This is a genomic window from Desulfovibrio sp. OH1186_COT-070 (genome assembly GCF_003860215.1).
In the GTDB taxonomy this organism is placed as follows: Bacteria; Desulfobacterota; Desulfovibrionia; order Desulfovibrionales; family Desulfovibrionaceae; genus Desulfovibrio.
In genome coordinates this window covers 1-57,671 of sequence record NZ_RQYH01000010.1, presented here as the reverse complement: position 1 = coordinate 57,671, position 57,671 = coordinate 1, and the positions used below count along the sequence as shown (strand labels likewise).

Sequence of the window (57,671 nt, the reverse complement as noted above, 5' to 3'; positions counted from 1 at the left end):
CAACATTCCGCGCAAGTTCCCGTTTTTCTTTCGGCAACTGCCCGGTTTTGCAAAAAATACGGCAAAAGTGCCGCGCCGCAGCGGTTGTCCTGCAAGCTATTGTTTTGTGAGAAGAAAAGGGATAGCCTGTTGGTGTGAAGGGAGACTGGTTATGAAAAGGCCGATAGCTGTTCAGGACGGCAGTTGGGTGAGCAGGGCCGCGGATGCGGCAAGCGTGGGCCTGTGGTCGCTGGAAATGGACGAGCGCACCGGCCGCATGGGTCTGTACGTTACCCCGGTGGCGCAGCGCATGGTGGGCATTGAAGGTGAACTTTCCGCCAGAGAGTTCCTGAAAGCCTGGGTAAGCCATGTGGACGCACAGCACCTGCTGCCGTTGCGGAAACTTTTTCAGGGGTTCCGGTCAGACACCGATGTGCACGAAGCCTGCTATCCCTACAATCATCCCCGGTGGGGAAAGAAAATCTTTCGCCTGGGCGGGCGGCGGCTGTCTGGCGACGGCGATGCCGTGCTGTGCATCACGGGATACCTCCAGAGCATGGTCGGCGCGTGCGAGCCGCGCCATCTGCACGACGAAGGGCGCACCCTTCTTGCTCTGGCCTGCCGCCTGGGCCGCTTGGGCGTGTTCAGCCTGGAGGCTGACGGCGACGGTTGCCGCCTCACGGGCAATGCGGCCTTTTATGAACAGATGGGCATGAGCGGCAAGGGCGGCGGCGTGGAAAGGCTGCGCGTTGTGGAGAGCCGGTTTTTGCGGGACGATGTGCCCCGGTGGCGCGGATTGTGCGATCCCGCACAGTGGATTCCCGGGCGGCGCGACCCCCTGGAACTGCGCATCAGCCACCCCCGCAAGGGGCTGTGCTGGCTCATGTTTGTGGTCGAAATTCTGGAAGGGCCAACCGGCCGCCGGGTTATGGGCTATGTGAATGACGTGACCGAAAGCCATCTGCGTGAGCAGACGCTGCGCGAGGCCAAGGAAAACGCCGAGTCGGCCAACATGGCCAAGAGCATTTTTTTGGCCAACATGAGCCACGAGATACGCACGCCCATGAACGGCATCATGGGCATGGCCCGCCTGACGCTGAACACCGAACTCACGGCGCAGCAGCGCGATTATGTGCAGAAAATCTACATCAGTTGCGAATCGCTGCTGGGCATCATCAACGACCTTCTGGACTTCTCCAAGATAGAAGCCAACCGCATGGATCTGGAGAATCTGCCGTTCCAGCCGGAAAAGGAACTTGAGGCCGTGCTCGTGCTTTTGCAGCCCAAGGCCTGGGAAAAGAAAATCCGCATCGAAAGCTCGGTGGACGCGGACATTCCCCCTGTGCTGACGGGCGATGCCCTGCGCCTGCGACAGATACTGGTCAATCTGGGCGGCAATGCCATAAAGTTTTCCGCGCACGGCACTGTGCGCATTGCCCTGCGCCTTTTGCGCGGCGATGGCCATACCGTGCGCCTGCTCTGCGAGGTCAGCGATGAGGGCATCGGCATGACCGAAGAGCAGATCACCCGGATTTTCGAGCCTTTTTCTCAGGCAGAGTCCTCCATTACCCGCCGTTTCGGCGGCACGGGCCTGGGGCTTGCCCTCTGCCGGCGTCTGGCGGAACTGATGGACGGCCAGATCAGCGTGCGGAGCGAGCCGGGCAAGGGCAGCGTTTTTCAGGTGGAGTTGCCTTTCGGCGTGGGCGAAGATGCGCCGGGCGACGAGAGCGAAGAGGAGCAGGAAGACTGCGACTGCCTGCGGGGCATGCGCGTCCTTTTGGCCGAAGACGGCGACATCAACCGCGAGATCATGGAAGTTCTGCTGGACGGCATGGGCATACACTGCATCCCGGTGGTCAACGGGCAGGAGGCCCTGGACACCTGGCTGCAACGCCGGGAGGAGATTGATCTGGTGCTCATGGACGTGCAGATGCCCGTCATGGACGGTCACACCGCGGCCCGCAAGATCCGCGCCAGCGGACTGAGCGGGGCGGAAACCGTGCCCATTGTGGCCATGACGGCCTATGCCATGCGCGGGGATTCCGAACGCAGCCTTGAAGCGGGCATGAACGGGCATCTGACCAAGCCCGTGGACATGCCGGAACTTGTGCGGACTCTCAAGAAATTCTGCCCCATTGTTTCCCGGACGGAAGAAAAGGGCACTGCCCCGGACACGGGGGAGTAGCCTCCGGTCTTTTTTTCGGACGGCCCCATACAAACAAGGATCATTCATGACCGCTGTTGTCACGCGCTTTGCGCCCAGTCCCACGGGGCATCTGCATATTGGCGGGGCACGCACCGCCATTTTCTGCTGGCTTCTGGCCCGCCACTCTGGCGGCCGTTTTTACCTGCGCATCGAGGATACGGATCTTTTGCGCTCGCGGCAGGAGTATACGGACTCCATTCTGGCCTCCATGCGCTGGCTCGGTCTGGACTGGGACGGCGAGCCGGTCTACCAGACGCAGCGCACCGATCTGTACAACAGGTATGTGGACAGGCTGTTGCAGTCGGGCCATGCCTACTGGTGCTCCTGCACGCCGGAAGAGGTGGAGGCCATGCGCGAGGAGGCCCGGCAAAAAGGACTCAAGCCGCGCTATGACGGACGCTGCCGCGAGCGCGGCCTCGGCCCTGCCGAAGGCCGTTGCGTGCGCCTCCGGCTTCCGGCTTCGGGCAAGGTGCTTTTTGACGATATGGTCAAGGGCAAAATCGCCGTGGACGTGGCGGAACTGGACGATATGGTCGTCAGGCGCGCCGACGGCATGCCCACCTACAATATGGCCGTGGTGGTGGACGACCACGAAATGGGCGTCACCCATGTGCTGCGGGGCGATGACCATATTTCCAACACGCCGCGGCAGATTTTGCTGTACGAGGCCCTGGGGCTGCCTGTGCCGCGTTTTGGGCATGTGCCCATGATTCTCGGGCCGGATCGTCAGAAATTGTCCAAACGGCACGGGGCGCGGGCGGTCATCGAGTACCGGCAGGACGGTTTGCTGCCGCAGGCTCTGGTCAATTATCTGGTGCGGCTGGGCTGGTCGCACGGCAATCAGGAGCTGTTCAGCCAGGAGGAGCTGGTGCGCTATTTTGACGGCACAAGCCTCAATCCGGCGGCAGCGGCCTTTGACCCCGCCAAGCTCCAGTGGTGCAACGCCCATTTCATGCGCGAAACGCCTCTGCCCCTTCTGGCGGAGATGGTTGCCCCCTTTGTGGAAGAAGCGGGTCTCGGTACGCCTGCGCCGCAGAGGCTGGAGGCACTGTGCCGCATGTTTCGTGAACGGGCCGACAACCTGCGGGACATGGCCGAAAGCTTTCGCCCGCTGCTTGTGCCCGCCGCAGAGCTCGACTACCGCCAAAAGGATGCGGACAAGCATTTCACCGGGGCGGGCAAGGCCCATCTGCGCGCCCTGGCCGGTATTTTCGGGGCGTGCGCGCCCTTTGCGGCGGAAAACATCGAGGCCGCCCTCAATGCCTATGTGGCGGACAACGGCCTGAAGTTCAAGGAGGTCGCTCCGCCCGTGCGCACGGCCCTCATGGGCTATATGGGCGGATCGCACCTGAACGAGATCATGGCTTTTCTGGGCCGGGAGGAAACTCTGGCGCGGCTGGAAAGGCCGCAGGGGGGAGTATAGAGGAAACCACACTGCCGCTGCATGAACCTTTTGCCGTTTTTTCAGCATCGGCTGCAAAGGATGCCTCACATGACAAAACTTACTGTTTTGGACACCACGGTTTCTTATTATTCCCGCAAGGATGAGGATTACATCAGCCTGACAGACATGGCCCGTTATCGGGACGCGGAACGGGTTGACTATATCATCCAGAACTGGATGCGAAACCGGAATACCATAGAATTTCTTGGGCTTTGGGAGCAGTTGAACAACCCCGGCTTCAAATCCATCGAATTCGATGGATTTAGAAATCAAGCCGGGTTGAACAGCTTTGCCCTCACGCCCAAATTGTGGATTGAAAAAACTGACGCTGTGGGGATTACTTCCAAAAAAGGGCGCTATGGCGGGACGTATGCTCACAAGGATATTGCCTTCGAGTTTGCGTCCTGGATAAGCGTGGAGTTCAAGCTTTACCTTATCAAGGAGTTTCAACGTCTCAAGGACGAAGAACAACGCCAGCTTGGCTGGGATATCAAGCGCAACCTTGTAAAAATCAACTACCGCATCCATACGGATGCCATCAGGGAACATCTTGTTCCGGAAACCGTTACGCCTGCCCACGCCACTATGGTATATGCCTCGGAAGCGGATCTTTTGAATGTCGCCCTGTTTGGCATGACTGCCGCCGAATGGCGGCGGGACAACACGGACAAAGACGGCAATATTCGCGACTACGCCACAGCGGCGCAACTCGTCTGCCTCTCCAACCTGGAAAACCTTAATGCCCTGTTCATCAAAGAAGGCATTCCCCAAGGAGAGCGTCTCGCCCGCCTGAACGCCATAGCTATTCACCAGATGACTTTGTTGACAGCGGATGGCGGAATCAAACGGCTGGGATCTTCAAAGGGGTGATTTCCGAAACCGCCCCAGGATGTCCCGGCATATCTCCAGTTTTTGCTGAAAGGCCCGATACAATACCCCGTTTTTTCCGACAAAAGTTCGCAACAATACGGTTTGCAGGGTTTGTGAATGTATTGTGCGGCAGTTTTATAAAAATCTCTAGACTTTCTGCTCTTCATCGTCAACAATATGACAGTGCGCGGCGCTGCCTGATTCAGGGAAAAATTCCCCCGTGCGTTCGGCAAGGCACGGACGGTTTTTCGGCCTGTTTTTTGGCATCTGCGGCCTTTCGGCGGCTTTTTGCGGGAGAGCGTGCTTTCCTGCTTGTGGACAGTGAAGACTCGGTGGATGCCGAAAATACGCAAAAGCCCTGGCTGCATCTGGCTGCCCGGACGGAAGATCGCTGGTCACAGCCAGAGGGCGCCACTCATGAGCAGTGTCATCTCATGGTGGTCTGTATGGAAAGCTGGTTTCTCGCAGACAGGCAGGCTTTGGAAAAATTTTTTGGTCAGAGGTTCAAGGCCAGCGCATTGCCCGCACCTGACCGCGCTATCGAGGGTATCAGCAAACAGCAAGTCCATGATGCGCTTGCGAAGGCAACAAGTCATTGCAAAACAAAAGCTCCTTACGGAAAAGGCGAACATTCTTTCAAGCTTTTGGCAATGCTCAATCCCGGCAACGTAACCAGCGCATCTGCATGGGCCCAACGCCTTGTTGAAGGTTTGCAAAAAGCAGTGATGTAATGTGGAAACGTGCCCGCGCATGCGCCAGTACGCTGGCGGAGTATGGAGTGGGTTGCGAAATCGTGGTTTTTCTGGGCCGGGAGGAAACTCTGGCGCGGCTGGAAGGCCGCAGGGGGGGAGTATGAGGGTGTTTATTATTGCGGAAATCGGTATCAATCATAATGGCGATGTCGGCATTGCAAAGCAGCTTGTTCAGATGGCGAAGTCGTGCGGATGTGACGCTGTCAAATTCCAAAAGCGAACCATTGAGCGCGTCTACAGCAGGGAATTTCTGGATTCTCCGCGTGAAAGCCCTTGGGGGAAGACACAGGGTGAGCAAAAAAGGGGGCTGGAGTTCGGCAGGGACGAGTACGACATGATTGATGCGTATTGCAGGGAAAAAGAAATTCCCTGGTTCGCTTCGGCTTGGGATATGGAAAGTCTGGCCTTTCTTGACAGGTATGATTGTCCGTACAACAAAGTGCCCTCTGCCATGATTGTCTGCGAAGATTTTCTTCATGCCGTGGCCGCGCGGGGCAAGCACACCTTCATTTCCACAGCCATGTCCACCATGGACGACATTGCCCGTGCTGTGCGCATTTTCCGGCAAGCCGGGTGCTCTTTCGAGCTTATGCACTGTGTGGGCACATACCCTATGGCTGTGGAGAATGCCAACCTGCGCTGCATTGAAAGCCTGCGCGAAGCATTTCAATGCAACGTGGGGTACAGCGGGCACGAGACCGGCCTGGCAGTTTCCGTGGGTGCTGTAATGTTGGGCATTACTTCACTGGAGCGTCACATCACTCTGGATCGCTCCATGTACGGCTCCGACCAGGCTGCCAGTGTCGAAGGCGCGGGCCTCCTGCAATTGTGCCGCTATGTGCGCATCCTTGAGCGCGCCCAAGGGGACGGTATCAAGCGCATCCTTCCCGAAGAAGAACATGTGGCCAGAAAGCTGCGGGCACATCTGTGAGTCCCGCATGCACGCCCGAGAACACTCATTCATGCCTGCCTTTTCAGATCATGCGCTGGATTGCCAGCGCAACAGCACTGCTCCACTCAATATCCTGCTGATCCTTTTGCGAGACTCATACCAGTTGTTTGACTGGTCAGTGCCTCCCATTGGTCCGGCCTACGTATCGGCCTACCTGAAAAGCCGCGGTTGCCATGTTTTCACCCTGAACCTCAATGCCGAACATGGTGACGAAAGGCAGATAGTCAGTGACTGCATCCGGCATAACAACATTCATCTGGTGGGCATCGGGGATCTTGTTACCCGCTTTGCCCAGATGAAGGAGATGCTGGAGTACATCAAGTCTGTTCACCCTGAAATCATTGTCTTCATGGGTGGAGGGCTTGTGACCTACAGTCCCGACGAAGCCATGCGGGGCATCCCGTGCGCCGATATTGGTGTGATCGGGGAAGGGGAAATCACTGCCTATGAAATGGTCAGAGCGCTGGAGGAGGGGCGTTCTCTCGCGGATGTGGACGGGCTTGTGTACAGAACAAAAGACGCGGGCGTGGAGAAGCTCGTGTTCAGCAAGGCGCGCAAACCCATACGGGATCTCGACTCCCTGCCTTTTCCGGACTGGGATGGCTTCAAATTTTTTCAACAGGCAGAGCAGCATTCTTCCCCGGATAACCAGAGGATTGTTTCGGCGCCCCTGGTGACAAGCCGCAGTTGCCCTTTTTCCTGCACATATTGCTCGAAATCCGGGGGGCAGACATACAGGCAGCGTTCTCTGGACAATATTTTCGCGGAGCTTGAGCTTCTGGTACGCGAAAAAAATGTCAATCGCCTTTTTCTGGATGATGAGCTGTTTGCTTTCAATGCGAACAGATTGTATGAATTCTGCGAGAGGATAGAAAGGTTTCATATCCAGTGGCTGGTATACCTGCGTGTCGGAAAGCACATGACGTCCGATGTTTTGAGAAAAATGAAAAACAGCGGGTGTATACGCATTTTTTATGGATTTGAAAGCGGGGACGACAGCGTTCTTGCCAGCATGAAGAAAAAAATCACGGTCAGGGATATCCGTGACACTGTCCAGCGGACATACGATGCCGGAATCCTTTGCACCGGACAGTTTATCTTCGGGGATGTCGCGGAAAACAGGACAACCATAGAAAATACGTTTTCCTTCGCCAAATCCATACAGGACAAGGTAATTTTCATGGAATACGCCATGATCCGCTGTTATCCCGGTTCTGCACTTTTTGCTGCTGCGGTGCGGTCAGGGCGCATCCCGGATACTCTGGACTTCATCCGCAAGGGGTGCCCGCTTGTGAACATGTCCCAGCTTTCCGACGAGGAATATGACATTTTCGTTGCCGGGCGGCTTGTTGAAGAAAAAAAGGCCCTGCTGCTGGACTGGGCGCAGAGGGAGACTTCTCTGGTCATGCGGGCGGCGGACAATTCTGCATACTATACCGTTTCTTTTGTCTGCGGGCATTGCCTGCACGAAAACGCCGTCAACGTGTATCCCGTCAATCTGGCCAAGCACTGCAAGACCTTGTGCGTACAGTGCGGCGAATCACATACCTTTGTTGCCCTGAAAGCGTATGCGGAGCATATCGATCTCACCTTGCGTTCTCTGCTGCATGGTTCAGGGGCGGTCTTCTGGGGAGCCGGGGCCTTTTTGATGCTTTTTGCCGCTGTTTCCCCGGCTCTGGAGGAAATGCCCTGGATACAGGTGGACAAAGACCCCGGACTGTGGGGAAAAACCAAAAACGGCAGAACCGTTTTCAGTCCGGAGGAAATCGGGAAGAAACAGTGCGACACGGTCATCGTGTCGGCCGTGGATCAGTTCGACGCCATCGCGGGCTTTGTGCGGGCGCATTTCCCGCACGTCAGAACCATATGCAATCTGCGGGAGATCGGCTTCGCGCAGGGAGGTGTGATGCACACGGAGAAAAATCATGCCTTTTTCGCGCGCCCTGGGGAGGAAGACGCATGAACAGTCTGGCAGGCCTTTTTTCTCCCGGCGAACTGGACAGGCTCAGGAAAACGCGTTTCCCTTTTTCCGGGGGGCGGTTTTCTTCATGGGACGATGTCAGGGATCGCCAAATCATTGTTTTCGGGGCGGGGCATTACGGGCGGGGCACGATGGACATGCTCCTGAAAGAAGGAGTGACTCCCCGGTTCTGCGTTGACGCCAATCCCGCAGTTGTGGGTTCCAGCTACAGAAATATTCCGGCGCGCCCTGTTGCCGCACTGGAAGAAGCAAAAAACGCCCTGGTGATACTCACCTCGGCCTATGCCGGAGAAATGCATGCGCTGTGCCGGCGCTTTGCGGTGGAAACAGCCCTGCCCACGGAACTGCCCGCGGCTTCCTCGCCGGTTGCGCCCATAGGGCTGCGCATGGAAGAGTATGAGCGCAATGCCGCTCTGGAAGAAATGATCGCGGTTCTGGACGACAGGTCAAAAAGTGTTCTCAAAAATTTTCTGGCCTTCCAGTTTACCCTTGACCTTGAGTACATACGGAGCGTGTATACGCCGCACCCGTACTTTGACAAAGATTTTTTGCGCCGCGTTCGTTACGAGGTCTTTTGTGACCTGGGGGCCAGCTTCGGCGACACCTGGGAAGCCTATTGCGCTCATACGGACTGCGGGAAACAGAATGCATATACATATTACGCTGTTGAACCAGATTTGGGCAGCTTTCTGGAACTGCAAAAAAAGACGAGCGGAAATCCCAATGTTATCCCGCTGTTTTTTGCCGTGTCTGCTGAAGACGGCATGGCGCACATCTCCGAGGAGGGGCAGGGTTCAAATCTCTGCTTTGTGGATGAAAAAAAAAGCAATACAGTCCCCCTGCGCAGCCTTGACAGCCTTTTTCATCGAATGGGGCCAAAGCCTACTGTCATCAAGGCGGATGTGGAAGGAGTCGAGGCCGATGTTTTGCGCGGAGGCCAGAATCTTTTGCGCACAGCGCGTCCCGATCTGATTTTTTCCCTGTACCACAGGAAAAATGATTTTTACGAAATCCCCCTGAGTATCCTCAGGGCGGGCAGGTATGAAATCGCCATACGCCAGCATACACGGTCCTACGGCGAACTTGTGGTCTATGCCCTGGCCGGGAGAGAAGAATGAAAGCATGCCCTGTGATTTTGTGGGGAGCGGGCAATACCGCCCTGTATTACAGCGGAATTCTCGCCTTCGAGGGGATTTTTCCTGAATTTTTTGTGGATTCGGCGCAGGAGAAAATCGGCACATGCCTCAACGGCATTCCTGTCCGCGATGTGCGGAGCATCACGGCGCTGGAAGAACCTCTTGTGCTGGTCGCAACGCCGGTTGCGGAAACATTTTCTGTCATACAAAGGCAGGCACTCACGCTGAATCCTCATGCGCACTGTTTTTCCGTAGATACCTATCTCATGGAAAAAAACAAAGAACGTATACAAGAAGTCAGTGATCTGTTTTCCGATGCTGCATCACGAAAAAAATACGCGGCAGTCGTGGAAAGCAGAAAAAACATGAGCGATGTTCCTGCGTGGGTCGTTGAGTCACCATTTTTGCGTTATGAAAGTCCTCTTTCCTTCCAGTTGCCGCGCCTTGACGATATTGTTGTGGATGCCGGAGCGTACTGCGGTGACTCGCTGGAAAAATTTCTCCTGCTGCATGATGCGCATATGCGGGAATACTATGCCTTTGAACCTGACGAACGCTTTTTTGCGGCACTTGTCGCCCGAAGCAAGAGGCTTGCTGTGGAGTGGGCATTGGACGGCTCAAAGCTTGTGCCTGTCAAATATGCGCTGGGCAGGGAGTCCGGTGACGCTTGCCTCAGAAACTGGGATCTGCCCGGAGGGGGAAGTGCGCTTTTGCACGGTGATGCACCACCCTGGGAGAGAGTTTCCCGTGTCCAGCTTACGAGCATTGACAGCTTTTTTGCCGGAAAGGATATCACTTTTCTCAAAGCGGATATTGAGGGTGCGGAGTATGACATGCTTCTGGGCGCAAAAGAAACCATATGCCGGTGCAGGCCCAGGCTCGCCATCTCTCTGTATCACTCCCCATCGGACATGTATCGGATACCGTTATTGCTGAAAAGCTTTTCCTTGGGTTATCGCTTTGCGTTCCATCACTACTCCCCGACATGGGGGGACAGCCTGCTCTATGCGTGGTAGCCGTTTACGGGAGGGGGTACATGCGCGAGATTCGCGAAATGTCCATTATTGAAATAGATATCACCAATGCCTGCCACAGGCAGTGCTCCAACTGTACCCGCTTTTGCGGGCATCACAAGAAGCCGTATTTTATGGACTTTGCGACATTCAGGCGAGCCGTGGACTCTTTGGATGGCTATCAGGGGCTTATTTCCACCATTGGCGGCGAGCCCTTGCTGCATCCCGAATATGGCCGCTTTGGCGATTACCTGCTCCAGAAAAGAGGGCGGCTGAAAACGGCTGATGCGGGGCGTTGCCGGGCGCTGGTCAGGGATTGTCTGGGCTTTGCGAAAATGCAGCGGTGGTTTGAGGGGTCGGTCAATGCCGGGCGCGGTTTTCTGCTTTTCACGTCCATGCCGCGAAATTTTTACCGGCATTATGAAATGATTCAGGATGTGGTAACGGATTTGTGGCTCAACGACCATACCAGCCCGAGTTTTCACCAGCCCATTCTGATCAGTCGCAAGGATTTGGGCATCGGCGACAAGGAATTCGCTCTCATGCGCTCCGAGTGCTGGCTGCAAAATTTCTGGAGCGGCAGCATCACTCCCAAGGGAGCTTTTTTTTGTGAAATCGCGGGAACGCTGGACATGCTTTTTGATGGCCCCGGCGGAAAACCCATTGAGCCTGGCTGGTGGAAGAAAGATATCAGTGAGTTTTCCGACCAGTTTCATTGGTGCGATATGTGCGGCATGCCGTTGAAAACATACAGCCGCAACGCCAATGACGGCATTGATGACGCCTCCCCAAGTCTTTGTGAACGTCTTGCAGAAGCGGACTCCCCCAAGCTGAAGGCGGGCAAGGTTCATCTGTTTGATCCTTTGGCTTCTGCGGAGTCCGGTGGCGGTGGATCCGCACTGGGGCCGGACATGGCTTCGGTGACGGCCAATTATCAGCCCGACAATGCCCTGCGTGTGGGTGATGCTGTGCAAAACATCAGGCCCGGAGGCGTTTATCCTGTGTTGCCGGTGCGCTCCGGGCAGGAGCTTTCTCTGGCGTTGCAGAGTGCGTGTTCCCTGCGCGATGCGGTATCCGGATTCTGTGTGGTGGCCGCTGCGGGGATAAAATCCGCTGTGGAACATGCCTTCAGGGATGCAAAAAATACCCGCCTTGTTTTTTCGGACTATATTGACACCACAACAAGCCTGGGGGAAATCCTTCGCCGCGCCCTTGCCGTCTGCCCGCTGCGAGACTGGCTCCTGCTTGCCGAACCAGGGCTGGTGCTGCCGCGCGGGTTTGCGGAAACCATCGGGAGCTGTTTTCTCAATCCCGGCTTTCTGTTTGTCTGCGCGTTCGGCACAGGCAAGGGGGTGATGGTGTCCACAACCGCTTCTGCCCTCCGCAGGCTGGGCAATGACGGTCTTGCCGCCTGCTCTTCGCTTGAGCAGCTAACAGATGCCTGGGGGACAAAGGTGCACAGGCTCGAAACAGGCTTTGAGCTTCTGCCGGACTTCGATATTCCCTGCCTGCGTCAAAAGGCATATGACGTCTATGCCGGAGACCGTGACTTTGTGGCGCGCCTGCGGCGTCACCTTGGTGACAGGGTTGCGCCGGGGGGGACGCTGCTGGTGACCCACAGTGCCTTTGTTTTTCATACCTTGAGCATTGTCCGGCTCGTGCAGGAAATGGGGTATGGGGTGCATGTGCTTTCCAACGAAAAATTTGCGGAGTATTTTTCTGGCTGGCTGCCGGAAGACAGCTGCACGTATTTCAGGGAGAGCCATTTTTCCCATGAAAGGCAGCGCGGCTTGCGGGAGGAACTGAAGAGCCGGAAAACCTTCTGCGGCTCTCTTGTGCCGTATTCCTTCGGCCCGGATACGGTCAAACCCATTGATGACTATACCGATGCCCTGCGCACGGCAGAGGATATTGGCGGCAGGATTGTGGGCATCATCAATATCCGTCGCCGTTTCATCAAGCCCGAATACGACATATGGCAAGACAGATGACACCGCGCGTTTCCGTGATCGTGGACAATTTCAACTATGCGCGGTATCTCCCCCAAGCGTTGGATTCCGTGCTGGGGCAGTCGCTGGGCGATTTCGAATGCCTTGTGGTGGACGACGGCTCGCAGGATGCTTCCCGCGAGATCATGGACCAGTATGCTCGTGCCGATCGGCGCGTACTCCCTGTCCTGAAAGAGAACGGCGGTCAGGCCAGTGCCTTTTCCGCCGGTTTTGCCCGCGCCCGTGGTGACATCATTGCCTTTCTGGACAGCGATGATTTCTGGTACGGGGACAAGCTGGAAAAAATCGTTGCAGCCCATCAATCCTGCCGGATCGTACAGCATTATCTTGCGCCCAACGGGGAGGGCATCTACCGCCAAATCCGAGACGATCCGGACAGGCGTCACGCTCTGCTTGCGTACGGGCACATGTACAACCACAGCCCATGTTCGGCCCTGTCTTTTGCCAGAGAGTGCCTGGAGCCGTTTTTTCCTCTCCTTGAGCCGGAAAAAATGCGTGGTTATGCTGATGGATGCCTGCTCATGCTGGCCATGACGCGCGCTCCGGTCTGCATTTTGTCTGACGTTCTGGGTTTTTACCGGATTCATGGCGAAAACATGCACGCCAACAGAACAGACAGGGGGGCTGAGGCCCGTGCTGTTTTTCGTGCCCAGCGTGCGTATGTCAATTTGCAACTGCGCGCACGGGGCCTGCCGGAAATCCCGTTCAGCGACACGGCCTATATCGCCTCGCAATTACGGGAGCGGGCCGAAGCCCTGAAGGGAGGCAAGGGGCTTGTCGTCTACGGCACGGAAGCTGCGGGCGAAAATGTCACACGGGCTTTGCAGGATATGGGCATTGCCGTTTTCGCTTATGCCGACTCGGATGCGGCGAAATGGGGGAAGGAGTTTTGCGGCAGGGAGATTCTCAGCCCACGGCAACTGGCCGAAAACCCGCATGCCAGCACGGTGATCATTGCCAGCAGCGCCACGCATGCCATTACACAAACCCTGCGCAACGCGGGCATTGATGACAAGCGGATTTTCCCTCTGACCCTGTAGCTGTGGCGAAGGGCGGCGGCCGACTTGCCGAACGCCCGGTGTTATGCCCGAAACAACAAGCGCACCCTTGCCGGGCAGGCGCAAAGCCGGAATCATCCGCCGCGTTGCCCCGGGGATGGAAAGAGGGAGGTGCAGATATGCTGACAGTCGCTCGCCATGTCATGGATTTTCTCGCGGGCAAGGGCCTTTCCCAGGCGTTTCTTTTTACCGGGGGCATGGCCATGCACCTCAACGATGCCTTGGCTTCCGAAGATCGTATCAGGACTGTCTGCTGCCACCATGAGCAGGCCTGTGCCCTTGCTGCGGAAGGGTATGCCCATGTGACAGGACGGCCTGCTCTTGTTCTGGTGACGGCAGGCCCCGGCGCGCTCAACGCTCTGACAGGTGTTTTTGGTGCCTATACGGACGGCGTGCCCATGATTGTGGTTTCTGGTCAGTCCAAAACAGAAACAACCTGCGCATCTCACGGCCTTGTGGGAGAAGTGCGTCAAATTGGCGAGCAGGAAGCACAAACCATTCCCATGGCGCGTTATGTTGTCAAGCGCGCTGTGACGATCCATGCCCCTGAGTGCGTCCGGCATGAGATGGAAAGAGCCTGGCATGAAGCCACTTCCGGCAGGCCGGGGCCTGTCTGGATAGAGATTCCCGTGGATGTACAGGGCATGTGCGTGGATCCGGAAAAGCTGCCCGCCATGCCTGTTGTGACAGAGCCTGCACAGGATCTTTCTGCTGTGGCCGATGCAACGGCACAGGCTTTGGCTGCGGCAAAACGCCCTCTGCTTGTGGCCGGGCCGGGATTGCGCATGGCCCATGCTGTGGAGGATTTTCGCTCTCTTGCGGAAAGTTTGCATTGCCCCGTTTTGTGCGCCGGAACGCTCGACATTATCCGGAAAGAGCATCCGCTCCATGCGGGAGGCATGGGTAATGTTGGGACGCGTGCGGGCAATATCAACATGCAGAATGCGGATCTGTTGCTCTTTCTGGGTGTGACCATGCATCTGACCATGACCACCTACAACTGGAAAGCTTTGGGAAAAAATGCCCGAAAAATTGTGGTGGAGTGCGATTCGTCCGAATGCAGGAGGCCGCAGTATCTTGGTGATGAGACCATTCTGGCGGAAACCGGTCCCTTTGTACGCGCCTTGGCGCGTGCCTGCACAGAGCGCGGTGTTGTGGCAGACAGCTGGTGGCTGAACCATTGCCGTCAGCGTGTGAAATTGTTGCCCACAGTCCCTGCACACCTGCGCGCCCGTACCCCGGAAGGACGTATCAACCCGTACTGGTTTGCCGAGGAGCTTTTTGCGCGTTTGCATGATGGGGATATTGTGGTGCCGGGCAATGCCAGTGCCGGTGTAACAGCCCAGCAGGCGGGCGGATTGCGCCCTGCACAGAGGCTGATTGCCAATTTTGGCAGCGGTCCCATGGGCATGGCCTTGCCTGCTGCGGTGGGCGCTGCCTGTGCTGCTGACGGCAGGCGCATCGTCTGTCTGGATGGCGACGGGAGCTTCATGCTCAACATGCAGGAACTTGCCACGGTAAGGTATCATGACATGCCGATTATCCTGTTTATTTATAATAATGACGGCTACATGTCCATCCGGCAGACACAGCGCAGCTTTTTCCGCCGCCAGATCGGAACCGGGCCAGACAATGGGCTGGGCTTCCCGCAGTATGAAGGTCTGGCGGCTGCCTTTGGCCTGCCGTATGCGCGGATAGAAGGCGAAGACTGGCAGGATCAGCTGACACAGGTACTGCAGGAGCGCGGCCCTTTGCTTGTGGAGGCTCTGCTGGATCCCGAGCAGGGGTTTGAGCCCAAAATTGCCTCATGCAGACGGGAAGACGGGCGTATTGTCTCCCTGCCGCCGGAAGATATGTCTCCTTTTCTGGATGCCGAAGAATTGCAGGGGCATTTGCTCTTTCCTCTGGATCGGCAATCGTGATCCGGTCGCAACTTTATGTGCGGATCTGCGGATTTTTCCCTGCTTGTTGCGGAAAAAGCAGGGCAAGGCCTGAATCGCAGGGGGAAAAGTCAATGTGGACAATATCCCTGCCCAGACTTTCGGCCATGTGCTGCACGGCATGCATGACTTCGGGATAAGCACTGCCGTATTTGTTGACGGCAAGGATTGTTTCGGGCTTGATAACTTCCGACAATTCTTTGAAGTCATTAATTATATTTGGAGATGTGTTGAAGAAAAGAAGATCCAGGGCTTTTCCCTGAAGGGATTCGTGCCATCCTTCGCGGCGCAGCAGAAAATGGATGCTCTGTGCCGCAGGAATGCCCGCCCAGAGCAGATCGCGGGTCATGGTCATCTGGAGGTATTGCGGACTCATGAGCATGATCAGCTGGTCTCCGGGAACCGGATCCTCTGCAAAAACACTCCCCACCACGCCAGTTGTGTGCAGGCGTTCAGCCCAGAGAATACTGTGGTAACCTGAACCGGTGCCGATTTCCAGAAGGTTGCGGAGATTTTTTTGCTCCACAATATCTGCCAGAATCTGGGCCCTGAAAGCCTCCATATGCCCAAGAGCAGCAGTGCGCAGGTCCCAGCCGTCGGGCAGGATGACGGTTTTTCTTGTTTCGCTATCCAGGTATTGCAGGGGGAAAAGCTGATGCCAGTAGTGCCATGTCTCCCTGTCCAGAGTTGTGACCATTTGCCACCACTCTTTTTTGTATACCCGGGGGGCTGTGGGTTTTGCCACGTTTTTACTGCGCGAGAGAGCGCGCACCAGACGGAAGTTGGGGCTCAGGTCGATCCAGCCATGTGTTCGTCCTCCGTCGAGAATGGGCGGAATCTGTTCCGCCAGCTCTTTGGTGCGGATACGCAGCGTATGCCGGGAGCGGAAAAGCCTGTATGCGGCTTCTGTGGTTTCTGCATACAGATCCGGGTCTGAAAGCCAGCGTCGCGCTTTTTCCACACAGTTGCCGCTGTCAGCCAGGATAAAGTGTTTGTCCGCCTCAAGACCCAAATGTTCATAACCGCAAGGGGCATCGCACAGGGCAATTGTGCGACTGGCCATGGCTTCAAAAAGTTTCAGGGGGGTAAAGTGGAACTGTGAGGTGCAGAAAGCAGAAATACGGCTTCGGGCAAGGTCTTTCAGGTAGGTGCTCGGTGGGGAGACAGTCTTCAGGTGGCTGTATCCGGGATGACGGGGTTCGCACAGGGACAATCCTGACTTCCGGAATGCCTGGGCCATCTGGGCGCGCACGGGATAGAATGCCGGAAGGTTGTATCCTGCAAGCAGAACATCGTGTTTTTTTTGCAGATCCGGGATGTAGATATTTTCGGAAGCGGAGCCTGCGACAGGCATGAAGATGATATTTTCCCATACATCGCGGGAAAAATAGTGGCGCATGGCTTCCGGAATAATGAAGGGGGAAAGAAAGGCACTGATATAGAGACAAAACTTGTTGGCAAGAAGAACCCTGTTTCGCTCGCGCGGCGTGAGATGCCAGAAGTCATCGCCAACCAGGATTTTGGGCAGCTTTGTTTTTTCCAGATGGAGAGGAAAATGCCAGAGATGGGATGGAAGGCTGGCCTTGAGGGGGAGTTCCAGGCCCAGCGGCTCTCCAGCCAGTTCTCTTTCGGGCAGAACGCAGAAGATGGCGTCGAAGTTGTTTTCCCCGCCGTACTCTTCAAGGATTTCCCGCACATCAGCGGTTTGGTAGCCGGGATGCCCTGGTCCGTAGATTACGCTGCCCGGAAAGTATTCGAGAATCCGTTCTTCTGCTTCGCGTACCAGCAGACCCTGAATCAGGGCCGTGGTCTGTGTGATACTCAGATACAACAACCGCATGCCGGACTCCTTGCAGAGGCAGCGCCTGTTCTGGACAGGGCTTGGTTATCCGTGATGTTTTTGAAGGGCAAACCAGCGCAAAGTTGCTGCGAGGCCTTTTTCCAGTGAAACATGTTCCTGCAGATGCAGGCGGGAGCGTATTCTTTGCGTTGCGGGAACATAGCGTTCCGGCGCGTTGCCCTGTACGGCGCGCCCCTGAATACGCACTGTTTTGCAAGACGGGGTCAGCCGGGCGCACATTCGGGCGAGATCCAGCAGGCTCACAGCCCGTTCGCTGCCCACGTTGCAGGGCACACCGTGCTCTCCTTCGGCAAGCATGGCCAGCAGCCAGACGGCCATATCGCTGCCGTACAGGTAAGAGCGTACGGTTTGCCCGTCTCCCTGGATCTGAATTTCCCTCTTTGCCAGGATGTCGGCAAGAAAGCTGGCCAGCGCATTGCCGGAGTTGAGATCAAGGTGTGCACCGCAAAAGGCGAAGCAGCGTGCCACCGGTACGCGAATGTTGTAGCGTTGCCCCAAGGATACGGCGAACAGTTCCAGAAAGCGTTTGCCTTCGCCGTAGAGGACAGACTCCTGCAATCTGCTTTCCAGCGAAGGAAGTTCTTCGCAAAATACTTCGGAATCCGGACAAAGAGGGCACACGCCGTAAACCGCTCCGGAAGAAACAACAAGAACAGCGCGGCAGCCACAAGCTCCGGCCATACGAAAAAGTTTTTCCGTGCCCAGCGTGGCCACTGTGCAATGGTGTGCTGCCCAACCAGGCATGCCGGAGTTTCTGTAGTTCATCGCCAGAACAGCGTATGCAAAATCAGGCAGGCGCGTGCTCCCCAAATCCAGAATATCCCCTTCCAGAACAGAAAGATCTGTGCGTTTTTCCAGATGCGGAAGTGCGTCCAGAAAAGCCTTTTTGTTTCTGGTCAGAATATGCAGATGCATTCCCAAGTTGGCCTGCTCATTGCACCAGAGCAGGCTTTCCGTCAGCCAGCGACCCACAAATCCCGTACAGCCCGTCAAAAGAACAGAACTTTTGGCAAAGTGCTGCGCTCTGCTTCCCAACTGGTGGGCAATATTGTGCAGATCCTGTGCAAACAGGCTGAAACCGGGGTACATGAAATGTGCTCTCAAGAAATTTTTGCCCGGGCCAGGACGGCATCCGCGAGTTCGCGCACCGCGCCCCGACCTCCGCACGATCTGGTAATATGGCTGGCGATGGCCAGAATTTCGGGATGGGCATCCGCAGGTGCCCAGCCATATCCCACTATGCGCATGGCTTCACGATCATTTATGTCATTGCCCATGTACACAACATGTTCCGGAGAGATATGGTGGCGGCGCAGCCAGTTTCGCAGAAAGGCGGCCTTGTCGCCGCAACCCTGTTGTACGGGGATGCCCAGCTTTGCGGACCGTGCTCCAACCACAGGGTTGGTTTCGGTGCTGCAAATGAGCAGGGGGATGCCGGCCTTGCGCAGCCTGTCTATGCCCAGTCCATCGCCACGATTGCAGAAAACAGCCTCGGTGCCGTCCTCCAGCGTCAGAACTCTGTTGTCGGTAAAAACACCGTCAAAGTCGAAAACGATCAAGGCTACAGGATCAGGCAAGGCGGGATCGCGGTCTGTGGTTTCGAGAGTGTGCAGAGGTTCTTTTTGTATCCGTTGCCCGCCCGTGTCCTGGCGAAAGAATTTGCGGATGGCCCGGACACTGTATGCAAGATGTTCTTCCGTCAGGGAGGGATAAAGTCCTATCCAGAAGGTCTGCCGCATGACAATATCTGTTGCGCGCAGGGGCGCGGCAAGGCGATGGGGAACTCCGGCAAAGCAGGGCTGGCGTGTAATGTTGCCCGCGAACAGGAGGCGTGTCCCGATTTTCCGGAAATCCAGCCAGCGCAGGATATCTTCACGGTTGCAGGACGGATCGAGGGTGATCAAAAATCCGAACCACGAGGGAGAAGATCGGGGGGTGGGCTGTGGCAGGATCAGCGGCCCGCCGTCCAGATCCGCCAGTTCCTGGGACAGAAAGGCAAAGTTGCGGCGTCGTGCCTTTGTAAAGGCTTCCAGTCGCTGGAGTTGCGCCAGCCCCACGGCAGCCTGCATATCGGAAAATTTCAGGTTGTAGCCCAGATGCGAGTATACATACTTATGGTCATAGCCCTGCGGTAATTGAGAAAATTTTTGTGAAAACCGGCGCCTGCAGGAGTCGTCCGCGCCAGGCGCGCACCAGCAGTCACGCCCCCAGTCGCGCAGGGAAAGAAGAATTTTGTGCAGCAGGGGATCATCGCAGGCAACAGCGCCGCCCTCGCCCGTGGTGATGTGGTGGGCGGGGTAAAAGGAAAGTGTGCTGATATGGCCAAAAGAACCACAGGGGCGGGGGCTTCCCTGCACGGAGTACAGTGACCCCAGGGCATCGCAACTGTCCTCTACCAGCCAGAGCTCGTGCTCTTTGGCAATGGAGGTCACTGCATCCAGATCAAAAGGGTTGCCCAGAGTGTGGGCCAGAAAAATGGCGCGTGTGCGCGGCCCCACTGCGGCAGCGATCTGCCCGGGCAGGGCATTGTAGTCAGGGATGCCGATATCCACAAAAACCGGCACAAGCCCCATCTGCACAATAGGCGCAACCGTGGTGGGAAAGCCTGCGGCCACGGTAATGACCTCATCGCCGGGTTTGAGACGCCGCTCGTGCAGCAGAGGCGAGCAGAGGGCAGAGATAGCCAGCAGGTTGGCGGAAGATCCTGAATTGACAGCCAAGGCAAACTTGCGCTCAAGAATATATGCCAGCCTTTTTTCAAAATCCCGGCAAAAACGTCCTGCTGTCAGCCAGAAATCCAGTGAGGCGTCCAGAAGGTTTTCCATTTCTTCCGGTCCCCAATGCTTCCCGGATACCGGAACAGAGGAAACGCCCTCATGAAAGGGAGGCGGACTGTGTATCGCTGTATAGTGCGCGTGGGCCAGACCGTGGCCGATCATCCGGAGGAGTCTGTCCAGAGAGGAGATTTTCAGGCGGCCACAAAGTTCGTATTTGTGTGCATCTGCACGGGCAAGGCGTATGTTTTGCCACAAATCCACGCACAGAGGTGTGCTCCGATGCCACTCCTCGAAGTCGGAGGCATTGAGGACTTCTTTGCCCGTAACCTCCGCTTCGGCACACAGTTCCAAGGGGGTGCCCCGTAACCAACCATCCCTTTGTTCCAGAACAAGCAGGGTATGCTGTGTGTTGTGCCCCAGAATGATGTCGCCCGCGGTAAAACCGGTTGTGGTGTCGAAGGTCATGGAATTTCGGTATATTCCTGAATTTGGCGAAGAGTTGTTTCTCGCATGTGGAGAGGATCGGGATTGTCCATCCATTGCCTGTACCAGGTTGTGGTACGCTCCAGCGCCTCCGCCACCCTGTAGCGGGGATGCCAGCCCAGTTCCCTGCTGGCTTTGGCGCAGTCGAGACAGAGCGCATGCGCCTCGTGCGGTTGGGGGGATGCATCAATCGTGTACTCCCCATTTCCCCAAAGTTTGCAGATGTGTCGCACCACACGCTCCACAGACCAGATGTCGCCCGGATCCACAGGCGCAAAATTCCAGCCGCAGCCAAAGCGCGGGCCGTGTTCCAGAAGGCGCGCCCCCAGAAGAAGATAGCCACTCAGGCAGTCCAGTACATGTTGCCAAGGGCGGACTGCTGCAGGAAAGCGGATATGGACGGGTCTTGCTGCATGCAGAGCACGAAAGCAGTCTGGAATCAGCCTGTCTTTTCCCCAGTCGCCCCCCCCGATGGCATTTCCCGCTCTGGCGGAGGCCACGGCGACATGGTGTGTTTTTCCGTATTCTCCTTGAGGAAAAAAAGATTTTATATAAGAGGTAGTTATCAGTTCTGCGCAGCCTTTGCTTGCGCTGTACGGGTCATGCCCTCCCATGGGATCGTTTTCCCTGTAGCCCCAGACCCATTCGTTGTTGCGGTAGCATTTGTCGCTGGTCACAATGACTGCTGCCTTCACCGAGGCTGTATGCCGACAGGCTTCAAGCACATGGGCTGTACCCATGATATTGGTGTGCAACGTGTGGAGGGGATCCTGATAGGAAGGGCGCACCAGAGCCTGAGCTGCCAGATGAAAGACTATGTCCGGCTGGAAATCTTTCATACTTTGCGCCAGGAGCGCATAATTCGCAATATCGATATGGGCATGCGGTATCAGGCTGTCCAGATCAAGCGCGGCATTCATGCTGGGGCCGTGAGGCGCAGGCAGCCCAAAGCCCAAAACCTCGGCTCCCAGCAGGCGCAACCAAAGTGCCAGCCATGATCCCTTGAAGCCGCTGTAGCCTGTGAGCACAACCCGGAGTCCGGCGAATATGCGGGAAGCGTCTTTCAGGTTGTCCATGTCTTGCCTGTACACAAAGGTGCTTGTTTTGTGCTGTCACAGGGCCAATGCGTGCGTATTTGTTGCATTGGGTGTATGGCTTGCTTTTTGGCAAACAATCTTTCAAAGAGGTGGAAGTTTTTCACTGATTTTTCGTAACTCCCCATAGAGTTTTTTTGCTTCAGCAAGGCGCCCGTCCGCAGCTTTTTCCGGTTTTCGCGCTTCTGTCTCATGCCACGGATCCTTTTTGCCATTTACGGCAAAGTATGTCGCCGTTGCGGCAAGCTCCAAAACAACCGCATTGGCCTCTGCTGCTGTACGGGCCAGACGTTGGCGCACGCCATCTGTTTGTGATGCGTTTTCTGTTGTATAAATTGAGTAACATCCACCCCAAGCTGCAATTTTTTCTTGCTCTGCAATATCTCCTGCCATGCTTGCAAGAGAAGTCGCTCTGGCAAGGTCTTCACTGTAGGGGCCATAGTGATGGTATTCAAAATAAAAATTTTCACCTTCACCTGCTGCTTCCAGCAAATAGGCTATTTTCTGAAGCCTTGTTCTTCCGACAATTTGCCCTCCGGCATCAGCAATGATGCTTTTCACCTTCGCGCCATCATTTTTTTGTTCTTTTTTCATTTTTCACTCCCTTGATGGCATTTTCCAGAAAAACTTTTGCGTCACAGTCTTCATCTGCCGTATAGGCTCTAAAAAATTCAAACGGGCGGATGGCCTTGATTATGGCAGATTGTTCATTTATATCAACAACATCCCCTTTTGGAGTGTTCATCATGATTTGGTTCAGGGGACCTTTTTCTTCTTCTATGCGCTTGTACGGCTCACGTCTGCCAGAGTCTACCAAAATACGTGCCGGTTTGTCTTCAGCCTGGTGTTTATCAGCCCATTCCTGGATTTTTTTGCGTATTCCTTCAACAGCAAGAGACAGTTGGGCATCTTTCAGTCCTTTTTGCAATAACCGTTCCCGAACATCTATGCATTTGTAGAGCTTTCTGTGCTGAAGGCGTTGGGAAAAACTTCTGACAAGAGGATCCTTGGCGTCAGCCATCAATGGCAACGCTCCCATGATAACGGAGTCATCCAGGCTCAAGGCGCTTTCCAGCAAATCAGGTTTTTGGGCAAAAATTGTCAGTGGGTGATTTTTGGGCAAATTTATCCTTGAACAGTTTTTTCCACTGTCCTGAACCAAGGAAAAAATACGCAACAAAAGCTCTGTAAAAAGTTTTTCTGCCCCTCTTGTTGTTTTATGAAGGTAAATTGTTGGATAAAGCTGGAAGAGCCCCAGAACATATGCCTCTGCGGCATGGATCGACTTTGCTCCCAACACAAAAGTCTGTTGCGTCCCAAATTTTTCACCGCCAGCCCCCCAAGGCACATCGGCAATTTCCAAATTGGCCGTTAACCATGCCAAATCAATTTTTCCCAGCCGCGTTCCCGTCATCAAGCGGTCTCGTTGCATATAGTCAAGCCGATCGGCATCAAATTGACTCGACACCACAGCACCATAAATTTTTGAAGGCCCGGGGGCGCGGATCAGATCTGCAATATTTGCACTAAGTCCCGTATGCATTTCGTCAAAAATTTTTCCCACATCACCACTGCGAATAATGGCATCACTTACATCCTCATGTTTTGCCATTTTAAGATGCAATTTTTTCCCGATATCTTCGAATGCATGACTGAAAGGACCGTGCCCGACATCATGGACAAGAGCCGCAGCGATAGCATGTTGTGCAAGAGTGGCATTGAACTGTTGCGCTGCTGAACGTTCACGGATCACGCGTAAGAGATTTTTCGCAATGTGGTATGCACCGATGCAGTGAGAAAAGCGTGTATGGGTAGCTCCAGGGTACACATATTCTGAAAAACCAAGCTGTTTCACCCGGCGCAAACGTTGAAAAGATGGAGTTTGGAGCACTCTCCAAAGGATTTGCTCAAAAGGGTCATCGCCAAACTCGATGAGGTCGTGTAAGGGATCGCGAATGCGTTGGTGCTTCGATTGCATAAAATTTTCTAGACTTTTCATGTTCCCTCGTCAATAGAGTGAAGGGAACCAACGCCCGTTTGATTCGGGAAAGTGCTTTCTCATGCTCTGGACAGGGCAGAGATGGTTTCCGGGGCTGTGGTTGTCGCCCATCAGGCAGGCCTTGCTGTTTTCCGGAGAGTACGGGCTTGGGGAGAATCCTTCCGGCGCTTTGCGTTGGCGGGTGAAAAGAAGTCGCATGCTCTTTCGGCACTGTGCTTGCATAGTATTTCGATATTGTTCGGGCAGTGCCAGACACACAACACGGCAGGCAGACGGCTGGAGCGTATGCCGGAGAGGATATGCATGGCTGAAAAACGTCTTTTGAAAGCGGAAGCGCCCCTGATTGCGCCCGAAGATTTTTCCGGGCCGGTGGCCTGGTGGGCCAATTCGCTGACCTGCGGCGGGGTTGAGCGCCAGATTGTCGCCAGCGCGCGGGAGTTCCAGCGCCGGGGACTGCCGGTGACGCTCTTGTGCAGCACCATTTCTCCCCAGGGAGGCAATGATTTCTTTCTGGAAGAGGCGCGTGCCGTGTGCCGCGAGGTGCAGGAGTTCGGGCTGGAGGTGGTGGACACCGGTATTTTTGCCCTGGCGCGGAGGAAAATAGGGATCTTTTTGTCGGGCGCCACACCGGATTTCTACAATGCTGTGGCGGCATACGCGGGCTGGCTGGGGCGCGTGCGCCCGCGGCTTCTGCACATCTGGAATGCCGATCTGCTCATGCCTTTGCTGGCGGCCGTCATTGTGGGGGTGCCCCGGATCATTGTTGCCGGGCAGAGCCTTTCCCCGGCGCAACGCTCTCCCTATGGCTTTGAAGGCATTGACGATGTTGTCGCCTTCAAGGTGCTGTCCAATCTTCTGCGCCTGCCCCATGTGCGCATGACCAACAACAGCCGCGCGGGTTGCGCCTCCTATGAAGCTTGGCTCGGGCTGGCGCCCGGCAGCGTGGCCCTTACCCCCAATATTTTTGACATGGAGGCCTGGGATTTTCCCGATGTCCGGCGGGAAAGCGCCCTGCGCCAGAGCTTGGGGATCGGCGCGGACGCGCCGGTTCTCGGCGGTTTGTTCCGTTTTGTCTCCATCAAGGATCCGGATCTCTGGGTTTCCGTGGCGGCCAGAGCCTGCGCCGCCCATCCGGGGCTGTACGCCGTGGTCGGCGGTGACGGAGAGGAACTGGCCCGCATGGAAAAACAGGTGGCCGACTCGCCCTTTGCCGGGCGCATTCTTTTCCCCGGCCCGGTCAGGGACGTGCCCGCCTTTCTGTCCATGTGCGGCGTTTTTTTGCACACGGCCCATGTGGAAGGTCTGCCCAATGTCCTTCTGGAGGCGCAGGCCATGCAGGTTCCCGTGGTCACCACCCTGTGCGGCGGCGCGGCCGATGCGGTGGAGCACGGCAAGAGCGGCTTTGTGCTCGGCAAAAGGGACGAAGAAGAACTGGCCGCGCACGTGTCTTTTTTTCTCCGGCACGAAAACATGGCCCGCGAGGCGGGCCGTGCCGGGCGGGAACATGTGGAGCGGGAATTTTGCGTCGCGCGCTCGGCGGGACTGCTCTGGCAGGTCTATGCGGACATGCTGCCCGACGATGCGGGAGAGCTCGCGTCCGTGCCGGTGGAAGACGCTGCCCCCGCCGTTCCGGGGTACCTGGAGGAAGGGGAGGCCCCCTGGCCTCTGGTCAGCATCGTATTGCCCACATACAACCATCTCACCTGGTTGCCGCAGGCCGTGGATTCTGTTCTGGCGCAGGACTATCCCCACTTTGAACTGATCATTGTGGACGACGGTTCCACAGACGGCACGGGGGAGTATCTGACGAGCCTTGATTCGCCCAAGGTCCGCGTGCTCGGCGGCCCCAACACCCGCCTGCCCGCAGCCCTGAACAGGGGCTTTGCCCTGGCGCGGGGCGAGTTTCGCACCTGGACCTCCGCAGACAATATCTGCCTGCCGCATTTTTGCTCCACTCTGGTGCGCGCGCTGCGCGCCTTCCCGCAGGCGGGCTTTGCTTCGGCGTCTTTTGCGCGCATCAACGGCAGGGGGCTGGTGCTGGACACGCTGGACGGGGAGCCTTTTCTGGAGAATCTCCTGTGCGGCAACCCCGGCATGGCGGCCTTCATGTACCGCACGGATGTGGCGCAACAGGCGGGGGAATATGACGCGCGGCTGGAAGGCGCGGAAGATTGGGACATGTGGCTGCGCATTCTGGACATCACCCGACCCGTGCATGTGCCCGCCGTGGTCTATCAGTACCGCTGGCACAATGACTCCCTGCGCGTGAAGATTTCGGCCAAGGTGCGCGAAGCCTCCGCCAGAACCGCTCACCGCGCCCTGCAAAGGCTGGAAAAGCGCGGGGGTGTGCACGCCCTGTACCCCTGCATTGACGCCTGCGCCGACAGGGAGCTGGCGCTGTTTCACGCCAATCTGTTGCTGGGCATCAGCATGCTCTCGGCAAGCTCCTTTCTCAAGGGCGCGGCCGCCGTGTATCTTGGGGAGGCCCACCGCCTGCGCCCGGATGATCTTGTGGCAATGGGCAATTATGCCGTGGCCCTGGCCTGGCACGGCCGCATGGAAGAAGTCGGAGAACTGCTGCGCCGGGGAGAGCCCGCCGCGCCGGAACAGTTCGGGCTGTTGCGCAAGGCCTGCGGCGAGCAGCGGCGTCATTGGGGCAGTTACGAATTTGTCTGCCCGTTCATTGCCGGTCCCGACCCGGAAACGAGCGAGCTTCTGGGCCGGGCAAGGGCCGCGCGGCAGGTGTTTGTGCCCGGTGTTACCCGCAGTGCGCAGGGCTGATGCGCGAAGGGGTGGAGGAAAAAATGCGTTTTCATCAGACAGTGCTGGATTTGAAAGAACGCTATCTCGACCGCACACCGCCGGAACTGGTGCGCCGTGCGGCCACGGAATTTCTGGGGCAGCCGCCGGAAAGCCTGCGCGAAGTGCCCCGCCAGTGGACTCCCGGCGGCGGCAGCCAGAATTTTCTGATCCGGGCGGGCAGTGTGCAGTACTTTCTCAAGGCCAAGCACAAAAGCCTGCTGGTGGAAAGCGCGCTGGAGTCCGAGCCGGGTTTTTCGCAAACGCCGTCGCTGGAAAACGAATACAATTTTCTGACAACGCTGGCGCCTTCGCCCCATGTGCCCGCGGTGGCCGGTTTCGCACAGCACGGCGACTGGCTTTTCCTTGCCACGGAAGCACTGCGCCCCTTTGATGCCCTGCGGGAATTTTCTCCGCCGCAGATGGTGGAGGCCTTTGCGCGGCTGAAAGATTTTGTGCGCGGCCTGTACGAAAAAGGCATTGTGCACACCGACATTCATGAAAAAAATGTCTGCTTTCGGGGGCTGACGCCCGTACTCATCGATTTTGAAGAGGCCCGGTATTTCCCCCAAGCAGTGCCCTTTGAGCAGTCGCTGGACATGGTGGGCGTCTGCGGTGGGGATCATGTGGGGGATTTTCCTGTTCTGGAAAAAGGCGCTGTGCCCGGCCCCACCTGCCTTGCGCGGCTGAAAAAGGTTTTTGCCTCCGCCCTGCGCCCCGGGCTGCCCGCATACCTTGCACAGTGCAATTTTGACTGCACCAGCGGGTACAACCTTGACGCGGAGCAGCAGCCCGACGAGCGCATCTACCAGTCCGTCATCCTGCACGACATGACCATCGCCGGGCAGCGCCCGGTGGAGGACGCACGCCTTGTCCAGGTGCGGCATGCGCTGGAATACGCCCATTCCGTGCTGGGGCGGCCGCTGGATGTGGTGGACCTCGGCTCCAACATGGGCATGGTGTCTTTTTTCTGCGGAGATTTTCCTCATACCCGCCGGGTAACCGGGCTTGAGGCCGATGCGCGCTATGTGGAGGCCGCAAGGGTGCTGGCTTTTTACGGCGACAGGCCGTCAGGCGTGGACTTTGTGCGCTACATGACCGGCAGCGCGCCCTATGCCTGGGCCACGGACGTGCTGCTCATGCTTTCCGTCTACCATCATGTGGCCGACAAGGATGCCTTTCTGGACGAACTGTCCACCAGGGAAATCACCTGCATTCTCGGCGAATTTGCCACGCAGGAGCGCTATTACCCGCAGCGCGGCAGTGTTGCCGCGGAAATCGAGCACATCAGAAAGACCCTGGATTTCCGTCATGCGGAATACATTGCCCTGTCCGCAGACTACCAGCGCCCTCTGGTGGCCTTTCACAACGGCGATGCCAAGGCTTTCCGCACGCTGGCGGCAGCCGGGAGTGTGCGGAAGGCAGGGATAACGCCGGGCGGGGCGGAAAGCCGGCGGGCGCTTGCCTGGGTGCGCGCGCATTCGCCGCAGGGGCAGGGAGTCAGCGTCAGCAACCGGCAGCCAACACCCTATCCCGAGGTGACGGGCTATTTTATCCCCACCCTGCTCCAGTGGGGAGAAAAAGACCTTGCCGTCCGTTACGCGCGCTGGCTCATGAGCATCCAGAATGCCGACGGTTCCTTCTCCGGGCCGGGCATTGCCAGCCCCTTTGCCTTTGACACGGGCCAGATCATCCGGGGGCTTGCCGCCATCACGCCGCTTTTGCCGGAAGCCGCCCGGCCGCTGGAGCGGGCCTGCCGCTGGATCATGGACACCGCCTCCCCGGAGGGGCGGCTGGCCCTGCCCGAAGATATGGGCGCGTGGTCTCTGGGAACGCGTGGCCACGTCAACGAGGCCATCCATCTCTATGTGCTGCCCGGCCTGCTGGCTGCGGGCAAAGCCCTCAATACGGGCGGCTTTGACGCCTTTGTCCGGAAATCCCTGGCCTGGTACATCGCGCACTGCAATCTGACCAATTTTCTTGCGCCCAACATGCTCCTGCATTTTTACTGCTATATTCAGGAGGCGCTCTTTGACCTGGGCGCGGTGGACATCTGCCGTCAGGGCATGCGCGAACTGGCGGAAAGGCAGGCGGAAAACGGCATGGTACCCGCCTACGCCAATGCCGCATGGATCTGCACTCCGGGGTTGATCCAGGCCGGGCTGGTCTGGCTCAAACTGGGAGACAGGGCGCATGCCCTGCCCGCCCTGCGCTGTGCGCAGAGCCTGCAAACAGCGGACGGGGGCTTTCCCGGCAGTGTGGGGGAAGGCGCGGACTATTTTCCGGGCGAAGAATTGTCCTGGCCTGTCAAGTTCTGGCTGGACGCCATGACCTGGCTTTCTCCGGACGAAAAAATGCCCGCGAACGCTGCCGGAACGGGTGCGGCCGTTGACACGGGGAACGTGCGCGCGGAGAACATCCGCGAGGAGGATGTGCCTCTGGTGGCGCTGGCGGGAGCCGCTGCCTCCCGTCTGGAGGAAGATGCGCGCTCTCTGGCGTCCGGCCCTGCCGACACGCCTTGCATGGAACAGGCCGCCCGGCTTGTGCCCGTGCTTCTGGATCGGGGGCGGCGGCAGGAAGCTCTGGACCTGGCAAAATGGCTGGCGAAGAACTTTTCGTCCGCACAAGGCAAAAATCTGTTCCTGACCGCGGGGCTTTTGCGGGTCTTCCGCCAGCCGGAAGTGCTGGCGGCGCACGGGGACGGCCATCTCAAGCAACTGTGCGCCACGGTGCTGTCGCTCCAGCGGCGCTCTGCCGAGCAGGAGCCGGGGCTTTTCTGCTGCTTCGGCGAGCTGCATCAGGCCGGGCAGGCTCTTGACCACAATGCCTGGACAGACTGCGCCCGGCACTGGGCCTCGCTCCAGAGTGCTCTGGCCGATCAGCGGGCCGGGGAAGCCCTTGTGCGGGAAGCCGCTGCCGTGGGCCTTTTGCAGAAGCCGGAAAACGGCCTTGCGCTCCTTGCGCGCATGGCCGAAAGCATGGGGGCGGAGATTCCCGCAGACCCGGAGCCGCGCGCAAAATACGCGGAGATAGCCCTGTGGCTGGCCTGGGGGGCATGGTCTCTGGGCGATGACGTCCTTGGCGGGGCGGCCTACTGCCTGGGCATGGGCGCTCTGGGCAACGGGCGCAGGCAGTGGCCCAAAAATGTCTTTCAGGGCGGAGCGTCTGCGGCTCTTGCCTTTGCCAGCGCGGTTTCGGCCATGCAGCGTTGCCGCTTTGTCCGCTTTTTCCCGCAGTTTCTGGACGATATTGCCGATGACGACGGGCGGCTTGCCTTTGTGCGGCAAAGCCTGCAAGGCAGGGAACAGGCCCGTGTGCTGGACATGGGCACGGGCAAGGGGCGCTACTTGCGCAGGCTGCATTACGGAGGTTTTGCCAACCTCACCGGTCAGGACGTGCACCCGGCCTTTGCGCGGTTCATGCCCAAAAGGGCGTCTGCCCGCGTGGGCACGGTGCTGCGTTCGGGCTGGGACGACGGCAGCTTTGACGCCGTGCTTTTGTGCGAGGTTCTGGAACACTGCGTTGACCTGCACGCCGCTCTGGGCGAGATGCGCCGGATTCTGGCCGACGGCGGCACGCTGGTCATTGTGGACAAGAACGTGCAGCGGCTGGCTTCCTGGCCCGGCGGCATCCCCCCCTGGGAGCAGTGGTTCGACTGCCGGGAACTGGCCCGGATACTCGCGGGCAGCGGCTTTGAGGTCACGGCCCTTGATCCGGACCTTGGTTATGAAAACCGCCGGGACGGCCTGTTTTTCGGTCTGGCGGCCCGCAAGCGGAGTGCGGCGTGAAAAACATTCTTGTCATTGCGGGCACGCGCCCCGAAGCGGTGAAGATGGCGCCTGTGGTGTACGAACTGCGCCGCCGCTCCGGGGAGTTTGGCGTGCACCTCTGCGCCGCCGGGCAGCACCGGCAGATGCTGGAACAGACCTTTGCCGACTTTGGCCTCACGCCCGATTCGTCTCTGGATGTCATGACCGGGGGCCAGAGCCTGGCCTCGCTCAGCGCCCGCCTGTTCGGCGCGGTGGACGCTCTGCTGGAACGCCTCGCGCCCCATGCTGTGCTGGTGCAGGGCGATACCACCACAGTGCAGGTTTCCGCCCTGAGCGCCTTTTACCGGAGAATCCCCGTAGGGCATGTGGAGGCGGGGCTGCGCACCTGGGACTGCCGCGTCCCCTTTCCGGAAGAAGCCAACCGGCGCATTGTGGGGCTGGTGGCGCGCTGGCACTATGCGCCCACGGGGCTTGCGCGGGACAATCTGCTGGCAGAACGCGTCAGGCCGCAAGACATTCTGGTCACCGGCAATACCGTGGTGGATGCGCTGCTCATGACGCGGGAAGCTGTGCGCCGCGATCCTCCTCCCCTGCCTGCCAGGGTGGAGGAAGCCCTTGCGCGGCATCCCGTCATCCTGGTCACGGGCCACCGCAGGGAAAGTTTTGGTCCCGGTTTCGAGCGCATCTGCGCGGCCCTTGCGGCCATTGCCGCAGCCGCGCCCCGTGCGCGCATTGTCTATCCCGTGCATCTCAATCCCCGTGTGCGCGGTCCTGTCACCGCCCTTCTGGGCGCTGTTCCCAATATCTTTCTGGAGGAGCCTTTGCCCTACAGGGCCTTTGTGCGCCTGATGGAGGGCTGCTCCCTGATTCTCACGGATTCGGGCGGCATTCAGGAAGAAGGGCCGTCCCTGGGCAAGCCCGTGCTGATCATGCGCGATGTGACAGAAAGGCCGGAGGGCGTGGAGGCCGGAGTCAATGTGCTGGTGGGCACGGATGCGGAAAATATTTGCGCGCAGACCCTGCGCCTGCTGGACGATCCGCAGGCTGTGGCCCGCATGGCTGCAACGCGCAATCCTTACGGCGACGGCATGGCCGCAACGCGCATTGCCGACCATCTGGCGGCGCAGAACCTGCCGGAAACGGCATAACCGCCGACGCATTACGGCAAACAAAAGGACAAAACATGCTTTCGGAACGGGAATATGCCCATATTCTGGACAAATGGCTGGAAGGCGTGCCCAGCGAAGTGAAATTCTGGAATACCTATATGGCGTCCAGGGGAGCCACGGGAAGCCACAACTGGGAGGAAGTGATTTCCGCTGACCGGCCCTTCCGCCTGGAGGAAGATCTGGAAAAAGCCGCAACGCGCTTTCTGGATGCGGGCAGCGGGCCTTTTTCCCGCTGCGGCTTCAAAACGTCCCGAACCGCCCTGAGCTTTGTGGCCGTGGACGCGCTGGCCCCGGCCTATGCGCGGCTCAAGCAGATGTACGGCATTGTTTCGGGAATGCAGCCGCAATTCGGGTTTACCGAAATCTTGAGCGACATTTTTCCTCCGGAATCCTTTGACATCGTGCACATGAGCAATTCTCTGGACCACTGCATTGATCCTGTGCTTGGGCTGTACAACCTCTTTCATGTTTGTGCGCAGGGGGGCAAGGTCATCCTGCGCCATGCGAAAAACGAAGGCGCGTCAGCGCATTATGACGGCCTGCACCAGTGGAACCTCTGCGTGGAAAAAGGCCGTTTTGTGATCTGGCGCGGAGATTTGCGCGTGGATATTGCAGAAATGCTGGGCGACTGCGCGGAAATGGAAACTTTTGAAGACATTTTCGAGTTTCCGGAAAAAAAGTGGAAGTACGACAAGGTCGTCATCAGAAAGCGCGCTCCGGTGGAAATCCCGCAGAGCGCCTTTCGTCGGGTCTGCTTTGAAAAATTGGCCACAGCCGTGTATGACCGGGCTTTTGAAGACATGAGCGCCGATGTTCTGGCGCAGCGTTGCGCGCAGTACGAAAAGGAAATCGCTGCGTACAAGCAGCGCCTTGACAGGTTTGTCAAGCGATACGAGGCGCTTGCAGAAGAAAAAAGGCAGGGGGCGTGACATGGCGAAAGAGATGCAGGGCGCGCTGGCCGCCAAGCATGCCCTGGTGTACGGCACGCTGAAGAAGAATTGGCCGCTGATGCCTGTTGTGGACGGCGTGGAACTGACCAATATCTGCAATCTGTCCTGCCCCAACTGCCCAACGCCCACAACGCAGTACCCCAGGGGCTACGCAACGGAACAGACGGTGACGCTGGCCATGCGCTATGCCGCGCCCGACAGCCTGTTTTCTTTTCACCGGCTGGGAGAGCCTTTTCTGCACAAGAGCTTTCTGCACTATCTGCGCCTTGCCGGTGAAACGGGCCTGCGGGCCGTGGTTTCCACCAACGGCACGTTGCTGAACACCGCGCGCATGGAAGAAATGCTGGACGCCCGCCCCTGGTCGGTCATGGTTTCCCTGCATACCCGCAAGTCGCTGGAGGCTTTTGCCCGTCTGGCCGAGCACTGCTTTGCACACAATGTGTTCCCGCCCAAATTCTGCGCCAATCTGCTCAGCCACAACAGGGACGACGTGTTTGCCTGGGCGGATGACATGCAACTGGATTCGCGCATCCGGGATCTTTTTCGGGATGTGCAGTCCCACTCCTGGGCCGGAAATGTGGCCGCGCGCAAGACCGTCTATGACGATGCGCACATGCAGGAAATGGTGCGGCGCTGCTTTTTCATTCGTTTCAACCACGTCAACATCCGCTGGGACGGGAGTGTGGTGGCCTGCTGTCTTGATTCGGAAAACATCACCCAACTGGGCCATGTGCACGATTTGCCCAAAATCCGGCAGAACCCTGCGGGCTACGCCCTGTGCAGAACCTGCGACAGGGACTGGATGCACGACTGAGCCAACCGCCCGCGCGACGGGCAGACCGGAGTTGCCATGTTTGATCTGGAAAACGCGCGCTACAGAACAACATTTGTTGGCGCTGAAAACGAGATGCTCACGCAAAAATCCAGAAAGCTCGACTACATATTCCTGCTGGAATACATCACCCGCCTGTACCTGAAATATCCTGCGCTGTTTGAAGACGAATATGTGCAGAACCGCGTGGGCCTGAAAAAAATTCTCAACCTGCTGGTCAAGACCGGGCGGGACGGCAAGGTGCTGGACGTGGGCTGCGGAAATTGCGAATTGCTCATGGCCCTGGCCAAATTGGGGTTTTCCGTGACAGGGCTGGACGCCAGCCCCAGCAGAGTTGTGGTCAACCGGCAGCGCCTGCGCAAGGTTTTTTTCGGCTTTTCCGAGTCCATGCCCTTTGACGACGGGGAATTCCGGACGGTCATTGCCACGGAATGCCTGGAACATGTGCTCAGCGCGGATCTGACCCTGCAGGAGATGCGCCGCGTCATGGAGCCGGGCGGCACAGCGTATATTCAGGTGCCCAACAAAAACCTTGTGGACTCGGCCACCCACGTCCGCCTGTTTTCGGCGCAAAGCCTCGCGCAGCTTGTGGGGGAATATTTTACGGTGGAATCTGTGGAGTGCATGCCGTATCTGACCGGAGAGCACGAGAACAATCTCTTCTGCATTGCGCGCAAGGCGTGATGCGGGCGGCGCGTCTTGCGCCGCCCGCACGGGGTGCTTCGGTGTGTTGTGGGCGGTTCAGCCCTGATTTTCCATGAGTATTCTGGCTGCGACATCGTCCGTCATGCCGGTGTCAGGCAGAACAACAGCCGCCTGCATGCCGCCAGGGGGTTGAGCCTGCTCTGTGCCCGCTGTTTGCCGGGGCGGAGAGCCGCTGCCTGCTCCCAGCAGGGAGTCAAGGCTTGCTCCGTTGGCAAGCAACTCGGCCATGACAGGGGAATCTCCGGCATCGGGAGCGCCCGCAAAGGACGCCATTCTGCCGCGTCCGGTAATGGCGGGCGCTGTGCCGCCCTCAAGGGTGATGGTGAGTTGGCGCTCTGCAAATGCGCCATTGGCGTCGGTGGCCAAAACGGTAAAAACTTCCCTGCCGTTGCTCGGAACATCCGCAGGGTTCACGCCGGATCTGAGCGTGTATGTGTAGTTGCCGCCATTGCCTATGGTAATGGTGCCGTAGTTTCCGTCAACGGTCGTTCCTTCGGTCACTTCTCCGACTGTTTCTTTGCGGATTGCGTATGTGAAGGGAGAGTCCGGGTCAATGGCCGTGACTTTTCCTGTGGTTGTTGTGCCCCCGGTTAGATCCAGGGTACGGTCAAAATGGGAGTCTGCCGCAATGAATTCCGGCGCGTCGTTCACGCCGCTGATCTGAACGGCAAAGCTTTGGGGGTGGGAAGTTGCGCCGTGATCATCCCTTGCGGTCATCTCAAAGGTGAGGGTAATGGTCTCGCCGCCGCCGAGAGCCTTGACCGCCTCCTTGCTGTTGTCCAGTGCAAACCAATATTTGCCGTCCGCCTCCAGATGCAGCGTGCCGTAGTCCTCCGCCTGTTTTCCGGAGAGGGGCGTTCCGTTCTGGATGGCTGACTTGAATGCGCATTCGTATTGCAAAGCCCCCTGATCGGAATCAACATCCGTGGCTTTGGCCTGCCGGGTCTGGCTGGGCACAATGTCGGCGCTGTTGGCTTCGGCCGTGACGTTCAGGCCGCTCAAAGACGCAAGCACGGGATTGTCGTTGGTGCCGGTGATGGTGATGGCGAGTTCCTTGTCGCTTTGGCCGCCGTGTTTGTCCGTCACCCGGATTGTGAAGACGGCCGTGACGATTTCGCCCTCGCCAAGGGCCTGCACCCGCGGGAGCTGGTTGTTCAGGGTAAAGGTATAGTCTCCGGTGCGGGAATCGTTGATGAGCAGGGTGCCCCAGTTGTCGGGGTGGGTCAGCAGCATGGTCTGCCTGTTCCCGTTCATGATGCTGAAGGTCAGGCCGTCTCCCGCGCCTGCTCCGGTATCATCGGTAACAAGGGCATTGAGCGTGCCCGTGCAGGTGACGGAACCTCCGGGAGGCATGTCGTCTTCTTTCACGTTGTTGGCGGGCGCGGCCGTCCATACGGGCGGGGCGTTGTTGCCCTGAACGGACACAGTGACCACAGCCGCCTCCGAAAGGGAAAGTTCGTCGCCGTTGCCTGCGGTTGTTATGCCCGCGCTGTCCCGGGCGTAGAGGGAAAAACTGACAGGAGCGGAATCGTCGGCAGTCAAGTGCCTGCCGTTGGCCAGATACACAAGCTTGCCCGCGCCGGTGTCCTTGTTGACTTCCACCCTGTAGTCAGCCTCATTTGCCGCGCACTCTTGGGTGCCGGTGATCTTGCCGTTTCCGTCAACCGTGAAGCGGTAGTGGGCGACGCTTTTTTCGGAGCCGTCGCTGGCCAGGGTGAAGGTGTGGCTGTCGTCCGCGTCCAGATCGCGGACAGAAAGCGCGCCCCAGGCGGTGGACGTGTCTTCCCCGTCTTTCTGGGAGACGGTCAGATCTGTCTGCCCGAGAAGAATTTCGGGGCGGTCGTTGGAGCCGAGGATGGTGATGTCCACTGTGCCGCTGCCGCTGCCCCAGAGTCGAAAGGATTCTGTCAGCGACGCATGGGCGGCAAGCTGCTGCACCGCGCTCAGGCTGTTGTCCAGCGTGTAGGTGTATTCGCCGGTGGTTTTGTCGATGCTGATGCTGCCGTAGCGGCCTTTGGTGGTCAGGCTGAAATGGCCGGAAGATGTCTTGAAGCCGTAAGGCTCCGTGGCGCTTCCCCCGGTGGCTGTGCCCGTGGCCTGCACATTGGTGGTTGCGGAAAAATGGTCTTCCTTGAGGTTATGCGCGCCGCCGTGCAGGGTATAACTTGTGCCCGGCCCCACGGGCGGGCTTGTGAGTGCGGCCACGCGCACGGCAATGTCCTGCGTTGCCGTGCCGCCGCGCCCGTCGTCCGCCACAAGGGTGAAGTTTTCCGTATGCGCGATGTCCAGATTGGCGGCGTATTCGTTGAGGGTATAGGTGTATTCGCCGGTGGTGCGGTCAACCTTTATGGTGCCGTATTTGCCCTCCAGAGACTGGAGTTTGTTGTCGCCATTCTGAAAATAGAACGTGTGGTGCCCGGAAGTGATTTTGCCGTGCGCATCGGTGGTGACTGTCTGGTCCTGATCCACATCGGTGATGGCCATTTTGCCCGTGGCCACGGTATTGCCGCCCGGATTGCCGTTGACATCAAGGCTGTAGTCCCCGGCGGTAATGACAGGCGCGTCATTGGAGCCTTCAATGGTGATGACGAGTTGCCCCTCTGTGCTGGAGCGAAACGCGCCGGGCTCGGTGCTCTGCCCGGTGGTGACGCGGATTTTGAAGCTCTCGGTCAGCGACTGCTCCGGAGCAAGCTTCTGGATTTCGTTGTCCTGATTTCGGGTCAGGGTGTAGGTGTATGAACCGTCGGTTTTGAAAGCAAGCGTGCCGTATCTGCCTTCAACCGCATAGCCGTCGGTTGTCTGCACCACGGAATTGCCGGTGCCCGTGGCTTCCAGGAGGGAGAAGCTGCGGGATATGTCCAGTGTGTCCCTGTCGCTGGCGGTTACCGTGCCGTGCGCCACGACCTGCGCGCCGGGCAGGCTGCCGCTGTCGCCCATGTCTTCGCGGATGCTGCCGGAAAGATTGCCGAGCACGGGTTTGTCGTCCTTGCCCTGAATATTGATGCGCAGAAGCTGCCGGTCATACGCGCCAAGACTGTCCACGGCGCGGATCCAGAACTCGTCATGGGCTGTCTGGCCTTCTGCCAGCTCCTGGGCTTTGCCGTTGTTGAGAATGTATTTGTATGCGCCTGTGCCTTCCGTGATTTCCAGGCGGCCGTACTTGCCTTCTTCAATCTGGACAAGGCGTTCGGCGGATCTTTCGATGGAGTAAAACAGGCGGTCTCCGGTATCGGCATCCCTTGCCGTGACCTGACCCGTGGTCTGCCCCGGCCCGGCATCTTCCGCAAGGGTGGCGGGGGTGCCCAGGCTTGTGATCTCCGGTTTGTCGTTGGTGCCCTTGACAGAAAAGGCAAGCTGCTGAGCCCGTGTCCCGCCGGCATCCGCAGCGCTGACGGTAAAGTGGAGGTTCACGGTTTGCCCGTTGGACATCGTGTTGACAACGTCCGCATCGTTGTCGAGAACAAACCGGTACTCGCAGGGGTATTCGGCATTGCTGGCGGGCTTTGGCTCAAGATACAGCGTGCCGTAGGCGGTTTTGAGCGTATGGGGATCAATGACGGTGCCGGTCGTGGCAGCGCCGTTGATGTGGACTGTCGGCGCGATGCTGTAGGTGATGCCGTCCGCTCCGGCATCAATATGGGAGGCCACAAGCGTGCCGCTGTAGTGCGGGGTGCCGTTTTCCTCCACATTTTTTGCAAGGTGGCCTTTTTCTTTCACTTCTCTGCCCGCAGTATCGATGCTGAACCGTGGCGGATCGTTTTTTCCGCCGATCTCCACGCTGACAGTCTGGCGTGACCAGGCTCCGTGCGCGTCCACGGCCGTGAGAACAAAAACATCGGTGTGCGTGGAACTTGCGGTCAGGGCATGCACCTTGTCGCTGGCGCTGTTCAGGGTATAGCCGTAGGTTCCGTTGGGGCGCACCACAAGCGTGCCGTATTCGCTGCGGAAGGAGGATGCCTCCCCCCAGGAGCCGTCGCTGGCCGCGCCTTGTGTGCCTTCACCAGCGCGGATTTCGTACCGGTGGTTCGCGTTGTTCGTACCGGAAGTCCATGCCCCGTCGGCATCACGGTCCTGCACACGAAAGGCGCCGCCGACGAACGCCGTTCCGCCGTCTTTGAGGCCGCTGTGCGCGCCGGAGCCGACGAGGGTGAGGTCGGGCCTGTCGTTGGCGCCCACAATGGTTATGGAGCAGTCCGTGGTCAGGGGGTTGCCGTCCGCATCGTGCAGGACAGCATGGGTGGCTGCGTCCCTGAGCACAAAGGAAAGGGTGCTGACAGCGCTTTCGTGCGCGTTCAGGCTCTGGGTGGCGGTTTTGCCATTGTCCAGGGTGTATGTGTATTTTCCGGTGGTGGTGTCCAGCGCAAAAAGGCCGTAGGGGGTTTCCACGGTCTGGTTGCCTGTGCTGTCCACAGAAGAAGCGCTGTGCCCGGCGGGCAGGCTGCCTGCCTCCGCCTCCCAGTAGGCGTTTTGCCGGGGAGCGCCGAGGGAGCCTCTTTGCAGGCTCACGCCGGGGGTGAAAGTATTTCCGTTGGGGAGAACACCTTCTGCCACAAGCGCACCGGCAGCATAGGGAGAAACATCCGGCGCGGGGGCCGTTGGCGTGCCGGGCAGAAGCGGGCTTGCGTGTTCCCGGAAGGCTTCCGGGGTTTGCCTCTGCTCGGGATGCCAGCTCCGGGCATCGTTCATGTCCAGAGAACCGAGGGGAGAATAGCCGCCGAGCAGTTTGAGGTTGCCCATTTCGTACAACCGTGTTTCCTGCATCTGGAGCGCCGCGTGCGCTCTGTCGCCGCCATCGGCATTTCGGCTGTCGGCCTGTTCTGCCTGACCGGAGTCCTGTGCTGCCTGTGCCATCGCCTGACCGGAGGTTTGGCCGGATTGGCCGACAGCTTCAGAGTGCTGGCCGGAGTTTTGCCCGGCTGTCTGGTGGGCATTTTGCCCCTGCGCAGCGCTGCCTGCCGCATCCTTGCCGTCACCCCCGGTCTCTGCCGCTTTTTCCGCGCCCCTGCTGCTGTCGGAGAGGTAGTCCTCTCCGTTCAGGTGCGTGATGCCGTCGGCAAACTTCAGGCTGGCGGTGCTGGCGCCGTGCGAAAAATATTCGTCAAAAATGAGCACAGCGCCGTCCGCAAATTCCAGCACAAGGTCATCGCCCCGCCGCACAAGAACAACGTCGGAAAGCTTGAACGTCAGTTCTGCTTCGCGGGTTTCCCCGGCAGGGATGGAGACTGTCTGGCCGCTATGGGGTTTGTGTATCTCGCGCATGAAAAAACTCCACTGTCGCCCCGGCAAAATTTGGGGGCACGGGCGCAGGTGTGTGCGGACTGGCGCAAAAGTGCCAAGCAGCAAGGTATAGTACGCTACAATTACAGTATCTTTTTCGGTGGAGCTTGTCCATCTGTTTGTGCTGCCGCGAAAGGCTTGCAGGCCGGGCAGGCAACGGTCACGGCGCATCTTGCCCCGCCCGGAAAGTTTTTGAGCTTTCAGGTTTTTTGCGCTATCCTGCCAATGTTTGCCCCGAAGCGGGCAAAACCCTTTTTGCGGGAGAAAGTGTGCCGTGAGCGCGTGCGTGAAAATGGCTGTGGCCTTGTCGCTGGCCTTCTGGGGAATGGCCGCAACGGCCGCACTGGCCGGAGATTCGGGCGAGGAACGCACCATTCCGGTCATCGAATGGAAATGCTTTTCCTGCGAGAAGCAGTTTTTTTCCTTTGCCCCGGACGATCTTGCCGCCAAAGCCAGGCCGGAGCACAAGGACGTGCGGCACCAGCAGTCCCACTGGATGCGCCTGGCGGACAAGGGCAGACCCGTTGAAAAATGCGGCAAAAGCGGAGACGGTGCGCATTTTCTGGAAAAAAAGCGGGAGTTCTCTGCTTCCGGACTTCTTCTCCGCGCGGATTTGGGGAAATACCTTGTCCTGAAAAGCGGCGGAAGCAGCATCAAGGCCAGGGTGCAGAAAGTCAAATGCCTGGTCTGCGGGCTGGAGCGTTACGCCTTTGCCGGGGATGATCTGGATCTGTACGGCCCCCTGACGCTTTCACGCCCTGCGGCAGTGTTCTCCCTGCTGACAGGCGCGCGCATCGGCGAGTGCCGGGGAAAGCTGGCAGGGGGCATCCCGTTGGCGGTACACCTGTTTGCGCCGGTGAATGAGGCGCAGCCTTCTTCTTTTCAGCTTGCCTCCCATGCGCAGTATCTGCTGTATTCCGATTAGGCGCACCCCGCTACGGCAAGGGGCGGACGCCGGGGTGTGCTGCAACCAAAGGACTTTCCCATGAAAAAATGTTTTGTGCTGCTTGTTCTGGCCCTGTTTGCGGCGGGTTTGTTCCCCGGCGGGGCGCAGGCCCGCCTGCCGCAGACCTACAAGGAATTCAAGGCCCGCTACCAGCAGGAGGCCAGTACCCCCGAAGGCGCGCTCAAAATGCACTTTGAAGCCATTTTCTGCTATATCAACGAGGCAACACGGGCAGAGGCCTCAAAAATGCTGCGCTATTCCATGCACTATCCGCAGCCGCTGGAACGGTCGGGCAGCGCGGCTGTCTTTCTGGAGCGCATGCGGGACACGAACGCCAATTTTGTCTTCCGGAGTTTCTGCAAGGGAGCCCTGCCGGAAAACGACTACCGCATGTCGCCGGAAAACTTCACTCTGGAGATTGTGGGCAGGCGCAACAGTGATGGCTATCTGAAGCTTTTGCTCAAAAGCTCCGGAGCGGACTCCGCACGCGCCGTGTGGATGTATGCGCACGATGGCCTGTGGTATACGGAAAACAATGCGGCGCTGTATGTGATGGTGCGCGAGCCCAGGCAGCTTTTGGACAAGAGGAAGAACCTGCACGACGCCGATTATGATACGGAAATCACGCCTCCTGCCGGAGCCGGGAAGCATATCCATGACGGCGGAGCAAAGCCGCAGGCCCACGATGCCGATTTTGACGCGCTGCCCGCCCAAATTCCGGACATGACAGCCCCTCCGGCACAGTAACGGCAAAGACCCCGGGCAGTGCCGCTACGGTTCCAGTCCGAGCAGTTTTTTCCAGCGGGGCAGGGCCGAGTCGAGGCACAGATAGTCTGCGGACAGGTTCAGGGGCGTGGCGGTATTCAGGGCCGCTGCCACATGGTCGAGGGTTCCCGTGCGCGGCAGGTCGGCCACGTCCTGCAGGGGGCAGAGGTCGAAATCGCCCAGAGGCAGCATGGCCATGACGGGCAGCCCCTTGAGCGCGGCTTCCAGAACCGCTGTGGTGGAATTGGAGGCCCAGACCACCACGCCCGGTTGCAGGCAGTCGGCGATGGGGCCTTCCTCCACGAAAATGGCGTCGGCGCGGCTGCCCAGAAGGGCATGCAGGCGATCGCGCACGGGCAGATAGGGGTGCGGCTTGACGCGCACTTCCCAGCCGTCCAGCAGTCCGGCGCGCAGGGCGCGGGCCAGCAGTTCAAGGTGGGCCTGGGTTTCGTCGGCAAAGAAGCTGGTTACCGCCAGCAGGCGCTTGCCGTGCGGCGGCGCGCTGTGCGCGGGAGAGGGCGTTTTGTCTGCCAGATAGAGGTAGCGCAGGGCTTCTGCGGCGGCGAGGCGCTCCGCAGGCAGATGGGCCGCAAGCCATTGGTCGCAGGCCGAACTGCCGTTGCCCAGAATGGTGTCGGGCTGAAAGGTTGCCAGTTGGCCCGCAAAGGTGCGCTTGTCGTCAAAATAGCGGAAGTCCGTGGGCCGGAGGCTGGAGTGCTGCGCGCCGTACACCGGGCCGTTGCCCGCCTGGTGCACGGCCTGGGTCAGCATGCGCTCCCAGGGGCAGTTTTCCAGGGGAAAGAGCGTCCAGCGCTGCTTTCCGGCGCAGGCCGCATAGCGTTGCAGGGCGCGCTGTTGCAGGCAGCGTTCCAGCCCGCGCCACCCCCGGAAGGATTCGGCCCAGAAGCCCCCCAGATATTCCCAAAAGTTCAGGCGCGAGCCGGAAAAGCAGAAGGTCGGCTGCACGGATCTTTCCAGGCGCAGGCTGGCAACGCACAGGCGCGCATGACGCCAGAGCGAAGCCCAGAGGTCGCGGTGGCGCAAAAATTCTTCCAGATAGTGAAAACTCGCGCCGTCCCTGCCTTCTTGCCGGAAGCGGTTACGCAATTCCAGGCACTGCGCCAAATCCAGCCCCGGCGCGGGAAAGCGCACAAAGAGCCAGCGCACAAAGTGCCCCCCCTCGCGCCGCGCCGCGTCGCCAAGGGCATTGTGCAGGCTTTCCCAGTAGCGGGAGCGAAAGCGGCCCTCTTTGGCGGCCTGCATGTCCACATTGGGAAAGTAGGTGGCAATGGTGGCGGCGGGGGTGCGGGTTGGCGGCAGGGATGCGGCAACGGGCATGAGCTTGCGCCGCACCGTCCACCACCAGTGGGCGTAACGCGCCAGAGCGCGCAGGGGGGCCGGAGCCGCCGCATAAAAGCGCCGCAGCAGGCCGGCGGCTTTTGCCTCGGGGGCCGCGTCACGGCTTTGCGCAAAGCGGCGGCCGCTGGCGCGGCAAAAATCGGCCAGAGTCCGCCGCAGGGCGCTGTCGCCCCCGTACAGGCGCAGGGCGGTAAAGCCTTCGGCGTCCATGAGGCGTTCCAGAGCGCGCAGTTTGTAGACGGCATACAGGCCGGGAGTCATTTTGGGGTGGCGCTCGTAGAGCAGGGAGCACCACCACAGGGAAAGGCTTTCGCCGCAGGCCAGCCAGTGCTGTACCTCGCGCCCTTCCACGCGCATGCGGCCCATATCGTGCGCCCAGGCCATGTGTTCGGCGCGGATGGCGGTCAGTTCCTCACGCAGGCGGGCGGCCAGGGAGATTTCGCCCGGCGGCGCGTCCCATCCTTCCCAATGAACAACCACACGCCGGGCACGGGCCTCCCCGGCCGGGCCGTACTCCGTTGCCAGCGCGCCGGGGGGGTGCTCCCCGTCCGGCGGCGCGGCCACCAGCAGCAGTTCTTTCATGCCCGCGCTCTTTCTTCCTTCGGGGCTTCTTCTTTCGGGGCCGCTTCTTCCAGGGCCGCCCGCACAGAGGCGGTGTAGGGCGGACGCAGCACACCCCTTTCCGTGATGATGCCGCTGATGCAGTCTGCGGGCGTCACGTCAAAGGCCGGATTGTACGCAGGCACTCCGGCGGGGCAGACGCGCCTGCCGTCCGGGCAGGTCACTTCATCCGCCGGGCGTTCTTCAATGGGAATGGCGCTTCCGTCGGGCAGGGAAATGTCAATGGTGGAGAGGGGCGCCGCCACATAGAAGGGAATGCCGAAGTGCCGTGCCAGCAGGGCCACGCCCAGGGTGCCGATTTTGTTGGCCGTATCCCCGTTGGCGGCAATGCGGTCCGCGCCGACCAGGGCCACCTGCACAAGCCCCCGGCTCATGAGCAGGGCGCAGGCATTGTCGCAGGCCACGCTGACCGGGATGCCGTCTTTGTGCAACTCCCACGCGGTCAGGCGCGCGCCCTGAAACAGGGGGCGCGTTTCGTCGGCAATGACCCGGATGCGCTTGCCTTCTTCCACCGCAGCGCGGATAACCCCCAGAGCCGTGCCGTAGCCCGCTGTGGCCAGGGCTCCGGCATTGCAGTGGGTGAGCACGCAGTCTCCGTCTTTCAGGCAGGCCGCCCCGTGCCTGCCCAGGGTCTTGCAGGCGAGCACATCCTCTGCCTGAATGGCGCGCGCCTCCTGCACAAAGGCTTCCATCAGCGCGGCATGGCCGTTGGGGGGCATTTTGCGGCGGACGGCGCGCATGCGCTCCACGGCCCAGCGCAGATTGACCGCCGTGGGCCGGGCACAGGCAATGCGCTCCAGATGTTCCTCCAGTTCGTCTGCCTGTTGCGCGCCGAGGGCGTGGAGCGCCAGAACGCAGCCCCAGGCCGCGGCAACGCCGATGGCCGGAGCGCCGCGCACGGTCATGTTCTGGATGGCATGCACAATATCGTCTGTGCTGCGACAGACCACGGTTGCCTCCTGCCCGGGCAAAAGACGCTGGTCCAGCAGGTGCAGGGCAAAATCCGTGTGGTCAAAGCGGATATGGTCGTCCATGATGTCCTCCCGCAAAGTGTTTGCAGCCTACTCCCGGACAGGCAAAAAAGCAAAAGAAAGGGTGTTCCCCCGTCTGCCTGCGGGCAGGCTCCGCCTTGCGGAATGCGCGCTGCCCGGACCGTGCGGGGCTTGGCGGAAAGACGCGCAATTCCGTCCTTTACAAAGCGGTGCGGGGCTGGCTATGCTGCAAGAATACGCCGCGTGCGCCGCTAACTGCTCCTGTCAGAACTGCTCCTGTCAGGGGGGGGCGCAGGGCTGCGCGGCCCCGATGCTCTTTTGCTGTCCTTTTTCGGGATCGGGCAACGAGCAAAACTTCTGGAGTGCCGCCATGGAAGAATTTTCACGGATCCGCCGGCTTCCCCCGTATGTGTTCGCTCTGGTGGGAGAGCTGAAAATGCGTTTGCGCCGGCAGAATGTGGACATTGTGGATTTCAGCATGGGCAATCCGGACATTCCCACCCCCGCGCCCATTGTGGAAAAGCTGGTGGAAGCCGCGCAAAAGCCCGTCAACCACCGCTATTCGCTCTCGCGCGGCATCCCCAACCTGCGCAAGGCCATCTGCGCCCGCTACGAGCGCCATTACGGCGTGCATCTGGATCCGGAAACAGAAGCCATCGTCACTTTGGGTTCCAAGGAAGGGCTTGCCCATCTTTCTCTGGCCATGCTGGAACCGGGCGATGTGGTGCTGGCGCCTGATCCCACCTATCCCATCCACAAATACGCGCCCGTTATCGCCGGAGCCGATGTGCGCAGCGTGCCCATTGGCCCTGACCGTAATTTTTTTGAAGATCTGGAAGCCGCCACCCGGCAGGCCTGGCCCAGGCCCAAGGTGCTTTTTCTCTGCTATCCGCACAATCCCACCACAGAAGTGACGGACTTGGATTTTTTCCAGAAAGTGGCGGACTTTGCCAAAGAAAACAAGCTCTGGGTCATACAGGATCTGGCCTACGCGGATATGGTCTTTGACGGCTACAAGGCGCCCAGTTTTCTGCAGGCCAGGGGCGCAAAGGACGTGGGAGTGGAATTTTACTCCCTCTCCAAAAGCTATTCCATGCCCGGCTGGCGCGTGGGCTTTTGTGTGGGCAACAGCCATCTTGTGCACAGTCTGGCGCGCATCAAGAGCTATCTGGACTACGGCATGTTCCAGCCCATCCAGATTGCCTCCACGGTGGCCCTCAACGGCCCGGAGGACGATGTGATCCGCATCCGCGAAATTTACAGGGAGCGCAGGGACAGGCTGGTGGAGGGCCTGAACCGCATCGGCTGGCACACGCCTTCGCCCAAAGCCACCATGTTCGTCTGGGCGCGCATTCCGGAAGAGTTCCGCAAAATGGGGTCAGTGGAGTTTGCCAAGCTTCTTCTGCAGGAAGCGCATGTGGCTGTTTCGCCGGGGTTGGGCTTTGGCTCGTACGGCGACGAATATGTGCGCTTTGCCCTCATCGAAAACGAGCACCGCACGCGCCAGGCCATCAGCGGCATGCGCCGCCTGCTTTCCGGCACAGCGGAGTGAGCCGCGCATGCGGTTTTTGTCTTGTGGTCACAAGGGGCGGGCATGGCCCGCCCGCAGACGTCTGGCGCGAACAATCCTGAACCGCGCTGTATTTTTCAAGGAGAAAGCATGAGCAAAGGCAGCGAAAAGCCCCTGCGCATCGGACTGGCCGGTTTCGGCACTGTGGGGGGCGGCCTTGTGCGGCTGCTCCGGGAAAATGCGGATGTCATCCGCCGCCGCGCGGGGCGTGATGTGGTTCTGACCAGGGTTCTGGTGCGCAATCCCGCCAAGGCCCGCGACACGGCCCTGCCCGATGGCGTTGCCCTGACCACGGACTATCGCGAACTCACCGACGATCCGCAGATCGACGTGCTGGTGGAACTCATCGGCGGCATTGACCATGCCCGCGCGCTCATCGACCGCGCGCTGGATCAGGGCAAGCATGTGGTCACGGCCAACAAGGCCCTGCTGGCGGAAGAAGGGCCGGATCTGTTCCGCAAGGCCGAACGCAAAAAACGCATCCTGCGCTATGAGGCCAGCGTTGCCGGGGCCATCCCCATTGTGGAGGCTTTGCGGCAGAGCCTTGCCGGAAACCGCGTCCACGATCTCATGGGCATCCTGAACGGCACGAGCAATTATATCCTGTCCGAAATGACCAGCAACAATATGGATTTTGACGTGGCCCTCAAGCAGGCCCAGACCTTGGGCTATGCCGAAGCCGACCCCACGCTGGACATTGACGGCCACGACGCAGCCCACAAGCTCATTCTGCTCATCAGGCTGGCCTACGGCGTCCACTATCCCTACACGGCCCTTTCGGTGCGCGGCATTCGCGGGCTCTCCGGTCTGGACATCCGCCTGGCCCGCGAGTTCGGCTACCGCATCAAGCTCATCGGTCAGGTGCGCGAAGTGCCTTCCCCGCAGGCAGGGGAGGACGACAGTCAGGTGCGGCTGGAGGCCGGTGTTTTTCCGGCTCTGGTGCACCACACCTATCTGCTGGCGCGGGTTGGCGGGGTGTACAATGCCGTGCGCGTGGAGGCCAATGCTGCCGGGGCGCTTTTCTTTCACGGCCGGGGCGCGGGCGATCTGCCCACGGCCGGAGCCGTGCTGGCCGACGTGCTGGCCGTGGCGCGCGACGAACGCCCCAACAACACGGGTTTTGCGGGCAGCGATCTGCCCAGGGCTTCCATTGTTCCGCCGCAGGAATGGCGTTCGTGCTATTATGTGCGGGTCATGGTTCAGGACGCGCCGGGCGTTTTGCGGGACATTTCGGGCTGCATGGCCGCCGAGGGCATCAGCATGGCCCAGGTCATCCAGAAAAGCGACGAGGGACACGGCGTGCCTCTGGTCTTCATGACGCACGAAACCACGGCCCAGGCCATGAGCGATGCCCTCCAGTGCGCGCTGGACGCCGGGCTGCTCAAGGAACCGGCAGTGTATTTCAGGGTGCTGGGCGGGGCGTAGCGGGCAATACGGCGGACGCCATGATCCTGCATCTGGACATGGACGCGTTCTTCGCCTCTGTGGAGCAGAAGGACAATCCCGACCTGCGCGGCAGGCCCGTCATCGTGGGCGGCGGAGAGCGGGGGGTTGTTTCCACCTGTTCCTATGAGGCGCGCGCCTTTGGCGTGCATTCGGCCATGCCCATGAGCACGGCCAGGCGTCTTTGCCCGCAGGCCGTGGTGCTGCCCTGCCGTCACCGGCGCTATGCGGAAGTTTCGCGGCAGGTCATGGCGGCGCTGGGCGAGTTTTCTCCCCTGGTGGAACAGGCCAGCGTGGACGAGGCCTATATGGACGCCTCCGGTCTGGAGCGGCTGTTCGGCCCTCCCGAGGTTTTTGTGGCGCGCCTCAAGAGGCGGGTCGCAGAGGCCACGGACGGGCTGACCTGCTCTGTGGGGCTTGCTCCGGTCAAGTTTCTGGCCAAGATCTGTTCGGACATCCGCAAACCCGATGGCGTGTACATTTTGCCGCCGGAGGAGGCGGATGTTTTTTTGCGCCGCCTGCCCGTGGGCAAAATTCCCGGTGTGGGGCGGCGCATGGTGCAGGACCTGCAAGCCCTGGGCATCAGCACGGTGGAGCAGTTGCGCGTTTGCGGCCCGGAGTTTCTGGAGCGGCGTTACGGCAAATGGGGAAGAACGCTGCACGAGCGCATCCACGGACGCGATGAGCGGGGGGTGCAGCCGGTGCGCGAGGCCAAAAGCGAAAGCGCGGAATGCACCTTCGCGCGGGACACGCGCGACCGCGCCCTGCTGGAAAAAAGCCTTCTGGCCCATGCCGAGCGCGTGGGGGCCAGGTTGCGCAAAAACGGTCTCAAGGGGCGCACCATCACCCTCAAGGTCAAGTTTGCCGACTTCCGGCAGATCACGCGCTCGCGCACGCTGGACGAGCCGGTCTGCGCTACCCGGACCCTGTTTGAGGTGGGGCGCGAACTTCTGCGCGCCCTGCCCCTGCCCGCGCCCGTGCGGTTGGTGGGGTTGGGCGTTTCGGGCTTTGGGGATGCGGCGGCGCAGCTTTTTCTGCCCGGAACAGGCAAGGCCGCAGGCGGGGTGGACCCGCGCGAGGAGGAGCGGCGGCAAAAACTGGACGCGGCGCTGGACGGCCTGCGGGAGCGTTTCGGGCCGCGCATTGTCCAGCGCGGGCGTCTGTTCACGCCAGGCGAAAGTGCGGGCAAAAATTCCGGCACGGTATAGGGGGCCGTGCCCAAAGCGCGGGGCCGCCCGGAAGTTTTCTGTGCAAAGCCAGACTGCCTGTCATGACGCGCGCTGGTCGCCGGGTGCGCCTTCCTCTTCTTCGTGCCCGCGCAGGCGCTCCATAAGGCGGAAAAGCGCGCTCATGCCCACTCCCACCACAGTGGCCAGGGCCATGCCCTTGAGTTCCACCGCGCCGATATGCGCCTTGGCTCCGCTCACGCCGATGATCAGGATAACGGACGTGAGAATCAGGTTTTGCGCCTTGTTGTAGTCCACCCTGGACTCCACAAGCACCCGGATGCCCGATGCGCCGATGACGCCGTACAGCAGCAGCGACACGCCGCCCATGACGGGAACAGGAATGATCTGTATGGCGGCCGCCAGCTTTCCCACGCAGGAGAGCAAAATGGCCAGAATGGCCGTGCCGCCGATGACCCAGGTGCTGTAGACCTTGGTGATGGCCAGCACGCCGATGTTTTCGCCGTAGGTTGTGTTGGGCGTGGAGCCGAAAAATCCGGAAAGCATTGTGGACAGGCCGTTAGCAAACATGGAGCGGTGCAGGCCGGGGTTGCGCATGAGATCCTGGTTGACGATATTGGCCGTGACCACCAGATGGCCCACATGCTCGGCAATGACCACCAGGGCCGCAGGCAGGACGGTCAGCACGGCGAACCATTCAAACTTCGGCGTGTAGATGGTGGGCAGGGCAAACCAGGGAGCTTCGCGGATGGGGGTCACGTCCACCATGCCCATGACAAAGGAAAGCCCGTATCCCGCCAGCACGCCGACAAGAATGGGGATGATGGCCAGAAAACCCCGAAACAGCACAGACCCGAGCACCGTCACCGCAAGGCTGAAAAGGGCCACGGTCACAACGGCGCTGTCGGCCCGGGCGCCTTCCGGCGGCAGCAGCCCGGCCATGTTGGCGGCAACGCCCGCCAGTTCCAGCCCGATAACCGCGACAATGGCTCCCATGGCCGCTGGCGGAAAAAGCACGTCCAGCCAGCCCGTTCCGGCTGTTCTGACAACAAGGGCCACCAGACAGAACAGCGCGCCGCAGATGATGAAACCTCCCAGGGCCAGCTCGTAGCTCAGAGGAAGGAGCAGCATGACCGGAGAAATGAAGGCAAAGCTGGAACCCAGATAGGCGGGGATTCTGCCCTTGCAGATAATAAGATAGAGCAGGGTGCCGATGCCGTTGAACAGCAGCACCGTGGCCGGATTGATCCCGAACAGGATGGGCACCAGTACCGTGGCGCCGAACATGGCGAAAAGATGCTGGAGGCTCAGAGGAATGGTTTGCAGGAGGGGCAGACGTTCGTTGACGCCGATAACGCGACGGGCCATGTGCATACCTCTGGCGTTGGGGGTGAACGGCGCGCATCCTCCCGCGCCGCAAGGTCAGTCGCTGGCTGTCCGGCGGCTGACGTAGGGGATGCGCTCGAAAAGTTTTGTGCGGGGAGTCAGCGAAATACGGTAATACTGGTCCTGGGGAACGTGGACATACGGCACATCCTCCGTGCGCTGGCGCAGAAAAAGCGAAAGCAGCACACGGTTGACGGCCTGGTGCCCTACAATGAGCATGGGTTTGTCCCCGGCCAGAAAAAGGGCCCGCCGCAGCCCCCGCTGCACCCTGTCGGAAAGCATGGCATAACTTTCCCCGTTGGGGTAGGCGTAGCGGTATTTGTCCGCATTGCGGCCTGCGGTCACGGCGGGCATGTTTTGGCGGATGTCGCTGTAGAGCATGCCTTCGCAGTCGCCAGCCCGGATTTCGTCAAATTCCGTGAGCGCCATGACGTGGGTTTTGGGGCGCTCGCCGAGAAGGGGAGCGGCGGTCTCGTGCGAGCGCATGCGCGTGGAGGTGAAAACCCAGTCCACGGGGTGCCCGCGCAAATGCTCTGCCAGAGCCTGGGCCTGCGCGCGGCCTCTGGCTGTCAGCGGGGGGTCGCCGCCGATGCGCCCCTGAACATTGAATTCCGTCTGCCCGTGGCGGGCCAGATAGAGGCAGTGGACCCAAGGAGTGACCAGAATTTCGCGGATGGCCGGATAATAGGGGGAACCCTCGCAGGGTTTTTCGTCCAGAATGCGGTTGGCTGTGGCGTCCACGCATATCCGGAATTTTTCGTCCTGCAGGGGCTCGTAGATGGCCTCATAATAGCCGATGCGCTTCATGAAGCTGTCCAGCGCCTCCTCCCTGCTGTGGTCTGCGTATTCGGGCAGGTCGGCCTTGCGCTGTATGCAGGCCTTGAGCAGCAGAGGGTCTTCGTTGACGCATTCCACAAAAAGCAGGGGATGGTCCGCAAGCGTGCGCTCCAGCAGCGCGCGGCGGGCGCGGCTGGCGTTGGTGGCGTCCAGAATGGCCACCTCGCCGTCCTCTGCCAGCCAGGCGCGGGCCAGATCCATATTGCGGCGGCAGATCATTTCACGGGCCTGACGGCCAAAGCTGTTGTCGTGGTTGTAAAAATCGGCCTCTGTGGACTCCGGTCCCATGAGCGCGCGGCGCAGGTCGCCGTTGTTGAACAGGCGCGCCCTGATGCCCTCTGCCGTCAGCCCGTCGCGGATGCGTTTTGCCAAGGTTGACTTTCCGCGCGCGGGCAGGCCCACCATGGCCACATAGAGTTTCTGCACGGCCTCTCCCCGGTCAGCGAACCGTCAGGCGCAGAAAGCGTTTTTTGCCCAGCCTGACCACATAGGAACCCTGCGGAAGGGGGGCTGCGTCGTCCCAGCGTTGCCCGTCCAGAGAGAGCGCGCCTTCTTTTATCAGGCGTTTGGCCTCTCCCCGGCTTTTGACAAGGCCCGCCGCCTCCAGAAAGACCGGGGGCGAACTGTCCTCGCCCTGGGCGCAGCAGTGTTCGGGCATGTCGGCGGGCACTCCGCCGTCGGCAAAGATGGCGTTGAAGCCCTGACGGGCGGCATCGGCCGCATCGACGCTGTGGTAGCGGCTGACCATCTCGTGGGCAAGCTCTTCCTTGGCGGTTTTGGGGTGTGCGCTGCCCGTGCGCACGGCCTCCCTGAGAGCGGCAATGTCGTCCAGGCTTTTTGCGGACAGAAGTTCGTAATAGCGCCACATGAGCTCATCGGAAATGCCCATGATCTTGCCGAAAATCTGATCCGGAGCCTCGTCAATGCCGATATAGTTGCCGTAGGACTTGGACATTTTGCGCACGCCGTCAGTGCCTTCCAGCAGCGGCATGGTCAGGATGCACTGGCTTTCCTGCCCGTAATGGGCCTGGAGGCCGCGGCCCATGAGCAGATTGAACTTCTGGTCCGTGCCGCCCAACTCCACATCGCTTTTCAGGGCCACGGAGTCATATCCCTGACAGAGGGGGTAGAGAAATTCGTGGATGGCGATGGGGCGCTGCTCGCGGAAGCGCTTTTCAAAATCATCGCGCTCCATCATGCGCGCCACCGTGTAGCTGGAGGCCAGGCGGATAAAGTCCGCCGCGCCCATTTGGCCCAGCCAGGCAGAGTTGAAGGCAATTTCCGTTTTTTGCGGATCAAGGATTTTGAAAACCTGCTTCTTGTAGGTTTCCGCATTGGCCAGCACCTGTTCCTCGCTGAGGGGGGGGCGGGTTTCGGAGCGGCCCGAAGGATCGCCGATGCGTCCGGTAAAATCCCCGATGAGAAAGGTCACGCTGTGCCCCAGTTCCTGAAAATGGCGCATCTTGTGCATGACCACCGTGTGCCCCAAATGCAGGTCGGGCGCGGTGGGATCAAAGCCTACCTTGACGCGCAGGGGCGTGCCGCGCGCAATCTTTTTGCGCAGTTCTTCCTCGTTGATGAGTTCGGCCACGCCGCGCTTGATGGCGGCCATCTGGAGGTCTGTCTGGCTCATGGTTCCCTTTCCGGTTTGCGGGCAAGAAGCGGGCAGCGGATCTGCCGCGCCGTGGGGCGGCAGAATCGCGCACGATGTGCAAAGCAGACAAACATAGTCCCGGAGAGATTGCGCTGTCAAATGCGGCCCTGCGGGCTGTCAAACGCATCTCTGCCGGAAGAAGGAACCTGCGCGCCCGCCGCGCGGACGCCCAAACGGCCTTTTGTTTCGGGAGCCGGGACTATATGCCGAGCAGGGCGAACACGCGGCCCTGATTCAGGCCGCTGTGTACGGAAAGCGCGCCCGCATGGTCGCCGGTAATGGCTTTCAGCGCCTGATCCAGCACGCCGTCAACCTCATCGTCCTGCAACAGGCGTGTGGCGCTGAGGCTGACCATGTCCCGCGTTGCAGGCGTGGGCGAAGCCGCAGCATCCCTGTCGGGCTGCAGAAAGGACAAAGGGGACGGCGTGGTGAGGGAGGTGATTTTCATGGCATATTTCCTTGATGCGTGCAAAAGGGTCAAAATTTCCGCGTTGCGGCGGTATGTGTTTTTGCACGAAAATCATGCAAGGAAAGTGCCATGTTTTTGCAATGCATGCTGTGAGCACAAAGCCCCCGTATTCCGGGCAGGCGGTTTGCTGTCAGCGCGGGGCCTGTTGGCGCAGCCTGCGCGCAAGAAGAAAGGCTGCCAGGCAAAGTGTGCCGCCGGTCTTGAGGGCCAGCAGGGCAAGCAGGATCTTTTTGTGTGCCAGAAATGCGGGGAAGGACATGGTTTTCTCCTGATTTTTTCAGTCTTTTTCGGGGTCGGCGCTCAGCAGAACCACGGAGGCGAGCACCAGAGCGGAGCCAAGCCAGCCGGCCGGAAGAAAGTTTTCGTCCCTGAACAGCCAGACCCAGAGCGTGCCGAGAACCGGTTCAAGGTTGCAGATGACAGCAGCCCGGACCAGACTGATGCGGCGGAGGGCCAGGCCGTAACAGACATAGGCCAGATAACAGGTCAGGATGCCCGGCAGGGTCAGCCAGAGCCATATCTGCGGGGGAAAGTCCGTGCGGACGGGCATGCTCAGGCCAAGGGCCGCAAGGCCTCCCAGCAGCATCAGGGCGTAGATGGAGGCTGTGGAATAGCGTGCCTGCCACCAGCGGTAAAAGGGGTAGTGCGAGGCATAGCACAGCCCGGCCAGCAGCCCCCAGGCAATGCCCGCAGGGGAGGCATGCTCGGGCAGGCTGCCGCCGGAAAAGGAAACCAGGGCTGTTCCGGCCAGGGCAATGCCCATGGACAGCCATTTGCGGCGCGAAATGCGCTCCCGGAAAAACAGGCGCGCGAAAAGCGCAACCCATACCGGCGCCGTGTACAGCAGAATGACCGCCGTGGCTCCGCCGCTGAGCCGGATGGAATATTGCAGGGAAGCAAAAAAGATGCCCACGCCCCAGGCGCCGAAAAGCACAAACAAAAGCGCGTGCCCCAGCTTGACGCTCCTGCCGTCGGTGCAGGCGGCGTGTATGAGAAACAAAAGACAGCCAACAGCCGCCCTCCAGAAAGCGGTTTCCAGAGGCAGAACCCCTGCATCCAGGCAGACGCGGGAGACAATCCCCAGAAGGGACCAGCACAGGGCTGCCAGCAGTATCCAGATATAGCCGAGGGATGCCTGGTGCATGGGGGCCTTTGCTTCAGGATTTGCGAGTTTCAGGGGCGATGCCCAGCGCCTTTTCCATCAGGGCGGCAACTGCGCGCTGGCTTTGGGGCAGGGCAAGATCCTGCGCCTGCGCGCCCGCCAGCCAGAAGGGAACGCGGCGAATGCGCTCCAGATCGTCGTAGTGGCTGCCCTGGGCGTCCATGCCGTGGTCGCTGGTGACCACAAGGGTGCTTCCGGCCGCAAGCCATTCCGGCATCCAGCGGGCCAGCAGTCCGTCGGCCTGGCGGATGGCTTCATGATAGGCCTCGCTGTCGCCGCCGTGGGCATGGCCCGCACAATCCGCGCCCATGGCGTGCACGAGCAGCAGATGGGGCCGGAAGCGGCGGAACAGGCAGGCCGCATCATGAAAAAGATCCTGATCGGGATAGGCGTCGTGGCTGTAAAAAAGGCCGTGGGCAATGGGCAGCGCCGGGTCGTGGGTCAGGCGGTGGCGCGCCGGATCGTAGGGGCTGCTGTTGCACACTTCGCTGATCCAGAAATAGGCCGCAGCGGCCGTGGTCAGACCGGCATCGCGGGCCCGCGCGAAAACCGTGGGCAGGGGGCAGAGGTGTGCGGCATCATTATGCAGAATGCCGCTCTGCGCTGGCGGCAGGCCGCTGAACAGCGTGGCGTAGGCGGGGCGGGAAAGCGGCGGCAGTTCGCATTCCAGTTCGGCATAGCGCGCCTGGCCCGCCGCTTCCAGCGCCAGCATGTGGCTCATGCAGCGGCGCGCGGGCTGCGCCGCAACTCCGTCCAGAAGAACAAAGACAAGGGGCGGCATCACCAGTCTCCGTTGCCCTGGGGGCGCGGCCCGAAGTTGTGGGCAGGGGCCAGGGCGCGCAGGCCCGCGGCCGTCACCCCGCGCGCATTGTGGCGGACGCGCAGCCAGGCCAGGAAGGCGTGAATCTTTCGCAGCAGGGCATCGGCGGATTGCTGGTCGGGCACGTTGGGCGACGCGCCGGGCAGAAGTTCGGAGGAGTGCCAGAAAAGGTTGAGCACCCTCCCTCCGCGCAGCCGGTGCAGGCAGGCGGCCGCGCGCATCACGGGCGCGCTGTGCCAGACGGGGTTGGGGCTTGCAACACCCCAGCAATGGAACGAATCTGCCCAGGATTTTTGCCGGAAAGCGCGGTGCCACAGGCGTGCCAGCCCCGGCCACAGGGGGATCTGGGTCAGGGGGGCTTCCAGCAGGCCGGGAGCCTCGGCGGGCCAGTAGGGATCGGACGGCGCGAGAAAATGGTCCGGCCCGCCGGAAAAAATGCGCAGGGGGCAAACGGAGCTGTCCAGGGTCAGGCCTTCTTCGGCCAGCAGGGGGAGGAGGGCGGATTTCAGATCCCAGCGCCCCATGCGAAAACTCGTGAGCGGTGCGGACTGGAAGTCGCGCCCGGCGTCCAGCAGGGTGCGCAGGCGGCGGCGCAGGAGATCGCGCGGCAGAAGGTGGGTGCGCGGGGGCGCGCCTGCGGCAGGTTGGGGCGACAGCGGGGGGGTGCTCCAGTGGTGCAGGTGCGCCGCGATTTCCGCCCCGCAGTGGTCGCGCATCCAGGCCAGATGCCCGCAGGCCTCTGCGCTGGCAAAGACCGTGTGCGCGCAGAACAGGGTCAGCGGAAAATCCAGTTCGCGGCTTATGGGGGCAAGGCGGCGCAGCAGGGCCACGTTGCGCACCGTACAGTCCGTGGAGGCGTAGCGGCCCGAAAAAAGGCCCTCTTCCTCCACGTCCAGGCTGACCACCACCAGCAGGGGGGGGGCGTCTGTTTGCGTTGGGGAATCCTTCATGCCGCCACAGTACGCACAAGCGGCACGCAAGGCAATCGGCATGGGGCTGGGTGCTGGCATGTGAAGGCCGCGCATGCGCGACCGACAAGGCCGGTGCAAACGGCCGTGCGGTGCCGGGTTCATTGTGCGATGCGCCTTTTTCATATAGCATCCGGGCATTGCAAGTCCGTGTTTCCCTGCTGCACATGCATGCAAGAGGTGTGATGTTTCGGGGGGAGTTTATGAGTGCCCACGTTGCCATAAACCCGGCATTGCTGACCTGGGCGCGTGAACGCGCCGGAGTGGAAGCATTTGTGCTGGAAAATCGCTTCCCCAGGCTTGCCGCATGGGAGAAAGGCGAAGCGCAGCCAACCTTGAAGCAGTTGGAAGACTTTGCCCGTGCCGTGCATATGCCCATCGGGTATTTTTTTCTGCCTGCCCCCGCGCAAGAAGCGTTGCCCATAGCCGATTTTCGTACCGTGTCCGGGCATGCTGCACTACGCCCCAGTCCTGACCTGCTGGATGCGTTGTATCTCTGCCAGCAACGACAGGACTGGTATCGCGACCATGCCCGCATGAGCGACTTTGAGCCGCTGGATTTCATCGGCAGCGTCACCATTGCCAGTGAACCTGTGGGGGTGGCGGAATCCATGCGCCACACCTTGAGATTTTCGCTGGAAGAACGTCAGAGCCTTCCCAACTGGGAAAAATCCCTGCGCCAGCTTGTCAGCAAGGCCGAAGACGCAGGCGTATTGGTCATGACGAGCGGCATTGTGGGAAGCAACAGCCACCGGACGCTGCGGGTGGAGGAATTTCGCGGTTTTGCTTTGGCCGACAAGCTGGCCCCTCTGATTTTTGTCAATGGAGCGGACAGCAGGGCAGCGCAAATGTTTACGCTGGCACACGAGCTTGCACATTTGTGGCTGGGAAAAAGTGGTGTTTCCAATACTGAGGCAGGCCGCCTTCCTGAACGGCGCACAGAGCGTTGGTGCAATGCTGTTGCCGCCGAATTTTTGATGCCCCTTCAGGCTGCGCGTGAAGCGTACAGGCCAGACTTGCCGCTGGCCGAAGAAACGACTCGGCTGGCTCGCTTGTTCAAAGTCAGCACACTGGTGGTTCTGCGCCGTTTGTTTGATGCCGGATTTGTGGATAAAGAACAATTTTGGCAACAATACCGCGCAGAGTTGGCCACTCTTCAGGCCCGCAAGCAGAGCCCCAGTGGCGGCGGTGATTTTTATCGTTCCCTGGGAACACGCGCCAGCAAGCGTTTTGCACAGGCGTTACTGGGCAGCACCCTGGAAGGGCAGACCTTGTTCCGCGATGCCTTTCGCCTGCTGGGGGTGAAAAAGAGTGGGACACTCTTTACCGCAGCGCGTGTGCTGGGGGTAGCGCCATGACCTACCTGCTTGATGCCAATGTGTTCATCCAGGCAAAAAATCTGCATTATGGGCTGGATTTTTGCCCGGCATTCTGGGAGTGGCTGGCAGAAAAAAATGCGGCGGGCATCGTGTGCAGCATCGACAAGGTGGCTGATGAACTGGAAATTGGAGCGGACGATCTGACCATGTGGGCGCGTCAGCAACGCACCGACTTTTTTCGCAAAACAGATGCCAGCGTCATGCCGCATTTTGCTTCTGTCAGCACCTGGGTCATGGGCCAGAGCTACGAACAGGCAGCCATTCATACGTTCTTGCAAGCAGCGGATTATTATCTCATTGCCCATGCTCTGGCCGACGGCCTTGTGGTTGTGACCCATGAGGTGCCCGCCAACTCTCCAAAGAAAATCAAAATTCCCAATGTTTGCGCAGGGCTTGGCCTGCGTTTCATGACCCCCTACATGATGCTGAAAATCGAAAAAGCACGCTTTGTGCTTGGGCGCGCATAAGCAAGGCGGCAGTGATGCGTGCAAGGGCAGCCTGCATGGGTAAAGTGTTTGGAAAAGCGCTGCAAAGATCAAAGGCCGATGCGCCATGAATATTGATGAAGCCAGTCTGAATCATGCGCAACGCCTGTTTGAAAGCGGCGACATTAAGGCCATGGAAGTGGACACAACCTGAGGGCTGCGGCAGATCCATGCGTATTTGTTTGAAGGGGGGTACGATTCAGTCAGTTTCCCGCACGAGGTGGGAATGGACATCACCAATGAGCAGTGGGAACGACTCGCGCCCCTTCTTCCCGACAGCCCCAAGGGGCCGAGAAGACAAGGCAGGCCGGTGCTCAATGAGCCTCGCGCCATCCTGAACGGAATTCTTTGGATTCTGCGTACAGGCGCGCCGTGGAAGGATTTGCCGGAACGGTATCCGCCGTACCAGACTTGCCACAGATGGTTCCAGCGATGGCGAAAAGAAGGCGTGTTCGACACCGTGCTGCTCGCCTTGCCGACGACTTGCGGGAACGCGGCAAGCTTGATTTGCGGGAAGCCTTCATTGACGGGACATTCGCCCCGGCAAAAAAGGGGGCCGTGCCGTTGGTAAA

General features: G+C 59.7%; 44 protein-coding genes. 26 read left to right on the top strand and 18 right to left on the bottom strand.

The window, feature by feature from the left end:
* Positions 1-151 precede the first annotated feature (151 nt).
* The 12 genes from EII23_RS05370 to EII23_RS05320 all read left to right on the top strand — a co-directional run bounded on the left by EII23_RS05370 (position 152) and on the right by EII23_RS05320 (position 15,322).
* Positions 152-2,164 carry an ATP-binding protein gene (locus tag EII23_RS05370; RefSeq protein WP_124792359.1) on the top strand — a complete coding sequence of 671 codons (2,013 nt, stop codon included), beginning with the start codon at positions 152-154 and terminating at the stop codon, positions 2,162-2,164.
* A 46-nt stretch (positions 2,165-2,210) separates the two neighbouring features.
* On the top strand, positions 2,211-3,608 hold the full coding sequence (gltX, locus tag EII23_RS05365; RefSeq protein ID WP_124792358.1) for a glutamate--tRNA ligase: 1,398 nt from the start codon (positions 2,211-2,213) through the stop codon (positions 3,606-3,608).
* Between the two features lie 69 nt (positions 3,609-3,677).
* Positions 3,678-4,499 carry a KilA-N domain-containing protein gene (locus EII23_RS05360; RefSeq protein WP_124792357.1) on the top strand — a complete coding sequence of 274 codons (822 nt, stop codon included), beginning with the start codon at positions 3,678-3,680 and terminating at the stop codon, positions 4,497-4,499.
* Positions 4,496-5,230: a DUF4276 family protein gene (locus tag EII23_RS05355; protein WP_221620364.1), complete on the top strand. Its 735-nt coding sequence runs from the start codon at positions 4,496-4,498 to the stop codon at positions 5,228-5,230. Before EII23_RS05360 ends, EII23_RS05355 begins: the two co-directional genes overlap by 4 nt.
* Complete coding sequence (locus tag EII23_RS13385) at positions 5,230-5,355, top strand: hypothetical protein (RefSeq protein WP_260424609.1); 126 nt, start codon at positions 5,230-5,232, stop codon at positions 5,353-5,355. Before EII23_RS05355 ends, EII23_RS13385 begins: the two co-directional genes overlap by 1 nt.
* Complete coding sequence (locus EII23_RS05350) at positions 5,352-6,182, top strand: N-acetylneuraminate synthase family protein (protein WP_124792356.1); 831 nt, start codon at positions 5,352-5,354, stop codon at positions 6,180-6,182. Before EII23_RS13385 ends, EII23_RS05350 begins: the two co-directional genes overlap by 4 nt.
* Before the next feature lie 31 nt (positions 6,183-6,213).
* On the top strand, positions 6,214-8,166 hold the full coding sequence (locus tag EII23_RS05345; RefSeq protein ID WP_185702308.1) for a B12-binding domain-containing radical SAM protein: 1,953 nt from the start codon (positions 6,214-6,216) through the stop codon (positions 8,164-8,166).
* Positions 8,163-9,302, top strand: coding sequence for an FkbM family methyltransferase (locus EII23_RS05340; protein ID WP_185702307.1), 1,140 nt, complete (start codon positions 8,163-8,165; stop codon positions 9,300-9,302). Before EII23_RS05345 ends, EII23_RS05340 begins: the two co-directional genes overlap by 4 nt.
* Entirely contained in the window at positions 9,299-10,336 is a 1,038-nt protein-coding gene (locus tag EII23_RS05335; RefSeq protein WP_124792353.1) for an FkbM family methyltransferase, read from the top strand. Before EII23_RS05340 ends, EII23_RS05335 begins: the two co-directional genes overlap by 4 nt.
* Positions 10,337-10,356: 20 nt before the next feature.
* On the top strand, positions 10,357-12,324 hold the full coding sequence (locus EII23_RS05330) for a hypothetical protein (RefSeq protein ID WP_124792352.1): 1,968 nt from the start codon (positions 10,357-10,359) through the stop codon (positions 12,322-12,324).
* Positions 12,309-13,382 carry a glycosyltransferase family 2 protein gene (locus tag EII23_RS05325; protein WP_124792351.1) on the top strand — a complete coding sequence of 358 codons (1,074 nt, stop codon included), beginning with the start codon at positions 12,309-12,311 and terminating at the stop codon, positions 13,380-13,382. The genes EII23_RS05330 and EII23_RS05325 overlap by 16 nt, the downstream gene beginning before the upstream one ends.
* Positions 13,383-13,519: 137 nt before the next feature.
* On the top strand, positions 13,520-15,322 hold the full coding sequence (locus tag EII23_RS05320) for a thiamine pyrophosphate-binding protein (protein ID WP_124792350.1): 1,803 nt from the start codon (positions 13,520-13,522) through the stop codon (positions 15,320-15,322).
* A gap of 13 nt (positions 15,323-15,335) precedes the next feature.
* On the opposite strand, the gene EII23_RS05315 is transcribed toward EII23_RS05320, so the two are convergent.
* The 7 genes from EII23_RS05315 to EII23_RS05285 all read right to left on the bottom strand — a co-directional run bounded on the left by EII23_RS05315 (position 15,336) and on the right by EII23_RS05285 (position 23,752).
* The gene (locus EII23_RS05315) at positions 15,336-17,180 is read right to left on the bottom strand and encodes a glycosyltransferase (RefSeq protein ID WP_124792349.1); all 1,845 of its coding nucleotides are present in this window, start codon (positions 17,178-17,180) and stop codon (positions 15,336-15,338) included.
* A gap of 45 nt (positions 17,181-17,225) precedes the next feature.
* On the bottom strand, positions 17,226-18,290 hold the full coding sequence (locus EII23_RS05310) for an NAD(P)-dependent oxidoreductase (RefSeq protein ID WP_124792348.1): 1,065 nt from the start codon (positions 18,288-18,290) through the stop codon (positions 17,226-17,228).
* Positions 18,291-18,301: 11 nt separating this feature from the next.
* Positions 18,302-20,443 (bottom strand): lipopolysaccharide biosynthesis protein RfbH, encoded by a 2,142-nt coding sequence (rfbH, locus tag EII23_RS13380; RefSeq protein WP_185702306.1) that lies wholly within the window; start codon positions 20,441-20,443, stop codon positions 18,302-18,304.
* On the bottom strand, positions 20,440-21,537 hold the full coding sequence (gene rfbG, locus EII23_RS05300) for a CDP-glucose 4,6-dehydratase (RefSeq protein ID WP_124792380.1): 1,098 nt from the start codon (positions 21,535-21,537) through the stop codon (positions 20,440-20,442). Before rfbG ends, rfbH begins: the two co-directional genes overlap by 4 nt.
* 102 nt (positions 21,538-21,639) lie before the next feature.
* Positions 21,640-22,149, bottom strand: coding sequence for a hypothetical protein (locus EII23_RS05295; RefSeq protein ID WP_124792347.1), 510 nt, complete (start codon positions 22,147-22,149; stop codon positions 21,640-21,642).
* Entirely contained in the window at positions 22,127-23,554 is a 1,428-nt protein-coding gene (locus EII23_RS05290; protein ID WP_124792346.1) for an HD domain-containing protein, read from the bottom strand. The genes EII23_RS05295 and EII23_RS05290 overlap by 23 nt, the downstream gene beginning before the upstream one ends.
* A 9-nt stretch (positions 23,555-23,563) precedes the next feature.
* Positions 23,564-23,752 (bottom strand): hypothetical protein, encoded by a 189-nt coding sequence (locus EII23_RS05285; RefSeq protein ID WP_124792345.1) that lies wholly within the window; start codon positions 23,750-23,752, stop codon positions 23,564-23,566.
* A gap of 105 nt (positions 23,753-23,857) precedes the next feature.
* On the opposite strand from EII23_RS05285, the gene EII23_RS05280 reads away from it, so the two are divergent.
* Genes EII23_RS05280 through EII23_RS05255 form a run of 6 tightly spaced genes read left to right on the top strand, consistent with a single transcriptional unit; the run spans position 23,858 to position 33,758 of the window.
* Entirely contained in the window at positions 23,858-26,335 is a 2,478-nt protein-coding gene (locus EII23_RS05280; protein WP_124792344.1) for a glycosyltransferase, read from the top strand.
* Between the two features lie 23 nt (positions 26,336-26,358).
* Positions 26,359-30,141 (top strand): methyltransferase domain-containing protein, encoded by a 3,783-nt coding sequence (locus tag EII23_RS05275; protein WP_185702305.1) that lies wholly within the window; start codon positions 26,359-26,361, stop codon positions 30,139-30,141.
* Positions 30,138-31,271, top strand: a complete 1,134-nt coding sequence (gene wecB / locus EII23_RS05270) for a non-hydrolyzing UDP-N-acetylglucosamine 2-epimerase (protein WP_124792342.1) — start codon at positions 30,138-30,140, stop codon at positions 31,269-31,271. Before EII23_RS05275 ends, wecB begins: the two co-directional genes overlap by 4 nt.
* Positions 31,272-31,306: 35 nt before the next feature.
* Positions 31,307-32,221 carry a class I SAM-dependent methyltransferase gene (locus EII23_RS05265; protein WP_124792341.1) on the top strand — a complete coding sequence of 305 codons (915 nt, stop codon included), beginning with the start codon at positions 31,307-31,309 and terminating at the stop codon, positions 32,219-32,221.
* 1 nt (position 32,222) lies between these two features.
* Complete coding sequence (locus tag EII23_RS05260) at positions 32,223-33,056, top strand: radical SAM/SPASM domain-containing protein (protein ID WP_185702304.1); 834 nt, start codon at positions 32,223-32,225, stop codon at positions 33,054-33,056.
* A gap of 36 nt (positions 33,057-33,092) precedes the next feature.
* Positions 33,093-33,758 carry a bifunctional 2-polyprenyl-6-hydroxyphenol methylase/3-demethylubiquinol 3-O-methyltransferase UbiG gene (locus tag EII23_RS05255; protein WP_124792339.1) on the top strand — a complete coding sequence of 222 codons (666 nt, stop codon included), beginning with the start codon at positions 33,093-33,095 and terminating at the stop codon, positions 33,756-33,758.
* Positions 33,759-33,815: 57 nt separating this feature from the next.
* On the opposite strand, the gene EII23_RS05250 is transcribed toward EII23_RS05255, so the two are convergent.
* Entirely contained in the window at positions 33,816-39,038 is a 5,223-nt protein-coding gene (locus EII23_RS05250; protein ID WP_185702303.1) for a VCBS domain-containing protein, read from the bottom strand.
* Between the two features lie 292 nt (positions 39,039-39,330).
* On the opposite strand from EII23_RS05250, the gene EII23_RS12895 reads away from it, so the two are divergent.
* Together EII23_RS12895 and EII23_RS05240 are read left to right on the top strand one after the other, a co-directional pair.
* Positions 39,331-39,981, top strand: coding sequence for a hypothetical protein (locus EII23_RS12895; RefSeq protein WP_185702302.1), 651 nt, complete (start codon positions 39,331-39,333; stop codon positions 39,979-39,981).
* A gap of 60 nt (positions 39,982-40,041) precedes the next feature.
* Complete coding sequence (locus EII23_RS05240; protein WP_124792336.1) at positions 40,042-40,749, top strand: DUF6935 domain-containing protein; 708 nt, start codon at positions 40,042-40,044, stop codon at positions 40,747-40,749.
* Between the two features lie 24 nt (positions 40,750-40,773).
* On the opposite strand, the gene EII23_RS05235 is transcribed toward EII23_RS05240, so the two are convergent.
* A complete protein-coding gene (locus tag EII23_RS05235) occupies positions 40,774-42,708 on the bottom strand; it encodes a TIGR04326 family surface carbohydrate biosynthesis protein (RefSeq protein WP_124792335.1) in 1,935 nt (644 codons plus the stop codon).
* Entirely contained in the window at positions 42,705-43,781 is a 1,077-nt protein-coding gene (mtnA, locus tag EII23_RS05230) for an S-methyl-5-thioribose-1-phosphate isomerase (protein WP_124792334.1), read from the bottom strand. Before mtnA ends, EII23_RS05235 begins: the two co-directional genes overlap by 4 nt.
* 328 nt (positions 43,782-44,109) lie before the next feature.
* On the opposite strand from mtnA, the gene EII23_RS05225 reads away from it, so the two are divergent.
* From EII23_RS05225 to EII23_RS05215, 3 genes are all read left to right on the top strand, one after another.
* Positions 44,110-45,291 carry an aminotransferase class I/II-fold pyridoxal phosphate-dependent enzyme gene (locus tag EII23_RS05225; protein WP_124792379.1) on the top strand — a complete coding sequence of 394 codons (1,182 nt, stop codon included), beginning with the start codon at positions 44,110-44,112 and terminating at the stop codon, positions 45,289-45,291.
* A gap of 108 nt (positions 45,292-45,399) precedes the next feature.
* Complete coding sequence (locus EII23_RS05220) at positions 45,400-46,734, top strand: homoserine dehydrogenase (RefSeq protein WP_124792333.1); 1,335 nt, start codon at positions 45,400-45,402, stop codon at positions 46,732-46,734.
* A gap of 20 nt (positions 46,735-46,754) precedes the next feature.
* The gene (locus tag EII23_RS05215) at positions 46,755-47,960 is read left to right on the top strand and encodes a DNA polymerase IV (RefSeq protein ID WP_124792332.1); all 1,206 of its coding nucleotides are present in this window, start codon (positions 46,755-46,757) and stop codon (positions 47,958-47,960) included.
* 60 nt (positions 47,961-48,020) lie between these two features.
* Here EII23_RS05215 and uraA read toward each other — a convergent pair whose 3' ends face one another.
* From uraA to EII23_RS05180, 8 genes are all read right to left on the bottom strand, one after another.
* The gene (uraA, locus tag EII23_RS05210; protein WP_124792378.1) at positions 48,021-49,307 is read right to left on the bottom strand and encodes a uracil permease; all 1,287 of its coding nucleotides are present in this window, start codon (positions 49,305-49,307) and stop codon (positions 48,021-48,023) included.
* A gap of 54 nt (positions 49,308-49,361) precedes the next feature.
* Positions 49,362-50,588, bottom strand: coding sequence for a histidine phosphatase family protein (locus EII23_RS05205; protein ID WP_124792331.1), 1,227 nt, complete (start codon positions 50,586-50,588; stop codon positions 49,362-49,364).
* 13 nt (positions 50,589-50,601) lie between these two features.
* The gene (gene tyrS, locus EII23_RS05200; protein WP_124792330.1) at positions 50,602-51,795 is read right to left on the bottom strand and encodes a tyrosine--tRNA ligase; all 1,194 of its coding nucleotides are present in this window, start codon (positions 51,793-51,795) and stop codon (positions 50,602-50,604) included.
* 220 nt (positions 51,796-52,015) lie between these two features.
* On the bottom strand, positions 52,016-52,264 hold the full coding sequence (locus EII23_RS05195; protein WP_124792329.1) for a hypothetical protein: 249 nt from the start codon (positions 52,262-52,264) through the stop codon (positions 52,016-52,018).
* 151 nt (positions 52,265-52,415) lie between these two features.
* Positions 52,416-52,544, bottom strand: a complete 129-nt coding sequence (locus EII23_RS13375; protein WP_260424608.1) for a hypothetical protein — start codon at positions 52,542-52,544, stop codon at positions 52,416-52,418.
* 18 nt (positions 52,545-52,562) lie between these two features.
* The gene (locus EII23_RS05190; protein ID WP_124792328.1) at positions 52,563-53,429 is read right to left on the bottom strand and encodes a DMT family transporter; all 867 of its coding nucleotides are present in this window, start codon (positions 53,427-53,429) and stop codon (positions 52,563-52,565) included.
* A 13-nt stretch (positions 53,430-53,442) separates the two neighbouring features.
* Positions 53,443-54,228: an alkaline phosphatase family protein gene (locus tag EII23_RS05185; protein ID WP_124792327.1), complete on the bottom strand. Its 786-nt coding sequence runs from the start codon at positions 54,226-54,228 to the stop codon at positions 53,443-53,445.
* Positions 54,228-55,277 (bottom strand): hypothetical protein, encoded by a 1,050-nt coding sequence (locus tag EII23_RS05180; RefSeq protein WP_260424607.1) that lies wholly within the window; start codon positions 55,275-55,277, stop codon positions 54,228-54,230. The genes EII23_RS05185 and EII23_RS05180 overlap by 1 nt, the downstream gene beginning before the upstream one ends.
* 161 nt (positions 55,278-55,438) lie before the next feature.
* On the opposite strand from EII23_RS05180, the gene EII23_RS05175 reads away from it, so the two are divergent.
* The 3 genes from EII23_RS05175 to EII23_RS05160 all read left to right on the top strand — a co-directional run bounded on the left by EII23_RS05175 (position 55,439) and on the right by EII23_RS05160 (position 57,670).
* Positions 55,439-56,593 carry an ImmA/IrrE family metallo-endopeptidase gene (locus EII23_RS05175; protein WP_124792326.1) on the top strand — a complete coding sequence of 385 codons (1,155 nt, stop codon included), beginning with the start codon at positions 55,439-55,441 and terminating at the stop codon, positions 56,591-56,593.
* On the top strand, positions 56,590-57,081 hold the full coding sequence (locus EII23_RS05170) for a DUF4411 family protein (RefSeq protein WP_124792325.1): 492 nt from the start codon (positions 56,590-56,592) through the stop codon (positions 57,079-57,081). Before EII23_RS05175 ends, EII23_RS05170 begins: the two co-directional genes overlap by 4 nt.
* 244 nt (positions 57,082-57,325) lie before the next feature.
* A complete protein-coding gene (locus tag EII23_RS05160; protein WP_124792324.1) occupies positions 57,326-57,670 on the top strand; it encodes a transposase in 345 nt (114 codons plus the stop codon).
* Position 57,671 lies beyond the last annotated feature (1 nt).

Bases quoted from the DNA above. Each gene is read 5' to 3' on its own strand.
- EII23_RS05170 (WP_124792325.1), top strand. From the start codon at position 56,590: ATGACCTACCTGCTTGATGCCAATGTGTTCATCCAGGCAAAAAATCTG.
- EII23_RS05370 (WP_124792359.1), top strand. From the start codon at position 152: ATGAAAAGGCCGATAGCTGTTCAGGACGGCAGTTGGGTGAGCAGGGCC.
- EII23_RS05280 (WP_124792344.1), top strand. From the start codon at position 23,858: ATGGCTGAAAAACGTCTTTTGAAAGCGGAAGCGCCCCTGATTGCGCCC.
- EII23_RS05275 (WP_185702305.1), top strand. From the start codon at position 26,359: ATGCGTTTTCATCAGACAGTGCTGGATTTGAAAGAACGCTATCTCGAC.
- EII23_RS05325 (WP_124792351.1), top strand. From the start codon at position 12,309: ATGGCAAGACAGATGACACCGCGCGTTTCCGTGATCGTGGACAATTTC.
- EII23_RS05160 (WP_124792324.1), top strand. From the start codon at position 57,326: ATGGACATCACCAATGAGCAGTGGGAACGACTCGCGCCCCTTCTTCCC.
- EII23_RS05190 (WP_124792328.1), bottom strand. From the start codon at position 53,429: ATGCACCAGGCATCCCTCGGCTATATCTGGATACTGCTGGCAGCCCTG.
- EII23_RS05235 (WP_124792335.1), bottom strand. From the start codon at position 42,708: ATGAAAGAACTGCTGCTGGTGGCCGCGCCGCCGGACGGGGAGCACCCC.
- EII23_RS05285 (WP_124792345.1), bottom strand. From the start codon at position 23,752: ATGCGACTTCTTTTCACCCGCCAACGCAAAGCGCCGGAAGGATTCTCC.
- uraA (WP_124792378.1), bottom strand. From the start codon at position 49,307: ATGGCCCGTCGCGTTATCGGCGTCAACGAACGTCTGCCCCTCCTGCAA.
- EII23_RS05175 (WP_124792326.1), top strand. From the start codon at position 55,439: ATGAGTGCCCACGTTGCCATAAACCCGGCATTGCTGACCTGGGCGCGT.
- EII23_RS05225 (WP_124792379.1), top strand. From the start codon at position 44,110: ATGGAAGAATTTTCACGGATCCGCCGGCTTCCCCCGTATGTGTTCGCT.
- EII23_RS05345 (WP_185702308.1), top strand. From the start codon at position 6,214: ATGCCTGCCTTTTCAGATCATGCGCTGGATTGCCAGCGCAACAGCACT.
- EII23_RS05185 (WP_124792327.1), bottom strand. From the start codon at position 54,228: ATGCCGCCCCTTGTCTTTGTTCTTCTGGACGGAGTTGCGGCGCAGCCC.
- tyrS (WP_124792330.1), bottom strand. From the start codon at position 51,795: ATGAGCCAGACAGACCTCCAGATGGCCGCCATCAAGCGCGGCGTGGCC.
- gltX (WP_124792358.1), top strand. From the start codon at position 2,211: ATGACCGCTGTTGTCACGCGCTTTGCGCCCAGTCCCACGGGGCATCTG.
- EII23_RS05295 (WP_124792347.1), bottom strand. From the start codon at position 22,149: ATGAAAAAAGAACAAAAAAATGATGGCGCGAAGGTGAAAAGCATCATT.
- EII23_RS05250 (WP_185702303.1), bottom strand. From the start codon at position 39,038: ATGCGCGAGATACACAAACCCCATAGCGGCCAGACAGTCTCCATCCCT.
- mtnA (WP_124792334.1), bottom strand. From the start codon at position 43,781: ATGGACGACCATATCCGCTTTGACCACACGGATTTTGCCCTGCACCTG.
- EII23_RS05240 (WP_124792336.1), top strand. From the start codon at position 40,042: ATGAAAAAATGTTTTGTGCTGCTTGTTCTGGCCCTGTTTGCGGCGGGT.
- EII23_RS05360 (WP_124792357.1), top strand. From the start codon at position 3,678: ATGACAAAACTTACTGTTTTGGACACCACGGTTTCTTATTATTCCCGC.
- EII23_RS05220 (WP_124792333.1), top strand. From the start codon at position 45,400: ATGAGCAAAGGCAGCGAAAAGCCCCTGCGCATCGGACTGGCCGGTTTC.
- EII23_RS05265 (WP_124792341.1), top strand. From the start codon at position 31,307: ATGCTTTCGGAACGGGAATATGCCCATATTCTGGACAAATGGCTGGAA.
- EII23_RS05310 (WP_124792348.1), bottom strand. From the start codon at position 18,290: ATGTACCCCGGTTTCAGCCTGTTTGCACAGGATCTGCACAATATTGCC.
- EII23_RS05290 (WP_124792346.1), bottom strand. From the start codon at position 23,554: ATGAAAAGTCTAGAAAATTTTATGCAATCGAAGCACCAACGCATTCGC.
- EII23_RS05195 (WP_124792329.1), bottom strand. From the start codon at position 52,264: ATGAAAATCACCTCCCTCACCACGCCGTCCCCTTTGTCCTTTCTGCAG.
- EII23_RS13385 (WP_260424609.1), top strand. From the start codon at position 5,230: ATGTGGAAACGTGCCCGCGCATGCGCCAGTACGCTGGCGGAGTATGGA.
- EII23_RS05215 (WP_124792332.1), top strand. From the start codon at position 46,755: ATGATCCTGCATCTGGACATGGACGCGTTCTTCGCCTCTGTGGAGCAG.
- EII23_RS13375 (WP_260424608.1), bottom strand. From the start codon at position 52,544: ATGTCCTTCCCCGCATTTCTGGCACACAAAAAGATCCTGCTTGCCCTG.
- EII23_RS05315 (WP_124792349.1), bottom strand. From the start codon at position 17,180: ATGCGGTTGTTGTATCTGAGTATCACACAGACCACGGCCCTGATTCAG.
- rfbG (WP_124792380.1), bottom strand. From the start codon at position 21,537: ATGGACAACCTGAAAGACGCTTCCCGCATATTCGCCGGACTCCGGGTT.
- EII23_RS05350 (WP_124792356.1), top strand. From the start codon at position 5,352: ATGAGGGTGTTTATTATTGCGGAAATCGGTATCAATCATAATGGCGAT.
- EII23_RS05335 (WP_124792353.1), top strand. From the start codon at position 9,299: ATGAAAGCATGCCCTGTGATTTTGTGGGGAGCGGGCAATACCGCCCTG.
- EII23_RS05330 (WP_124792352.1), top strand. From the start codon at position 10,357: ATGCGCGAGATTCGCGAAATGTCCATTATTGAAATAGATATCACCAAT.
- EII23_RS05260 (WP_185702304.1), top strand. From the start codon at position 32,223: ATGGCGAAAGAGATGCAGGGCGCGCTGGCCGCCAAGCATGCCCTGGTG.
- EII23_RS05320 (WP_124792350.1), top strand. From the start codon at position 13,520: ATGCTGACAGTCGCTCGCCATGTCATGGATTTTCTCGCGGGCAAGGGC.
- EII23_RS05340 (WP_185702307.1), top strand. From the start codon at position 8,163: ATGAACAGTCTGGCAGGCCTTTTTTCTCCCGGCGAACTGGACAGGCTC.
- EII23_RS05255 (WP_124792339.1), top strand. From the start codon at position 33,093: ATGTTTGATCTGGAAAACGCGCGCTACAGAACAACATTTGTTGGCGCT.
- rfbH (WP_185702306.1), bottom strand. From the start codon at position 20,443: ATGACCTTCGACACCACAACCGGTTTTACCGCGGGCGACATCATTCTG.
- EII23_RS05180 (WP_260424607.1), bottom strand. From the start codon at position 55,277: ATGCCAGCACCCAGCCCCATGCCGATTGCCTTGCGTGCCGCTTGTGCG.